This is a genomic window from Rhodopseudomonas faecalis (assembly GCF_003217325.1).
Taxonomy (GTDB): domain Bacteria; phylum Pseudomonadota; class Alphaproteobacteria; order Rhizobiales; family Xanthobacteraceae; genus Rhodopseudomonas; species Rhodopseudomonas faecalis.
On the sequence record NZ_QJTI01000006.1, the window covers coordinates 115,343 to 170,764 of the forward strand.

The window sequence follows — 55,422 nt, forward strand, 5'->3', positions numbered from 1 at the left end:
CTTCGAGCCAGTTGGCGTAATTGTTCTTGAGCTGCACAAAGCCGCCGGACACGGTGCGTTCGCCGCTCGGCGTGGTGACGTTGGAGTTGCCGCGCGAATCCGTGGTCTTGACGCTGTCGTTGAAGGCATCGACGCCATAGGTGACCGCGGTGCGCCAATCGCCGAACTGGAAGCGGCTGGTGTTGTTGGCATCAATGCCGATGGTGTCGAGCAGATAGCTGCGCTTGTCGCCGATACAGCCGGAAATGTTGTTGCCGTAATTGCCGGGGCCGCAATAGGACGAGCCGCTGGTGGAATAATGATAGGTCTTGGTCTGGTCGTTGTCGGTGCGATTGCCGTACAGATTGACGTTCCAATCGAACCAGGTGTCGTCGGGCTTGGCGTAGCGCCAGGAGATCGTGCCGGTCGAATTGCGGACATTCGAGGCATAGACCGACGAGCCCTGATACAGCGCGCGCTGCGCCGCGGTCAGCACCGGGCCGCGGTTGAACTGGCCCATGTTGTAATCATAGTCCTGATAGAGGCCGCCGAATTTGATCTCGTGGCCGTCGGCCGGGCGCACCGTGAACTTCATCAGGCCCGCGGCAATGTCGTTGCCGGTGTTGCCGATCTCGGTGCCGGCACCATCCTTGTAGTTGCCCTGGGTGCGATAGACCGCGCCGCCGAACACATCGACGGTGGGATCGACGCGCACGCCGCCGAAGATCGACCCGAGCCCGCGCGCGTTGTTGGAGCCGTAAGAACCGGCCATATCGACGCCCCAGCGCTCGCCGGGACGCACCACGTCATTGATGTCCTTGGTGCGGAGCGACACCACGCCGCCGATCGCGCCAGAGCCAAAGATGTTGGCGCTCGGGCCGCGCACCACATCGACGCCGCCGATCAGTTCCGGATCGAGGAAGAACGAACCCTGGGCATGATGGCCGGAGCGCTGATAGTTCTGGCGCGCGCCATCGACCACCACGGCGACCCGGCCGAAATCCTGCAAACCGCGGATGTTGATCGAGCTGGAGGCATCATCGCCGCGATCCTGGAACGACACGCCGGGCATGGCGGTGAACACGTCCTGCAGGCGCTTGGGCTGAATGCCCTGGATCTGTTCCAGGGTGACGACGCTGACCGGCGCCAGCGCGTCGATCGCCTTCTCTTCGCTCTTGCTGGCGACGATGGTGATGGCATCGAGCGATTGCTGGCTCGGCTGGCCGACCTGCGCATACGCGCGCTCGAACCGGCTGTGCGCGGCGGCCTGTTGCGGCTGCGCTTCGGCCGGCCTCAGTTGCTTCTGCTTCTTGGACGGCTGCGACGGCGTGGCCGCACTCTGCGCATGGCTTTGCGCTGCCGTGAGCGCAATCACCGAAACGGAAAGGACCAGCGCTCGCGCGCCATTGTTCAACACCAGCATGACAGCCCCGGTTGTTCTGAGTTTTGAGGCTGGCGGGCTCACCTCCTGCGAGGCAGCTGGCTGGCAGTTTGCGATCAGCGATTGCCAATCGTTCGCATTTTGCTAACCAATCGCGCCGGCACCGTCAATCGCAGTTCGCGTGAGATTAAAGCGATTATAGATGCCGGCTGCGGGTTGCTGCGCGGCACGCTGGCGCCGCACAGCCGATGATCGTCTCAGAGCTGAAACTCGCGCAGATCGGCGGGTTCCAGCGGCAGCGTCGTGCGATCGACGGTGGCGAGCACGCGCTTGATGGAACCGGGCGCGTCCAGACACTTCAACACCATCTCGGCCAGATCGGCGCGGTTGATCCGGCCATGGACGCGCGGGTCCTCATAGAGCGCGCCATTGCCGGTCGGTTCGCCCTCGGTCAGGCCGCCCGGCCGGATGATGGTCCAATCAAGATCGAGCGCACGCAAATGATCTTCGGCGCGGGTCTTGGCCTCCAGCACTGGGCCGATCGCGGCGATGATGCGCTCCGACGCATAGGCCCGGCTATCGCCGCACGCCAGCGACGACACTTGCAGCACCCGGCGCACGCCGCAGGCCGCCGCGGCATTGCTGATCGCGTTGTTACCGTCCTCATCGACCATGCGCCGTTCGCTGGGTCCCGCGCCGACCGTGGAAATGATCACATCCGGCACCAGCGCGCGCACCGTGCTCACCACCTGTTGGTCATCGAACAAATCAAGCGCCACGGCATCAGCGACGCCCTGCAGCGCCTGCAGCCGGGCTTGATCGCGCCCTGCGGCCAAAACCTGCAGGCCACGCGCGGCGGCCATTGTGGTCAGATGCTGACCGGTGCGGCCGGTCGCGCCAAAAATCAGAACCTTCATGCTGGGTAAACAACTCCAATTCGATCGATAAAGCGAGCGATCACGGACAACCGCGAGGGGTAATCACCGGCGGCGAACTGTCCAGCCCCGCCGACAGGCCGCTGGTGAGATTGCCGATCCAGAACGCCCCTGCCCGGCTCGGCACGAAACTGTTGTGATTGAGTTCGCCAAGCCCCGCTTCAGTCCAATTGGCAAGCAGCGGCGCCACGGCGGCGCGGAACCCGGGACGCAGCGCTTCGACCGCGGCGAGATCGAGCTGCCCGGCCTCGAGCCCGGCGGCGATGGCGGCATGCGCGCCGTGATGCGTTGGCACCAGCGCCAAGCCCTCGACCGGCGCACGGTGCTCGGCCAGCATCTGCCGGCGCTCAGCGACATTGATGACGTTGCGCCAGCGATAGCCATGAGCCTGACCGCCAGCTCCCGGCCCAAACGGCAGGCAGGGCGCACCGCGCTTGATTGAGGAATTGTAGCGATTGCGCTCGCGCTGTGACTTCACCATGTGCGACTGCGAGACTTGCAGCCAGCCATAGGCTTCCAGCCGATCGACCGCGTCGGCATAAGCGCGCGCCTGCACCGCGATGCCGGCCTGGGCCGGCAGCTTGCCGCTGGCGATCGCGCGCGACAGCGGACCGCCCGGGAACACGTTGAGCGCATAGAGCGTGACGCCATCGAGCCCGATGTCATTGACGGTCTCGATATCGCGCCGCCAATCTTCGGCGCTCTGCCCCGGCAGGCCATACATCAGATCGCACACCACCACGGTGCGATCGAGTGCCACCAGCTCAGCCAAGAACGCCTTGACGTCGTCGCCGTTCAGCTTGCGGCCGAGCCGCCGACGCACTTCGCTGGCAAAGCTCTGCACGCCGATCGACAGCCGCGTGACGCCGGCATCGGCAACCGCGATGGCTTTGGAGGGCGCAAATCCGAAGGAACGACCCTCCATGGTGATTTCGCAATCTGGCGCGAGCGGCAGATAATCGTGCAGCGCCCGCACCAGCCGCGCCATCTGATCTTCCGGCAGCGCCGACGGCGTGCCGCCGCCGATATAGACCGCATCGATCGGCGCCGACGCGACCAACGCCGTGTCAGCCTTGCTGGCAAGCTCGGCGATGACATCATCCACATAGTCCGCCGCCACCTCCGGCCGCCAGACATTTTGGAAGAAGCCGCAGAACAGGCAGTGGTTCTGACAATACGGCACGTGCAGATAGGCGACCGCGGCCTGTTCGCGCGGTGTCGCATAGATTTCATGCAACACTGCATCGACATCATCCGCTTCGACCGGGCGACTGCCGCGCCACGGCGGCGAGAACGATCGCTTGGCAAAGGCTTCCGTCAACGGATCACAGCCGACCCGAACCAAATAATCGGCGATCCGCGGCGGCTCCATGCTGCCGGGATGGTGATGAAATTTCGGCTTTGCCTGTGCAGCCGCGCTACTGACACCGCTCGCGTCACTCATCCGCACTCACGCCCCCTTGCGAAGTGATGAGCACGCCCGATCGTCTCCGCCGCCTGCCTTACAGACGCGCGGATCCGACAGGCCGATCTGTCATCACGCCCGATTGCATCAATTCGTTTGAAAGGCTGGCGGGCGCTGCCGAAGGCAGGAAGCTAGCTGGCTGAAGACGCACCACGACCAAGGCGTTGCGTCACAACGAGACTTACGCCGCAGTTTCGAACGTCTCAAGTTCAACAGTCGCTCTTTATAGTGATTATAAGATACATTCCCGGATCACGGCCTATAAAGGAACGAGTTCGTTTCACTGACAATGACAGGCGCATGACTGCATCTTCCGACAATCCGCCGCTGACAACTAACTCGGCGGCCTCCTCCAGCTCCCGCGTCACCCGCAGCGTTGCGGTGACCGGCAACGAAATCAATAGCCGCGACCTGTTCTGCAGCGACCGGGAACTTGTTATCGCCCATGGCGGCGACCGCTACCGGCTGCGCCTGACATCGCAGAACAAGCTGATCCTGACCAAATGATCGCCGTTGCAATTGGATGCGCGCACTGATGAAGCATTGTTCGAAAACCAACGCCGCGCTCGCCGCCGCGCTGTTGTGCGTGATCGCCAGCGCGCCAAGCGTCGCACGCGACATCACCGTCCAAGGCGCACATGGCCGCACGCTGACCATCACTGATAGTTCGCGCACCGTGTCGATCGGCGGCGCAATCACCGAAATCATGGTCGCGCTCGGCGTTGGCTCGAAATTGGTCGGCATCGATTCGACCAGCACCTTTCCGCCGGACGCCGTCAAAGGCAAAGCCAATGTCGGCTATCTCCGCCAACTCTCTGCCGAGGGCGTCATTGGATTACGTCCAACCCTGATCGTGGCGATGGATAGCGCCGGGCCGAAGCAGGCCGTGCAAGCGTTTGAAGCGGCGCAAATCCCGCTGCTGCAGGTTCCAGAGGATTTCTCTGAAAAAGGCCTTTTGGACAAGATCGCCTTGATCGGCCGCGCCATGGACGCCGAGCCGGCCGCGTCCTGCCTGGCGCGCGCGGTCGCGCAGGATTTCGACTATCTGCGCCAGCTGCGTAGCAAGGTGACCAAGCCGGTGCGGGTGATGTTCGTGATGTCGCTGGTCAACGGCCAGGCAATGGCGGCCGGCAACAACACCGCCGCCAATGAAATCATCGCGCTGTCGGGCGGCGTCAACGCTATCACCGACTATGATGGCTACAAGACCATCAACAATGAAGCGATCGTCGCCGCCAAGCCGGACGTGGTGCTGACCATCAAGCGCGACAAGGATTCGTTCGAGTCAGCCGCGTTCTTCGCGCACCCCGCTTTCGCCCTCACCCCCGCCGGCGCCAACAAGGCGTTCATCTCGATGGATGGCCTCTATCTGCTCGGCTTTGGTCCGCGCACGCCGACCGCCGCGCGCGAGGTCGCCACCAAGCTCTATCCGCAGCTCGCGGCGCCATCGGTGCCATCGCACGCGCTGCGCGCCGAACAAGAGTGCCGGCCATGACCGCGATCGACCTCGGCCATCGTCGCAGCAGTAGCACCGTCGGCCGATCGCTGCGGCCGCGCGCAGGCCTGGTGCTAGCGACCTTGGCGCTGCTGCTGGTCGTGGTTGCGGCCGCGGCGCTGACAGTCGGCGCCGCCGGCATTCCGCTCGATCGGCTGCCGGCTGCGCTGCTCGCGCGCGGCGATGCCATGCTCGATCCGCAGCTCGCCCGCGATCAGCTGGTGCTGTGGACCATTCGGCTGCCGCGCGTGCTGATCGCGGCGATCGTCGGCAGCCTGCTCGCCACCGCCGGCGCCTTGATGCAGGGGCTGTTTCGCAATCCGCTGGCCGATCCGGCGCTGGTCGGCGTCGCCAGCGGCGGCGCGCTGGCGGCAGCCGCCTCGATTGTGCTGATCGATCTGTCGCTAGGCGCCAGCCTGCACTTCATGCAGGACCAGATTCTGCCAATCGCGGCGTTTGTCGGCTCGCTTACCACTACTGTACTGCTGTATCGCATCGCCAGCCGCGAAGGCCGCACCTCGATCGCGCTGTTCCTGCTCGCCGGCATCGCCATTGCCGCGATCGCCAATGCCGGCATCGGCGTGCTGGTGTTCGTCGCCGATGACCGGCAACTGCGCGACATCACCTTTTGGATGATGGGTTCACTGAGCGGCGCGACCTGGAGCAAAGCGTTCACCACCGCGAGCGTGCTGGCGGTCTCGCTGCTGTTGCTCGTGCGGCTGGGCCGCCAGCTCGACCTTTTGGTGCTGGGCGAAGCCGAAGCGTTCCACAGCGGCGTCGATGTCGAACGCTTGAAAATGCTGTCGATCCTGATGGTGTCGGCGATGACCGGCGTCGCGGTGTCGGTGTGCGGCGTGATCGGCTTTGTCGGCATCGTGGTGCCGCATCTGCTGCGGCTGTTGATCGGGCCCTCGCATCGGCTGCTGCTGCCAGCCTCCGCGCTGCTCGGCGCGGTGATGCTGGTCGCGGCTGATACGCTGGCGCGCACCATGGTGGCGCCAGCGGAAATGCCGATCGGCATTCTCACCGCCGCGATTGGCGCGCCGTTCTTCCTCGGACTGCTGTTGCGGCAGCGCAAGCTGGTGGGGCTATGAGCGAAGTGCTGCGCACCAATGCGGCGTCATTTGCCATTGCCGGCAAGACGCTGCTCGATCGCGTCGATCTGTCGATCGACGCCGGCGAACTGATCGCGATCGTCGGCCCGAACGGCGCCGGCAAATCGACGCTGCTGCGGCTGTTGTCCGGCGATCTGCGCCCGAGCAGCGGCGCGGTTCAGCTGCGCGGCAAGGATTTGTCAGGCTACCCCGCGCGCGAATTGGCGCTGCGCCGCGCCATGCTGGCGCAGCACGTCAATGTCAGCTTTCCGTTCACGGTCGAGGAAGTGGTGTGGATGGGCGCCGGCGAGTTTGAGCGCGCCCGCGCCGCACCCTTCGTCGAGGCGGCGCTGCGCGAAGTCGGCCTTCAGGAGTTCCGCAGCCGCACCATCACCACGCTGTCGGGCGGCGAGCAGCAGCGCGCGCATTTCGCCCGCATCCTGGTGCAGTTGTGGGGCAGCGAAGCCGGCCATGGTCCCGGCATCCTGCTGCTCGACGAACCGACTTCCAGCCTCGACATCCGCCATCAGCTCGATCTCGCCAACACCGCACGGCGCTGCGCCCGCAACGGCACCACGGTGATCGCGATTCTGCACGATCTTAATCTGGCGGTGCGCTTTGCCGATCGCATCATCGTGCTGCATGGCGGCACAATCGCCGCCGATGGCGCGCCGATGCAGGTGATGCAGAATGCGGTGATCGACCGGGTGTTCGACGTCGAGCTCGCCATTCAGCTCGATGGCACTGGGCGGCCGTTCGTGCTGCCCGAACTCGCCGGCGTCGCCTGACGCCGGCGCATCTGTTGTCGGCGATGCGTTAGCGCGCCAGTTTCAGCAGCGCATCGAGATCGAGATTCTGCTCGCAATGATCGGCGAGCGCTTCCAGCGCCTCTTCGACACGCTGCTCGAACGCCAGCCCAGCCGCTTCCGCGCCGATCTGCTTCAGCCATGCCGAGCGGAATTGATCGCCGCCAAAGATGCCGTGCAGATAGCCGCCCATCACCCGGCCATTGGCCGAGACCGCGCCTTCCGGCTGAAGCTTGCCGCTACCGTCATCGAGCAGCAGCCACGGCTTTTCCAGGCCGGCGCCGGTGGTACGGCCCATATGCATTTCATAGCCGCGCACCCGGCAGCCGCTGCGTTGATCGAAGGCATCGACGTCGACCAGACGCTTATCACCCGAAATCTCGGTTTCGAGATCGAGCAGCCCAAGCCCCTGGGTTTCGCCCGGCGCACCTTCGATGCCCATCGGATCGCGCACCACGCGGCCCAGCATCTGGAAGCCGGCGCACAGGCCGACCACCCGGCCGCCGCGGCGCACATGGGCAAGAATGTCGATGTCCCAGCCTTCGCGGCGCATCAGATCGAGTTCGCTGCGCGTGGTCTTCGATCCCGGCAGCACGATCACGTCGATATTGGCGGGGATCGGCGAGCCCGGCTGAATCCATTGCAGGTCGATATCGGGCTCGGCCACCAAGGGATCGAGATCGTCGAAATTGGCAACGCGCGCGAGCCGCGGCACCGCGATCTTGATGCGGCCACGGCTTGCCGCCGCCGCGCGCTCCAGCGCCAGCGAATCTTCCGCCGGCAGCCGGTCCGCGCCGGGAAACCAGCGCAGCACGCCGAGGAACGGCCAGCCGGTCTGTTCGGTGATGGTGCGGCAGCCCGGCTCGAACAGCGAGAAATCGCCGCGGAATTTGTTGATCAGATAGCCGACCACGCGGGCGCGATCGCCCTCATTGAGCAGCACATAGCTGCCGACCAGTGCCGCCATGGTGCCGCCGCGGTCGATGTCGGACAAAAACACCACCGGCAGATCGGCGGCTTCCGCAAAGCGCATATTGGTGATGTCGGAGGAGCGCAGATAGACCTCGGCGCCGCTGCCGGCGCCCTCCACCAGCATCAGATCGGCCTCCGCCGCCATGCGCTCAAAACTGTCGACCACCGCCGGGATCAGCCGCTGGCGCATGTGATGATAGATGCGTGCCGGGCAATTGCCGAGCACGCGGCCGCGCAGCACCACCTGCGAGCCGATATCGGTCTGCGGCTTGAGCAGCACCGGGTTCATGTGAATCGACGGCGCCGCTTTGCAGGCGCGCGCCTGCATCGCCTGGGCGCGGCCGATCTCGCCGCGCGGCCGCTCACCGTCCGGCCCGGGCGGCAGATCGGAGTCGCTGGCGACCGCGGCGTTGTTGCTCATGTTCTGCGCCTTGAACGGCCGCACCACCAGCCCGCGCCGGGTGTAGGCGCGGCACAGGCCGGCGACCACCATGCTCTTGCCGACATCCGAACTGGTGCCCTGGATCATCAGCGATCGGGCGCGGCGCGGCCCGCTCTCGGTGCGCGGCGTGAATTGGATGCGGGAAATCAGTTCGGAGACGTCAGGGGTCGTCGTCATGAAACAACTCGGGGTCAGATGGGATGATGGATTGTCAGGAATGAGGATGCGTCAAATCAGGGCGGCGACACCGAGCAGCAGGCCGATTTCCGCCATTTGCTCGGTCGCGCCCAAAATGTCGCCGGTGTAACCGCCGAGCAGCTTCTGCGCCGCCAGGATCGGCAGTGTCGCCAGCAGCACCGCGAACACGGCGCCAAGCAGCGCGGACCACGGCGCCAAGGCAAGCAGCGCGCCAAAACCGAGCATGGTGAAGGCGAGCGTGATCACGACGCCAGCCATCGACAACCGCTGCTGCGGATAATCGAGTTTGGCGGTGTCTAGATTGCCGCCATAGGGCAGCAGCGTCATGCCCGCCGTGACGCCGGCGCGGCCGATACTATGCGCCGCCACCAGCGCGGCGGCGGCAATCGGCACCGGCAGGCTGGCAAGCAGCGCGATGCGCAGCGCCAGCGAGAATGCCAGCGCCAGCGCGCCATAGGTGCCGATCCGGCTGTCCTTGATGATGGTCAGCCGCTGTTCGCGGCTGCGGCCACCAAAAAGCCCGTCGGCGGTGTCAGAGACGCCGTCCTCGTGAATGCCGCCAGTCAGCGCCACGCCAACCCCGACCGCAATGATCGCCGGCACCGCGCCGGACCAGAACAGATCGGCGATCAGCAGCGCGCCAGCGCAGGCGGTGCCGATCAGCGCGCCGACCAGCGGAAAGTATTTTGCCGATTGCAGCCAATCGCCGTCGATCCGCGTCGCCGCGGGGGTCGGCACGATGGTCATGATCTGCACGGCCTGGAAGAACGGTCGCGAGGTCGCCATCACGACGCCGCTTCGCTGGCGGTCAGCACGTCGGCAAGGTCAGCCATGCCGTTCAGGATGCCGGCCGCGGCGCGCACCAGCGGCACCGCGAGCACCGCGCCGGTGCCCTCGCCGAGCCGCAGCCCGAGATCGAGATAAGGCTCGGCATCAAGCGAGCGCAGCATCTGGCCATGGCCGCGCTCGGCCGAGCGATGCGAGAACACGCAGTAATCGCGCACGGCGGGCACGAGCCGGATCGCCACCAGCGCGGCCGAGCCGGCGATGAAACCGTCGATCATCACCGGCCGGCGTTTTGAGGCCGCGCCGAGGATCGCGCCGCACATCATCGCGATTTCATAGCCGCCGAATTCGGCGAGCACGTCGAGCGGCGCGGTGGCAGCGCTGCGCGCCGCGGCGCGGCCAGCGACCGCGAGCTTATGCGCCACGCCCGCGGCATCAAGGCCGGTCCCCGGCCCAACGCAATCGGCGAGCGGCGCGGGGCCGAGACGATGCGCCAGCAGCGCCGCCGCCGTGGTGTTGCTGATGCCGACCTCGCCGATCGCAACGATATCGAGCCCATCGTCGATCGCGCGCCGCACCATCTCGGCGGCCACGGTGATGGCTTGGCGCGCTTCGGCCAGCGTCAGCGCCGGCTCGACCACGGAATTGCGGCTGCCATGCCTGATCTTGCAATTGATCAGCTCCGGATGCGGCGGCAGATCGCCATTGACGCCGGCATCGACCACCACCACCTCAGCGCCGGCCGCTTGCGCCAGCAGATTGATGCCCGCCGTGCCGTTCAGGCAGGCGGCGACCATCAGCGCGGTCACGCTCGCCGGAAACGGCGAGACGTTTTCGGCGGCGATGCCGTGATCGCCGGCGAACATGAACACCGCGGCGCGCCCGGTGCGCGGCGGCGCCGGCTGCCAGATCAACCCAAGCTGTACGGCCAAGTCTTCCAGCCGGCCGAGCGAGCCAACCGGCTTGGCCTTGCCATCGACCCGGCTGCGCAGCGCCGCTTCGCGCGAACGATCAACGGGGGTGATGGATTGGAGAAGGAGATCGTAGGACAGGCTGGGCATGGCACCACACGAGAGGATGTGAGGGTTTGGGCGCCACAGGTCGCCGCGTAGCGACGCGCTACCGATCACGGCAGCGACTGCGGAGCAGATGGAATCAGGCTCGGCCGCGGTTCGCGGCCAGCGCTAAGCTCGGGGAAGATCTGTCATGCGACCGTCCTTCTTCGACCCACCGTCGAATGGCATTGCAACAGTCTCCGGCCGGTCTCCTGGCTCGCGGACATGGTCGCGATCGCCTTCCCGAGCAAGCCAAGCTCACCTCAGTGGCGCGTTGATCGCGAAATCCGCCTACAGTTGCGGGGGCAGCCGCAGCTTTGGCGATGACGCCACACTGCGTTCCCGTTTCACCTTTCTTGCGAAAGGCACCGAAGACGGCGGCACCACAGCACGGCGGGAGGCAGGGCGCAAGAGCCGACCAGCGGCTGATGACGCGGCCGTTATCCTCCGGCCTCAGCATACCGCTTGACTCACGCGGCGATCGCACCCACTAAATGTAGCTGTCGTGGTCTCTCGAATCTCTAGATCGAGAGCTAAGAGGGAATCCGGTGCGGCTGATGCCAAGGCCGGAGCTGCCCCCGCAACTGTAAGCGGCGAGCTGACGTCATTGAGCGCCACTGGGAGCGATCCCGGGAAGGCCGACGGCAGCATTGACCCGTGAGCCAGGAGACCTGCCGCGACAACCAAACGTCCCTGGGCGGGGTGTCCCGGTGGGTCGCTTGCTGCGATTGGCTTACGCCACTCGATTCCCGGCACGCACCTGCTTGGCTCTCGCCCGCAACATTGCGGGGTGCCGATGTCCCTTTCTACCCTACCGAGCCTGCCGCGGCTGATCGTCAAGCGCAGCGGCGTGCCGGTGCCGTTCGACTGCGACAAAATCAAAGCCGCCATTGTCCGCGCCGGGCGCGCCACTGGCGAATACAACGAACACGAGGCGGCCCGCCTCACCCACCAGGCCGTCAAGGTGATCATGCATCGCTTCGGCGAGGCCATGCCGCAGATCGAACAGATCCAGGACATCGTCGAACAGGTGCTGATCTCGGGCAATCACCTGGTCACCGCGCGCGCCTACATCGTCTACCGCGAGAAGCGCGAGCAGGCCCGCCGTGACCGCAAGACCGCGGTCGATGTGGTGGCCTCGATCAACGAATATCTCGAGCGCACCGATTGGCGCGTCAACGCCAACGCCAACCAGGGCTATTCGCTCGGCGGGTTGATCCTCAATCTGTCCGGCAAGGTGGTCGCCAATTACTGGCTGTCCCATGTCTATCCGCCCGAGGTCGGCGCGGCGCATCGCAGCGGCGATCTGCACATTCACGATCTCGATATGCTGTCGGGCTATTGCGCCGGCTGGTCGCTGCGCACGCTATTGACCGAGGGGCTAAACGGCGTGCCCGGCAAGGTCGAAGCCGGTCCGCCAAAGCATCTGTCGAGCGCGGTCGGCCAGATCGTCAATTTCCTCGGCACGCTGCAGAACGAATGGGCCGGCGCGCAGGCGTTCAGCTCGTTCGACACCTATCTCGCGCCGTTCATCCGCAAGGATCAGCTCAGCTACACCGACGTGCTGCAGGCGATTCAGGAGCTGGTGTACAACCTCAACGTCCCCTCGCGCTGGGGCACGCAGACGCCGTTCACCAACCTGACCTTCGATTGGACCTGCCCAGAGGACCTGCGCGACGAGGTGCCAGTGATCGGCGGCGACGACATGCCGTTCACCTATGGCGAGCTGCAGGCCGAAATGGACATGATCAACCGCGCCTATATGGAAGTGATGACGCGCGGCGATGCCAAGGGCCGGGTGTTCACCTTCCCGATCCCGACCTACAACATCACGCCGGATTTTCCCTGGGAGAGTGAGAACGCCGAACTGCTGTTCGAGATGACGGCGAAATACGGCCTGCCCTACTTCCAGAACTTCATCAATTCCGAGCTGAAGCCGCACATGATCCGTTCGATGTGCTGCCGTCTGCAACTCGATCTGACTGAGCTGCTGAAGCGCGGCAACGGCCTGTTCGGCAGCGCCGAGCAGACCGGATCGATCGGCGTGGTCACCATCAATTGCGCGCGGCTCGGCTATCTGCATCGCGGCGACGAACAAGCGATGCTGAATGCGCTCGACGGCCTGCTCGAGATCGGCCGCACCAGCCTCGAGATCAAGCGCAAGGTGGTGCAGCGCTACATGGATGGCGGCCTGTTCCCGTACAGCAAGCGCTATCTCGGCACGCTGCGCAATCACTTCTCGACGCTCGGCGTCAACGGCATCAACGAGATGATCCGCAATTTTACCGAGGACGCCGAGGATATCACCACGCCGTGGGGCCACGCTTTCGCGGTGCGGCTGCTCGACCACGTGCGCGCCCGGATCACGTCGTTCCAGGAGCAGACCGGCAATCTGTACAATCTGGAAGCCACGCCGGCCGAAGGCACCACCTATCGGTTCGCCAAGGAAGATCGCAAACGCTATCCCGACATTCTGCAGGCCGGCAGCAACGATCACCCCTACTACACCAATTCCAGCCAGCTGCCGGCCGGCATCACCGACGATCCGTTCGAAGCGCTGGAGCGCCAGGAAGAACTGCAGCGCAAATACACCGGCGGCACCGTGCTGCATCTCTATATGGGCTCGCGGCTGTCATCCGGCACCGCCTGCAAGAAGCTGGTGCGGCGCGCGCTGGAGAATTTCCGGCTGCCCTACGTCACCGTGACGCCGACTTTCTCGATCTGCCCGACCCACGGCTATCTCGCCGGTGAACATCAGTTCTGCCCGAAATGCGATGCCGAACGGCTCGCTGCCAAGCGCCTTGCCGCTGCTCACTAACCCAAGGAGACCACTTCAATGAACGCGCACGTCACCATTGCTAGCGACGCCATCGAGACCATCACGCTTACCGACGCCGAGCGTCAGCCCTGCGAAATCTGGACTCGCGTGATGGGCTATCACCGCCCGGTCGCTTCGTTCAACCGCGGCAAGATTGGCGAATTCAATGAGCGCAAATACTTCTGCGAAGCCCGTGCCAAGCTCGACTGAGCTGCGGATCGGCGGCATCGCCCGGCTGTCGAGTTGCGACTGGCCGGGCGAGCTGGTGGCCACGGTGTTTTGCCAGGGCTGCCCGTGGCGTTGTGGCTATTGCCACAACCCACATCTGCTGCCGACCACCAGCAACGAACCGTTGGCCTGGAGCGACGTGCTGTCATTCCTGACAAGCCGGCGCGGCCTGCTCGATGGCGTGGTGCTGTCGGGCGGCGAACCGACGCTGCAAACGGCATTGCCGCAGGCCATTGCCGAATTGCGCGCGCTCGGTTTCCGGATCGGCCTGCATAGCGCAGGGCCCTATCCGGAGCGGCTCGCCAAGCTGTTGCCGCAGCTCGACTGGATCGGCTTTGATGTCAAAGCGCCATTTGCCGAGTACGACCGCATCACCGGCGTGCCCGGCAGCGGCGAGCGTGCGCGGCACAGCCTCGATCATGTGCTGGCCTCCGGCGTCGCCTATCAGCTCCGTACCACGGTGCATCCAAAGCTGCTCGACGACGACGCCGTGCAGCGGCTGCGCACCGAGCTATCGGCGCTTGGCGTCACCGACCATCACATTCAGGAATTCCGTGCGATCGGCTGCGCCGATCCGCGGTTAAACCCTTCGGCCGCTGACGGCGGCTATCACCAAGGAACTATCGCCGAACCGCGGCAGCTCGCCTAAAAGCTCGCCCAACGCTCCACTCCATGGCCTTTGTGGCCCGCAATGGAAACCGCATGGAACCGAAAGACAGCACCAATAACGAGGCGTTCAAAGGTTTTACCAACAACGCCTGCCCGTTTTATCCATGTCATCCCGGCGTCGAGCACGAATTCAACTGCCTGTTCTGCTACTGCCCGCTCAGCGCCTATGAGTGCCCCGGCGCCTACAGCGTGATCGTCGATCGCAACGGCATGAAGCGCAAGGATTGCAGCGCCTGCACGCTGCCGCATAACGGCTATCGGCGCTCCTGGAATTTCATCCAGAAATGGCTGGAGAAGCCGAAGATCTGGGACGGCCGCGAACAGGACCCGAACCGCGTCAAGGAAGTGCCGACGGACTGAGGCACAGCTGCACAGCACAGCGGCCGCAGCCGCTCTCCGTCAGCGCTCGATCCGTTCGATCGCCGCGGTGAGCCGATCAAGCGCCTGCGGCAGCATCGGGCCGCCGCAAATCGTCAATTGCTCGGCAATCACCAAGCGGCGGCTTGGCGGATAGCTGTTCTGGATCGCCGGATGCAGCAACAGCGCCTTGCCCTGATCCTCAGCGGTCGGCACATCGTCGGTCATCAGCAACAGATCGGGCCGCGCCGCGACGATGGTTTCCAGCGACGCAAAGCCTCCCCGGCGCAAGCCCAACTCGGCGGCCGCATTGACCAATCCGGCGGTCGACAGCAGCGAGCTGATCAGACTGTCGCTGCCGGCGATCCAGCCGCGGCGCGACAAGGGCAGCACCCGGCCCTGCCAACGCGCGGCCGCCTGCCTTGTGCGGTCCGCCGCTTCATCGATTCTGGCATTGAGGGCGCTGGCGCGGTCGGGATGTCCGACCAGTTCGCCGAGCTGTTTGATCTGCGCCTTGACGTCATCGATGCTGCGCGGCACGTCGAACTCGGCGAGCTTGATGCCCTTGGCACGCAGCAATTCACGGGTGGCGCGCTTGCCATAGCGGCCGGCCAGCACCACGTCGGGCTGCAGCACCAGCACGTCTTCGGCTTCGCCCGACAATCGCGGAAAGCGCTGCGCCTCGCGCGCCATGAACGACAGATGCGGGTCGCGGGCGTAGGGCCCTAGCCCGACGATCTGCTCGGGATCGGCGAGCGCCATCAGCAGCTGATCGGAACACATATTGATCGAGGCGATCCGCGCCGCACCGGCACGCGCATCAGCCGCGAGAACCAGCGATCCGACGATCAGCAGCCAGGCCGCACACCACCTGAGTGCACCCTTCTTGAGCGCCCCCTGCTTGAGCGCAGCTGGCATCAGCGCATCGCCCAAGGCACCAGCACCGGCTGGGCATCGTGGCTGCTGCGATAGGCATCGATCGAAAACACATCCGCCAGCCGCGGCGGCGCCAGCACCGCGCTCGGCGGTCCGCACGCCACAAGCCGCCCTTCGCTTAGCATCAGGATGCAATCGGCAAAGCGCGCCGCAAGGCCGATGTCATGGGTGATGACCAGCACCAGCGCGCCGGCGCGCGCCTGGCGCTGCAACAGCGCCATCACCGCGAGCTGGAAATAGGGATCGAGCGAGGCGATCGGCTCGTCGGCGAGCAGGATCGGCGCCTCGGTCGCCAGTGCGCGCGCGATCGCGACGCGCCGGCGTTCGCCGCCGGACAATTCGGTGACGCGGCGGTCCTGCAGCGGCATCAGATCGACTTCATGCAGCGCGCGCGCCACGGCGTCGGCGTCGGTGACGCCGAGCCGCTGCGGATCGGGCGCGCCATGCGGATAGCGGCCGAGCGCCACCACATCGCGCACCGGCAACGGCCAATGCACCGCCTCGCCTTGCGGCACATAGCTGAGCCGGCGGGCGCGCTGCCGCACCGGAATCTTGCTGACCTCTTCGCCGCCCGCCGTGATGCGGCCTTCGCTGGGAATGAGCCCGGCCAGCGCGCGCAGCAGCGTGGTCTTGCCGGCGCCGCTCGGCCCGACCAACGCGGTCAGGCAGCCGCGCGGCAGGCCGAACGACACATCCTTGACGCGCAGCTTGCCGCCCAGACTGACGCACAGACCATCGACCACGAAGTAATCGGCTTCGCTCATGCCACGCTCCCGGTCAGCGAGCGCCGCTGGCGCACCACGAGATAAAGGAAGAACGGCACGCCGATCAGCGCGGTCAGCACGCCGACCTTGATGCCTGTGGTCGATGGAATGAGCCGCACCGCGATGTCAGCGGCGAGCAGCAGCGCGCCGCCGGCCAGCGCGCTCGGCAGCAGCAGCCGGCCCGGATCGTAGCCGACCAGCGGCCGCATCAGATGCGGCACGATCAGGCCGATGAAACCGATGGTGCCCGACACCGCAACCGCCGCGCCAACGCCGAGCGCCACGCCCAAAATCACCTGCAGCCGCAGATGGCCGACATCGACGCCGAGGCTTTGCGCCGCTTCTTCGCCGAGGCTCAGCACCCGAAAAGCCTCGCCGCGCATCAGCAGCAGCGCGGCACCGACCGCCATGAATGGCAGCGCCAGCGTGACGTGATGAAAACTGCGGTCCTCCAGCGAGCCGAGCAGCCAGAACGAGATTTCCAGCGAGGCGAACGGATTGGGCGCGAGATTGAGCGCGAGCGAAGTCGCTGCGCCCGCGAGGCTCGACAGCGCGAGCCCAGCCAAAATCAGCAGCAGCAGATTGGCGTTGCGCCCTGCGACCGCCAGCAGCACGAACACCGAGACGAACGCCATCGCGATCGCGGCAAGCGGCAGCGCATAAGACAGCGTATCGGCGACGCCGATCGCGATCACCAGCACCGCGCCGAACGCGGCAGCTTGCGGCGCGCCAAACAGCGAGGGTGCCGCCAAAGGATTGCGGAGCAGGCCCTGCAGCGCCGCGCCGGCCAGGCCATGCATGGCGCCGATGGACACGGCCAGAATCGCGCGGGGCAGCCGGATTTCCTGCACGATGGTGCGCTGCACGTCGGTGCCGCCGCCCAGCAGCGCCTCGATCACCGTGCCGAGCGACAGCTGCACCGGCCCGATGCTGAGCGACACCAGGAACAGCAGCACCACGCCGACCACCAGCAAGGTGGCGAGCAGCGTCCGATCAGCGGCGCGCATGCCGACTTCCACCGCTGCGCGGCGTCCACCACAACTTCAAGGCAATACCCTCCGCCGGCCCTTCGCCGGACGTGTTGGTTGCACATCACCGGCCGGTCTCCTGGCTCGCGGATATTGCGGCGTCCGCCTTCCCAGCCGGTCGGCTAGTGGCATCGAGGACGTCGTGATCCGCCTACAGTTGCGAGGGCAGCCGCGGCATGGGGCTAGCCCGGACCGCGTTCCCGTTTCACCTCCAAATCGGAGGCACCGATGATCGCTGCTTAAAACACAGCGGGCGGCGATACACAAGGTATCGCCGCCCGCTGACTGATCAGCAATGGAGCCGGTCTACAACCTTCCGTGGTAACGGGGCCTCGTCCGGTGGCTGAACAGAAAAAACTCTCTTTCCGCTGTTAGCGCGGCGCGCTTACGCCGCTTTGGCGCCGCCAAAATCAGCCGGCATCTGCACCGCCACCACCCGGCCGCGCGCGGTGACTTCGCCGCAGGCGATCACATCGGTCTCGACCACCACCTTGCGGCCCTTGATCTCCACGATGCGGCCGCGCAGTTCGAGCGCACCGTCGAGCGGGGTCGGCTTCAGATAATCGACATGCAGCGATCCGGTGACGAAGCGCATCGGCGGCTGGCTGCCGAGCTCACGGTTCTGCTGCCGGTACATCGCGGCGGCGGCGCTGCCGGTGCTGTGGCAATCAACCAGCGAAGCAATCAGCCCGCCATAGACAAAGCCGGGAATGGCGGTGTGATACGGCTCCGGCGTGAATCGCGTCACGGTCTCCTCGCCCTCCCAGCAGGTCTTGATCTGGTGACCATGCTCATTGTTGCGGCCGCAACCATAGCAATGCGCAACGGCATCGTCGTAGTGATCTTGAAACGCTTCCATTTTTTCCACTTCTTGTTGAAATCCACGAACGACGCGGGCGCCGTCCGCTTCGCCTGGCGATCCGCCGGCGCCGCCTGCAAGCGCGCTTACAGGCTATTGCGACGTCGGATCACGATCGGACTGGTACGCGCCAATGACTGTAACGTATAGACCAGAATTGCCGTGCCGCCGGCGCCGAGCAGCGCCACGCCGAGAATCACCAGCCAATCGATAGGGCCGCCGAGATCGCGAAAGTCGGAATGGGTCATCTGCTGGACGAACAATACCGCGGCGACCGCACCGAACGGCATCGACAGCTGCGCCCACAGAAAGCGCCGCATCGACATCGCCCGGTCGCGCACCAGCACGTAGAGATAACCGAGGGTGATGATCGCGGCCACCGCCACCAGCGTCCAGAACAAGGTCGCGCCATACAGTTCTTCAAACACCGCGATCAGCGTCTCGAAACTCAACTGCTTCATCGCAACCTCCTCACGCCTTGCCGCGCAACATGGCATAGTAGGTAGCGCGCAACGCCACCTCCTTCATCAGCCAACTGATCCACAGTTCCTCGAGCGGCGCGATCACGCCCGGAAACGACGGCGCCAGATTGTTCTGGTAATCGAATTCCACCAGCATAGCGCGGCCGACGCGGGTCATCAGCGGGCACGACGTGTAGCCGTCATAAGCCAACTCGCTCTCACGTCCCTGAATGTCGGCGATCAGATGGTCCTCCACCACCGGCACCTGCCATTTCACTGAAGCGGCGGTCTTGCCCTTCGGCACGCCGGCGACGTCGCCAATCGCGAACACGTCACGGAAGCGGCGATGGCGCAGCGTGGCCTGATCGACCTCGACCCAGCCTTGATCGCTCCATTTATTCTCCCAGGACAGCCCCGCCTGCCGGATCAGCGCGGGCGCACGCTGCGGTGGGATGACGTGCAGATAGTCGTAAGGCCGTTCCTGCAACCCGCTCGGCGTCGCGAAGGTGGCGATGCGCCGGCCGGGGTCGATCGATTTCAGCACATGGCTGTAGGCGGTCTTGATGCCGCGCTGATCGAACAGCATCCGCACTTTCTCCGACACGATCGGCACGCTGAACAGCGAGTCCGCGGTGGCGGCATAGGTGATGCGATAGCGGCCGGAGCCGACGCCGCGCGAGGCGATGTCGTCGATCAAGAAAGTGTGCTTGAGCGGCGCGCCGGCGCATTTCATTTCGGTCGGCGGCCGGGTAAAAATGCCCTCGCCGCCCTTGGCGGCAAATTGCGCCGCCGCTGCCCAGGTCCGCGCTGCATAATCCGGACCAGCATACAGCGCACCGATGCCGTTGCTGCCGACCAGATCGAGCGAAAAGCCTTCGATCGCGTCATGATCGAGCACCAGACCGGAGGCGACGATCAGAAAATCATAGGAGATGGCGGTGCGGCCGGCGGTCCAGACCGTTTTGGCGATCGGATCGATCGCCATCGCCGGTTCCTCGATCAGGGTGATGCCGGAGGACAGCCAGTCTCGCGTGCGCGTCACCACATAAGACGCCGGCCGCAATCCGGCGGCCACCAGCGACAAGCCCGGCTGATAAATATGATCGCGGCGGCCATCGATCACGATGATCGACGCATTGGCAAGGCGCATCGCCAGTCGATTCGCGATCGCGGTGCCGGCAGCGCCGGCCCCGATGATCACGATCCGCGCCTTGGTGTTGATCGGCGTATCTTTCGGCTGCGCCAACGCCACGTCAGCCAGCGCTGAGGTCGCCATCGCACCAGCTGCCCAGCCAAGCAGTTGCCGCCGCGAAACGGACTTGTCGTTGCTCGCCACGTCGACCTCCTCCTCGCACCGCGCAGGCCCGCACACGTTCTTGTGCGCGTCGCGGTTCACCTACTCGGTTATTTCAGGAAGTGTCGGTGCGGCTTGCGCGGTGCGTCTGTGACGATGTCACCGAACGGTGCGCCGGGAGCGCCTAGCGTGTCGCTGCGTCAGGATGGCAGTTGACCGAAGCTCGCAAATCGGTTGTCCGTCCCCCCTTGCGAGGCGTTGGTGTGACTGGACAACGAGTCATGATTCGGAGCGCAGCACAACTCAGGCAATTCCCCCATTGCCATCTCGCGCCCTTTGCCTACTCAGAGCAATTGCAGCAATGTCGGTGCCAGCCGACGGTGCAGCCTGTTCGTCATCTCCGAAAGGATAGCGGCCATCATGTTTGATCCAACGTTTATTGAATTGTCCCGATGGCAGTTCGCCGCGACGGCACTCTATCATTTCCTGTTCGTGCCGCTGACGCTTGGCCTATCCTGGCTCCTGGTCATCATGGAAACCGTCTATGTCATGACCGGGAACGAAATCTACAAGGACATGACGAAGTTTTGGGGCAAGTTGTTCGGTATCAACTTCGCCCTCGGTGTCACCACCGGCCTGACCATGGAGTTCGAGTTCGGCACCAACTGGTCCTATTACTCGCACTATGTCGGCGACGTGTTCGGCGCCCCGCTGGCCATCGAAGGCTTGATGGCATTCTTCCTGGAATCGACTTTCGTCGGCCTGTTCTTCCTGGGCTGGGACCGGCTGACCAAGCGCCAGCATCTGGCGGTGACCTTTTTAATGGCGATCGGCTCGAACCTGTCGGCGCTGTGGATTCTGATCGCCAATGGCTGGATGCAGAATCCGATCGGCGCGGTGTTCTCGCCCGAAACCATGCGCATGGAGATGACCAGCTTCGCCGAAGTGTTCCTGAACCCGGTGGCGCAGGTGAAGTTCGTGCACACGGTCGCGGCCGGTTACGTCACCGCCTCGGTGTTCGTGATGGGGATCTCGGCCTGGTACATCCTGAAGCGGCGTGACCTCGCCTTCGCGCGACGCTCTTTTGCGGTCGCGGTCGGGTTTGGCCTTGCCTCGTCGCTGTCGGTGATCGTGCTTGGCGACGAAAGCGGCTACACGCTCGGCGACGTGCAGCGCGTCAAGCTCGCGGCCATCGAAGGCGAATGGAAAACCGAAAAGCCGCCGGCCGCGTTCACGCTGTTCGGCTTCCCGAGCCAGACCGAGCGCGAAACGCATGCGGCGGTCAAAATTCCGGGCGCGCTCGGCCTGATCGCGACCCGCTCGCTCGACCGGCCGATCAAGGGCCTTTCCGATCTGGAAAAGGAGCATGAATTGCGGATCAAGTCCGGCCAGATCGCCTATGAGGCGCTGATCAAGATCCGCGGCGGCGACAAATCGCCCGAAACGCGCGCGCAGTTCGACGCCCACTCCAAGGACCTCGGCTTTGGCCTGCTGCTCAAGCAGTTCGTCACCGATCCGGCGCAGGCCACGCCCGAGCAGATCAAGGCGGCGGCGGCCTCCACCATCCCGAAAGTGTGGCCGCTGTTCTGGTCGTTCCGCGTGATGGTCGGCCTTGGCTTTGTGATGCTGCTGATGTTCGTGATCGGCTTCTATCTCAATGCCGCCAAGCGGCTCGAACAACACCGCTGGTATCTGTGGCTCGCGGTGTTCCTGATCCCGGCGCCGTGGATCGCCTCGGAAGCCGGCTGGTTCGTCGCCGAATTCGGACGGCAGCCTTGGGCGATCGGCGAAGTGCTGCCGACCTTCCTGGCCACCTCCAGCCTGACCTCGGCCGATCTGATCTTCTCGCTCACCGGCTTCCTGCTGTTCTACACGCTGCTGCTGGTGATCGAGCTGTTCTTGATGGTGAAGTTCGCGCGCATCGGGCCAAGTACGCTTGGCACTGGACGCTACCACTTCGAGCGCGGCGGCGCCTCCGCCGTCCACGCGGCGTAATCGGAGGACGAAATGATGTTGCTCGACTACGAGACACTGAAATTCGTCTGGTGGATCTTCGTTGGCCTGTTGCTGATGGGCTTTGCCATCACCGACGGCATGGACATGGGGGTCGGCACGCTGCTGCCATTCGTCGGCCGCAAGGACGTCGAACGCCGCATCATCATCAATACGGTCGGCCCGCATTGGGACGGCAACCAGGTCTGGCTGATCACCGCCGGCGGCGCGATCTTCGCCGCCTGGCCCGCGGTCTATGCCGCGGCGTTCTCCGGCTTCTACATGGCGATGATGCTGGTGCTATTCGCCCTGTTCTTCCGGCCGGTCGGATTCGACTATCGCTCCAAGATCGCCGATCCGCGCTGGCGCAACACCTGGGACTGGGGCTTGTTCGTCGGCGGCACCGTGCCGGCGCTGATCTTTGGCGTCGCGTTCGGCAATCTGCTGCAGGGCGTGCCGTTCCGGCTCGATGAACTGCTGCGCGCCCATTATCAGGGCTCGCTGCTGACCGCGCTGCTGCCGCTGCTGAACCCGTTCGCGCTGCTGGCGGGCGTGATCAGCCTGTTGATGCTGACCGTGCATGGCGGCACCTGGCTGCAACTGCGCGCCTCCGGCGAGGTGGCGATCAGGGCGCGCAAGGTGGTGGCCGGCTTCGCGCCGCTGGTGACGGTGCTGTTCGCGCTGGCCGGCGTCTGGGTCTGGCTCGGCATCGACGGCTATCGCATCGTCACCGAGCCGCCGCATGGCGCCGCCTCGAACCCGCTGCTCAAGGAAGTGACGCGCGCGCCCGGCGCCTGGCTCGACATCTACGCCCGGATGCCGATTGCGATGATCGTGCCGGCGATTGGTCTTGCCGGTCCGCTGCTCACCGCGCTGTTCGCGCTGGTGCGGCTGCCGGGTCTGGCGTTCGTCACCAGCTCGCTCGGCCTCGTCGGCATCATCGGCACCGCTGGTCTGTCGATGTTCCCGTTCATCATGCCGTCGAGCATCGATCCAAAATCCAGCCTGACGATCTGGGATGCGGCCTCGAGCCACCTGACCCTGACCGTGATGTTCTGGGCGGTGGTGATCTTCCTGCCGATCGTGCTGGCCTACACCGTCTGGTGCTACGTCAGGATGTGGGGCCGGGTCACCGCGCAGGAAATCGAAGCCAACGCCCATTCCGCGTACTAACGGAGAGCAGCCATGTGGTACTTCGCCTGGATTCTCGGGGTCACCGCTGCGGCGGCGATCGCGGTGATCAACGTGATGTGGTACGAGTTTCAAGACCAGCTCGACCGCAATGGTGGCGCGAGCAAGAAAGCGCCCTGACCGCGCCATGCGGATCATAAGCCGCCTGCGGCGGGCGGCATTCGTCATCGGAGGTGAACGGCTGGTCCGCTCACCTCCGGCTGAGCGTGGGCTGAGCGTGGGCTGTGCCATTGACGCCTGATCAATCCGAAGCGGCAACGCTGCTGCGCTCGCTGCGCAAGGTGGCGGGCTGGCCCGCGCATCTGGCAACGCTGGCCGCGGCGCTGGGCGGCCTGATCGCTGTCGCCGCCGCGCAGCTGATCGCGACCGCCGTCGATCGCATCGTGTTTGCCGGCGCTTGCTTTGAAGCAACACTGCCCACTTTGATGATCCTGGCGGCGCTGGCGCTGGCGCGCGCCGCCGCGAACTGGACCACCGAACGCGCGGCATTCGAGGCGGCCGCCGCGGTGCGCCTGCATCTTTTCCGGCAGACGCTCGGCCGGCTCGCCGATCGCGGCCCCACCAAACTCGCAGGCCAGCCGGCCGGTGAACTCGCCGTCACCATCACCGAAGCGATCGACGCCGTCGGCCCGCTGTGGCGCAGCTGGAAGCCCGGCGTGGTCCGCGCCGCCGTGGTGCCGCTGGCGGTGCTGATCGTGGTGGCGCCGCTCGATCCGCTGGCGGCGGTCATTCTGGTGGTGGCGCTGCCGCTCCTCGTGTGGTTCTCGATCCTGGCCGGCAAAGGCGCCGAAGAGGCCAGCGGCCGGCAATGGGCAAGCTTGGCGCGGCTTGGCGGCCATCTGCTCGACCAGATCCGCGGCCTTGGCGAATTAAAACTCGCCGGCACCTCGCAGGCCGCGGTGACCTCGGTGGCGCGCGCCGCCAAAGCCTATGGCCGCGAGACCATGGCGGTGCTGCGGCTCGCTTTCTTGTCCGCGCTGGTGGTGGAATTCGTCGCGACCGGCGCGATCGCCGGCGTCGCGGTCGCGGTCGGCTTTCGACTGCTGTGGGGCGAACTCGATTTTGCCACCGGCTTTTTCGTTCTGCTGCTGGCGCCGGAATTTTTCGCGCCGCTGCGCGAGATCGGGCTGCGCCGGCACGCGCGCCTCGAAGCGATGACCGCGCTCGGCACGCTGGCGCCGCTGCTCGCTGAGCCAAAGACCGCAGGCCATCAGCCGATGACCGCGACCACGGCGCCGGCGATCCGCTTCGAGGCGGTGCGCGTCGTTCATGACGACGGCCGGGTCGCGCTCGATGGCTTTGATCTCGACATCGCCGCCGGCGAGCATGTCGCGCTGGTCGGCTCGTCCGGCGCCGGCAAGAGCACGCTGTTCGCCCTGCTCGCCCGCTTCATCGAACCAAGCTCCGGCCGGATTCTGATCAATGGCCAGCCGCTGTCAGACATCGATCCGCAGCACTGGCGGCGCGCGCTGGTGTCGATGCCGCAAGCGCCGCAATTCTTCGACGGCAGCATCGCCGACAACATCGTGATGGGCCGCACAGCGCCCGGCCCGGCCTGTGACGACGCCATGCACGACGCGCTACGCGCCGCCGGCGCCGAGGCGATCATCGCGCGGCTGCCGCAGGGCCTTGCAACGCCGCTCGCCGAGCGCGGCAAAAACCTGTCCGGCGGCGAAGCGCAGCGGCTGGCGCTGGCGCGCGCGTTCTTTGCAGCCGGGCCGCTGGTGCTGTTCGACGAACCGACCTCGCATCTCGACGCCGAGGCGCAGGCTATGGTGCTGCGCGGCCTCGCGACGCTGCGCCAGGGCCGCACCGTGCTGACCATCGCGCACCGCCTGGAAACCGTCGCCAGCGCCGACCGGATCGTGCTGATCGAGGACGGCCGCGTGCTGGCGCAAGGCGCGCCGCAGCCGATGCTGGACCAGCTCAAGGCCCGCGCCGCACCGCCAGCAGCGGAGCGCTCCGATGCGTGACCTGCTGCGCCTGTTGAAGTTGTGGCGGCCGGCCTGGCCCTGGCTGCTCGGCGCGGTGCTGGTGTCGCTGCTGACCACGCTCGCCAATCTCACGCTGATGGCCACCGCCGGCTGGTTCGTCACCGCGATGGCGGTAGCCGGCGCGACCGGCAGCGCCATCAACTATTTTACGCCGTCCTCGATCATCCGCTTCACCGCGATCGTACGCACCGGCGGCCGCTGGCTCGACCGCGTGCTCGGCCATGAAGCAACCTTTCGGCTGCTGTCCGCCACCCGCACCGCTTTGTTCAGCCGCCTGGAGGCGATCGCGCCGGCCGGGCTTGATGATCTGCGCTCCAGCGAAGTCGGCGCGAGGCTCAAGCTCGATGTCGATCGGCTCGAACTGGTGTTTCTGCGGCTGATCGCGCCGCTCGTGGTGGCGCTGATCGTCGGCGTTTTGGTGGTGCTGGTGATCGCCTGGCGCGGCGACGGCACGCTGGCGGCCGCGATCGCGGCGATCATCGTGATCGGCGCGCTGCTGCTGCCATTGCTGCTGGCCCGCACCAGCCGCGCGGCCGCCGAACGCGAGGCGGCGCTGGCGTCCCAGATTCAGAGCCGCACCATCGAACATTTGGATGGCCTCGCCGCGCTGCTGATCACCGGCGATGATCGCCGCCGCAGCGATCAGCTCGCGCAGCTGTTGGCCGAGCGGATGAAGGCCGAGCGTCAGGTGGTGAACCGCAGCGCGCTGGCGCAGGCCATGCTCGGCATCGCATCCGATGCCGCCGTCATGGTGGTGCTCGGCCTTGGCGCGGCCGCGGTCGCGAGCGCCCGGCTCGCCGGCCCCGATCTGACCTTGCTGCTCTTGCTGGTACTGTCGTGCTTTGAGGCTTTTGCGCCCATTCCAGCAGCCGCATTCGGATTTGGCGCGACCGCCTCGGCGCTGCGCCGGCTGTTTGCGCTGTGGGATCGCCAGCCGTTGGTTGAAGACCCCGCCCATCCAGTCGCGCTGCCGCCAGGCCATGATCTGATCGCCGATCATGTCAGCTTCACCTATCCGGGGCGCAGCCAGCCCGCGCTCGCTGACGTTAATCTGGCGCTGCCGGCCGGCAGCGCGCGCCGGCTCGATGGCGCGAGCGGCGCCGGCAAATCCACCTTGATTTCGCTGTTGGTGCGGGCGCGCGATCTTGATCGCGGCGAGATCCGGCTCGGCGGCGTGCCGATCAAGCAGCTTCGCCTCGCTGATCTTCGGTCGCGGATCGCGCTGGTGCCGCAGCGGCCTCATGTATTCGCCGCCACCATTGCCGACAATCTGCGCGCATTCGCGCCGCAGGCCAGCGACGAGCAGCTATGGCAGGCCTTGGCCAAGGCCGGGCTGCAAAACGCGGTCAACAACATGCCCGACCAGCTCGCCACCTATGTCGGCCATGGCGGCGCGCAGCTCTCGGGCGGCGAAGCGCGCCGGCTGGCGATTGCGCGCGGCCTGCTGCGTGACGATGCCAGGATACTGGTGTTGGATGAGCCCACCGAGGGGCTGGATGACGCCAGCGCCGCGGCGATGCTGTCGACCATCGCCAGCAGCAGGGGCGACCGCAGCCTGCTCTTGGTATCGCATCGGGGCGGGTTGTCGCCGGCAAGCGCCGACGACAACCAAAAACCCTTAGTGCTCGGCGACGCAGATCTCGCCGCGCACCATCGCAATCAGCGTGCGGACCAACAGCCCTGAGATCACCAGGGCGAGCAGCGCGTACAGCCCGTAGCCGAGCCAGCGATAGAACTCGATGCCGGATCGATCGGCCATCACGAACTGCGCGATGGTCAGCGCCGCCAGCGGGAACGAATAGGCCCACCACGACAGCGCGAACGGAATCCGCGCAAACTTGCCGAGCTGCGGGATCATCAGCACGAAGAAGAACAGCGCCGCGAAGAACATCACGCGGGCGGCGGGATCAATGGTGCCGACCAGGTTGGTCCAGGCGATGAAGCCGACCGCGGGCGGCGCGATTAGGATGAACAGCGTCGGCATCATCTTGGCCGGCAGCGGATGATGGAAGATCAGCCGGTTGACCACCACGGTCAGCAGCACCACCCAAAATAGAAGGCCGATCGAGACATAGAGCCAGGACACGTCCGCCGGCGCGTGTTGAACGCCGACGATCGGCACCAGCACGTTGCCGACCACCGGAATGAACCAGGCCGGATTGAGGTGCACCACCTCATAGCGCGAATGATTGATCCAGGCGGTGATCACCATCACCGTGTAGACGAAATGCAGCGCGGCGCCGACCGACCACAGCCAGAACGACAGCGTGCGATCGAAATGCAGCGCGGCGATCGACAACAGGATCAGCGCGATCGACATCGCCGGAAAAAACGCGATCCGCACCGGATGCGCCCACTCGGCCGCCACCGCCTTGCTGCGGATCGTGAGCTTGATAAGATAGACCAGCGCGATCGCAACATAGACCGCCGCCGAACCCCAAAACAGATAATCACTGGCAATGGCGCCAAGCCCGGCCGCCGCCTCGAGCTTCTGGGTGGCGATCGTCAGGCCGGCAAGGCCCATCACCATCGAAAAGAACGACACGGGGAAATTCGCCAGCCGGCCGGTCGTGGCCGCGTCTGGGGGTGAAATCGAAATGGCTGTCATCCGACAGAACTCCAAAGAATAGGATGGCCTGGTGTCAAGCCGAATTGGCCCACACGCTGCGCAGCGGCGGGGTTTTCGGCCGATAGCCGGCATATTCCACAATCGCGACCGAACTTTCTGTGACGATGTCACCGGCGCCCGGCCTGCCGATTGGCCGGCGCCACGGTCGCCTTCCGACGGGATCGATGCTGCCCGTCATGCCCCCAAAAATCCGCCGCCGCCATCGCTCGGTTCGCGCCGAGGGCGAGGTTCGACCGCCGAGGGCGATTCCCGCCCCAAAAATGCTGAGAACAAATCGCTCGCTTAGGCCCAGCGCCGCAGAATGTTCGACTTGCGGTTTTGCCGCGGCAGAGGCGTTACTACTTATTTTCTCTTAGTCCCCCGAGCTCGCTTGTTATTCAAGCGATCTCTGTTTCGATGGCCGCATAGTTTCAACCTCAGGCGGCATTGCACAGTGGCTCACACCCTCGTTTCATCGCGCCCTCGCATTCAGTTTGCCGTGGTCGCAGCGGCGATCGTGCTGGCGGCGTTCGGCGGCTCATTCGTTGTCACTAACGGCTGGCGATCGTTGCTGCTGTGGATCATCGGCCTTGCGCTTGGCTATGTGCTGTATCGGGGCACGTTTGGTTTCGCGGCTGGTTTTCGTGCATTGCTGCGCGATGGCCGCACCGCCCATGTGCGCGCGCAACTGCTGATGATCGCAGCCGCGGCGCTCTTGTTTCTGCCGGCGCTCGATATCGGCAGCGTCGGGTCGCAGCCGGTGCGCGGCTTTGTATTTCCGGCCGGTACAGCGGTCGCGCTCGGCGCGTTGCTGTTCGGCATTGGCATGCAGCTTGGCGGCGGCTGCGCGTCCGGCACGCTCTATAGCGCTGGCGGCGGCTCCCCGCGCATGCTGATCACCCTCGCCTTCATGATCGCTGGTGCCACACTCGCGGCCTTTCATGCCGACTGGTGGAGCACGCTGCCGGCGCTGCCGGCACTGTCGCTGCTGAACACACTCGGTCTGGCATCGGTGCTGGCGCTCTATGCGCTGATTGGCGCGGCGCTGTGGCTCCTCGCCATCAAGCTCGAACGCCGCCGCCACGGCGCCGTGCAGCCGATCTGGCGGCGCCAGGACGAAGCGCGTTCCTATGGCGCCTGGCCCTATGCCTGGGCAGCGCTGGCCTTGGCGCTGCTCAATTTCGCGACGCTCGCGATTGCCGGCCGGCCCTGGGGCGTCAGCCAGGCGTTCGCGCTGTGGGGCTCGAAGGCGCTGGAAGCGACCGGACTGTCGGAGCCGGCGTTCTGGGCCTTTTGGGAGCAGCCGACCCGCGCCGCGGCGCTGCATCGCGAGCTATGGGCCGATACCACCTCGATCATGGACATCGCGGTGATGATCGGCGCGCTACTCGCGGCCGGCGTCGCGGCACGGTTCGCGCCGCAATGGCGGATCGCGCCCGCTCATGTGCTGGCCTCGGTGATTGGCGGGCTGCTGCTCGGCATCGGCGCCATCATCGCCACCGGCTGCAATATCAGCGCGATGTTTTCCGGCATCGCCTCCGGCAGCCTGCATGGCTGGCTGTGGCTGGTCAGCGCGCTGCTCGGCAATTGGCTCGGTCTGACACTGCGCCCGCTGTTCCGGCTCGATCAGCCGCCGATCGCGCATCGAACCGTTCTGCAAACAACCTGATCTGTTGACATTCTGGGGGACTGATGAAGCGTACTAACTCGATCCTGATCGTTACCGCCACCCTTACGGTCGGCGCAGCGTCATCCTTTGCCGAACCGTATAAGCAGAAAACGCCGAGCGCGCCGCCGCTGCTCGCGCAATCCTGCTCCGGCTGCCATGGCCAGTTCGGCAAAGGCCAGAACGGCACGCCGGTGCTGGCTGGCTATGAGCGCGAAGCGTTCATCCGGGTGTGGGAGGAATTCCGCAACAATCAGCGGCCGGCGGCGACCATCATGCCGCGGATCGCGCGCGGTTATTCCGAAACGGAAACCGCGCAGCTCGCCGACTACTTCTCCTCGATCCGTCGCTAATGAGAGCGCCATGACCAACATTTCTCGACGTACATTCGGCAAGCTGGCCGCGGCCAGCCTTGCTACGCTGGCCGCGCCGTCGCTGCTGCACGCCAAGGGCAGCGCCCGGCTGGTGATCATCGGTGGCGGTTTTGGCGGCGCCTCCTCGGCGCGGTTTGCGCGCATCGCCTTCCCGCATATCGACGTCACGGTGATCGAGCCGCAGCGCTCGTTCGTGACCTGCCCCTATGGCAATCTGCTGCTAGCCGGCTCCAAGACGCTGTCCGACATCACCCACGACTATGGCGCACTGAAGCGTCGCGGCGTCAATTTCATCCATGATTGGGCCGAGGCGATCGAGCCCGATAAGAAGCAGGTCCGGCTGCGCAGCGGCAAGACCGTGAGCTATGACAAGCTGATCGTGTCGCCGGGCATTGGCATCAAATGGGGCGCGCTGCCGGGCTATGACCAGGATGCGGCCAAAATCCTGCCGCACGCCTGGGTGCCCGAGCGCGGCGAACAGGTACTGCTGCTGCGCAGGCAGCTGGAAGCTCTGCCCGATGGCGGCGTGGTCGGTTTTGCGATTCCGTCCAACCCGTTCCGCTGCCCGCCCGGGCCCTATGAGCGCATCAGCCTGGTCGCCAGCTATCTGAAGAAACACAAGCCGCGAGCGAAGATTCTCGCGCTCGACGCCAAGGATGCGTTCTCTAAACAGGGCCTGTTCCAGGATGCCTGGAACGAACTCTATCCCGGACTGATCGAATGGGTACCCGGCAGCAAGGACGGCAAGGTGGTCGCGGTCGATGCCAAGAACAAGATCTTGCAGACCGAGTTCGGCATCCGGCACAAGATCGATGTCGGCAATGTCATTCCCCCGCAATCGGCGGCTAAAATCGCGGTCGATGCCGGGCTCACCAACGAGACTGGGTTCGTGCCGGTCAATCCCTACACATTCGAAACGATCAAGGCCAAGGACATCCATGTGATCGGCGATGCCAACATCGCCGGGCCGATGCCGAAATCCGGCTTCATCGCCAACTCCACCTCCAAGCAGGCGGTGGCTTCGGCGATCGCGCTGCTGGAAGGCCGCGAGCCGCCCAAAGACCCGGTGTACTTCAACACCTGCTACAGCCATATCGGCGATGACTACGGCATCTCAGTGGTGGGCGTATTCCGGCCGAGCGACAAGGGCTTTGTCGAAACGCCGAATTCGGGCGGCGTGTCACCGCGCGGACCTTTGGCCGACACCAAATCGCAGCGCCGGCTGGAAGCGCGCTACGCCGACTCCTGGTACGCCAGCATCACCAAGGATGCGTTCGGTTGAGCGCACTCTGATGGACAACGCGACCGGCGCGCTACGGCGCGCCGGTTTCACATCTGACGTCTTGATAACGACGCCCACGACCAGCGGCTGATTGCACGGCAGGCGATGGTCGGCTACCCGTCGATCAGATCCAGCCTTCCAGGAATTCCGTGCCATGGCCAAGCCCAAACCCGACGTCGTGACCTGCTCCGAATGCGGGCAACTCAACTGCTATCGTGAGGACGCCCGCTATCCCGGGATCTGCGCCACCGAGGATCTCACGCCAGAGCAGCGCGCCGAACTGGTGCAGCTCTATGGCGGTGATGGCCTCGATGCTAAGCTGGCGCGCGCGGCCGCCGAAGTGGAAGGCCTGTATTACTGTCAGCTCAACCGGATCGAGGAGACCGTGGCGTTCGCGCGCCGGATCGGTGCCAAGCGGCTCGGCATTGCCACCTGCGTCGGGCTGATCGACGACACCAAAATTCTGGTCGATATCCTGCGCCTCGCCGGCTTCGAGACCCGCACCGCGTTGTGCAAGGTCGGCTCGATCGACAAGACCGAGATCGGCGTTGCCGAGGAACTGAAGATCAAGCCCGGCCACGAAGCCTGCTGCAATCCGGTGCTGCAAGCCCGGCTGCTCAACGATCATCAAACCGACCTCAACATCCTAATGGGATTGTGCGTCGGCCATGACTCGCTGTTCATTCGCCACTCGCAAGCGCCGGTGACCACGCTGGTGGTGAAAGACCGGGTGCTGAGCCACAACACCGCCGCCGCCTTCCACACCATCAAGACCTACACCAAGCGCATGCTCGACAAGAAGCGGCTGCAGGAGCTGTGACGCGGTCGAATAGCGCTATAAACCGTCACAATTTTGCACGGCTTGGCATGGACAGGCACGGCTCGTGGTAACGCGCCCATGATGGAGCTGGGCCAGCGCTCTAAAACGCTGGCCCAAATGGTGTGCACCGATCAGCGCGCAATGCGTCCTGCACACGCTCCGAATTGACGCCCCGCAGATTCGACCCTCAGTGGGAGTTGACCGCGGGCGAGGTCCATCAGCGCTTCGGCATCACCACGCAAAGCTGGAGCCCGCCGAGACATGGTGCAATCTTGTCGACCCCGACGATTATGGCGGTCGCGGCGAGGATTGGCCCCGAGCCGGACCGCTTTGGCGCCATGCGGCGATTGCACCGGCTACGGCGCTTCGCCGGCTGGGGCGCCGTGCCTGCGCCAAAGCCCAAACAGCCGATCGGAAGCCCGCCGATCGACTGAGGCGATCGACCAAACAGGCTTCAATCTCAATGCTTTAAAGGGGGGTCTGGCGGAGACGGAGGGATTCGAACCCTCGATAGGGCTTTACAACCCTATAACGGTTTAGCAAACCGCCGCCTTCAGCCACTCGGCCACGTCTCCGGCAGGGGTGGATATGCCTGACGCGCTGCCGTATCGCAAGCGCCAGAATGCATTTTTTCCATTCCTTTGAGCATGATCAGCCCGCGCGCCAACCCGGCCGCGGCGAATCCGGCGCTGCCTGCGGTTTCCAGCCCGCAATCAGGACAAAGGTCGCGGCTCCGGGGTAGCGGTGTTCCATTGCAACCCCACGCGAAGCACGCCAATATCGATCAAGGCCCCCGGCCCTGACAGTTTGGATACCATAATGACCGATTTCGCCCCCGAAGACATCCGCCGAATCGCTGCAGCCCTGGTCAAGACGGCCATCGAGACCGTCTCGGAAGAGGACGGCGGCGCGCGCAACCAGTGCAAGGTATGCGGCGCCTCGGTGCCCTGGGTGCAAACCGCCGACGAGATCGTCCACACGGACGACTGCGCGGTGGCGATTGCCAAGCGCGTTCTGGCGCGCTCGCATCTGCACAGCGTGTAACCGTTGCCGCTCGCCCGGCCCTCGGCACGGCCTGCGCCGTGCTGCTTGGCGAGCGAATTTCTTTTTGATTGAAATGCTCGCGATACACCGGCGCGCTTAGAACTGACGCGACATCCGCGCCCGCCACAGCCGCACCAGCAACACACCGATGCAGATCGCCGCGGTATCGACCACGATATCGGACAGGCGCGCATGCCGGCTCGGCAGCGGAATCTGCACGCATTCCAGCCCGACCGTAAAGCAGGACGCCGCCACCAGCATGGTGAAGGTCTCCATGGCGAACGCCATCCCGATCAGCGCTCCGGTGATGCCGAACGCCAAAAAGTGCTCGAGAAGATGAGGCAGCATCGTCACCGGCCGCTCGCTGGCGGGAACGATCGAAAACACCGTCAACAGCGCCAGCGCAGCCATCGCCAGCACACGCAGAAAGATCATGGCGTGGTCCCCCCTCGCGACGCCGATGGCGACATCATGCCAGGATTTCCTTCACGCTTGCTGTTCCGATGTCAAACGACATCTCTTCAGAACCGTTCTAGCTTACGGCGCGCAGCGCTACGAGTGTGCTGAACTGCAAAGCCGCGCCAGCGTATCGAGCGTCAGCTCGGTCGGCGACGCCAGCACCTGCGTCGCGCCGCTGACATCGTCCTCGCTGCCATAGAGGCTGCGCACCACGATGACGCGCAAGCCCGCGCCGGTCGCGGACAGCACGCCGTTGCGCGAATCCTCGATCGCAACGCACTGCTCCGGCGGCAAGCCGAGCTGCTGCAGCGCCAGCTGGTAGATATCGGGCGCGGGCTTCTTGCGCGGCACCATGTCGCCCGCCGCGATCACTGGAAACAGCGCCGGCCAGCGCGCGCCGAACGCACTGGTCAATAGCGAGATGACGTTGGGCATGCTGGTGGTGGTGGCGATCGCAAGCCGCAGGCCGGCGCGGTCCGCGGCTTCGATGAAGTCGGCGATGCCCGGGCGCAGCGGAATCGCGCCGTCATCGACATAGCCAGTATAGATCGCGGTCTTGGTGGCGTGCAGCTGCGGCGCCAACCGTTCGGCATCCGCGCGCGGCAGATCGGTATGGGTTGCGGCAAAATGCAGGATGCGTTCCTTGCCGCCCGTCACTTGTAGCAGCTGGCGATACAGCGCCTCGTCCCAGCGCCAATCGAGCCCGGCTTGTTCAAAAGCCAAATTGAAGGCCTGCCGATGCACTTCCTCGGTTTCTGCGAGCGTGCCATCGACATCGAAAATGATCGCAGAAATCACGGGCGCCACTCACATAGCGTTTAGCAGACAGGGACAATCTCGGCGTCATTGAACACAGCGTCCGGCGCGGTGCGCCGCGGTGGTCCGGACACGTGTTGCGGCGCGCGGCCAAGCCAACCGAGCTTGATCGCCTCGCCTGCCATTGACGCAAAAAAGGCCGCGCTTGCAGCGCGGCCTTTTGCTGGATCAGGCCGCCAGGCCGAGCTGATTGCGCCAGCCGGGATACAGCTTGTCGGCGTCATGCGGGAAGCTCTCGAACGCGCGCGCGAATTCGCGGTGCTCCTTCGCGAATTGGACCGGGTCGGCCCCTTCCTTCCAGCACTGTTCGGCCTGACGCAGCGACTTGGCGCCCGCGGCACCGCCGTCGAGATGGCCGAACGCGCCGCCGCCGGCGGTCATGATCAGGTTGGAGTGGCCGAGATTGTTGAAGAAGCCCGGCATACGCAGCGCGTTCATGCCACCCGAGATGATCGGCGTGGTCGGGTTCATGCCGAGCCACTCCTGATGGAAGTACGGCCCTTCCGCCGAGTCCTGGGTGATCATGAAGGCCGAGGCGCGATCGGAGGCTTCGCCTTCCATCTTGCCAAAGCCCATGGTGCCGACATGGATGCCGGAAGCACCCTGCAAGCGCGCCATCTTCGACAGCACGAACGCGGTGTAGCCGCGCTTGGACTGCGGCGAGGTCACCGCACCGTGGCCGGCGCGATGATAGTGCAGGTACTGCTTCGGGAACGCACGGCGCGCGGTGGTGACCGCAGCCGGGCCGGCGACGTAGCCGTCCACCAGGAACGCGACGTGATCGGCGTTCTCGCCAAACGTTTCCAGGATGAACTCACCGCGTGCCAGCATCTCGTAGTGATCGTCGGCGGTGATGTTAAACGAGAACAGCTTGGCCTGACCGGTCTTGTCCTGGGCACGGCGCATGGCGTCGTTGACGGCACGCACGGTGTCCTTGAACGGCGCGAACACCTGGTTGCCCTGCGGTTCGTCGTTCTTGATGAAGTCGCCGCCGAGCCAGAAATCGTAGCAGGCATTGGCGAACGGCTGCGGACGCAGGCCGAGCTTCGGCTTGATGATGGTGCCGACGATGAAGCCGCCATCGACCACCGGACGGCCGAGCACGCGCCACAGATCCTTGATGGTGGTGGACGGACCATCGAACAGCCGCAGATAGGCCGGCGGCACGTAGAAGTCATACATCTTGGCGTATTCGACGTCGCCCATGCCCTGATTGTTACCGATGGTCAGGGTCAGGAACGAGGCGATCATGGCACGGCCATCGATCACGTTACGGTCAAACAGCTCGATCGGATAAGCGATCTTCATGAGCTCCTTGGCTTCGTCGATCTCATAGACGATCGCATCGACGCCGCGGGTGAAGTCGTCGGTGGTCGACACTTCAACGTTGGTGCCGGTGGAGGATTCGGCGGCGAAATGCGCCGCCGTCTCAATGTAGCTGCCGAAGCCCTGCTTCGGCTTCATGATGTAGGCGCACAGCACATGCCGGCCGCCCGCGATCAGGTCTTTTTCCTTAAGGTTCAAATTTGCGTAGCGGCTCGACTGGTCCATTATCGTCTCCCTGCCTGTCACGTAGCCGGCATTTGCCGGAGTCTGGGTCGCTGGTAATTATTCCGCGGCGCGCGCGGCGGTGCCGATCTGCGGATCGAGGGCGCCGGACTTGTAACGCTTGGCCATTTCCGACATCGGAATCACCTTGATCTTCGAGGCGTTGCCGGCGGTGCCGAACTGTTCGAAGCGCTGGCGGCAAACCTCACGCATCGCGTCCATCGCCGGCTTCAGGAACTTGCGCGGATCGAACTCGGCCTTGTGCTGAGTGGCGATCTTGCGGAACACGCCGGTCATCGCCAGACGGCAGTCGGTGTCGATGTTGACCTTGCGCACGCCATGCTTGATGCCGCGCACGATCTCTTCCACCGGCACGCCGAAGGTCTGCGGCATGGCGCCGCCGAACTCGTTGAAGATGTCCTGCAGTTCCTGCGGCACCGACGACGAGCCGTGCATCACCAGGTGAGTGTTGGGCAGACGGCGGTGAATCTCTTCGACCACCTTCATCGCCAGCACGTCGCCGTCCGGCTTGCGGGTGAACTTGTAGGCGCCGTGCGAGGTGCCCATCGCGATCGCGAGCGCGTCGACCTTGGTGGCGCGCACGAAATCGACCGCCTGATCGGGATCGGTCAGAAGCTGCTCGCGGCTGACCTTGCCTTCCAGGCCGTGGCCGTCTTCCTGCTCACCGCCGCCATGCTCGAGCGAACCGAGAACGCCGAGTTCGCCTTCCACCGAGGCGCCGACCCAGTGGGCCATATCGACGACGCGGCGGGTGATGTCGACGTTGTACTCATAGTCGGCGGCGGTCTTGCCGTCGGCCTTGAGCGAGCCGTCCATCATCACCGAGGTGAAGCCATACTTGATGGCGGTGGCGCAGGTGGCTTCGTCGTTGCCATGGTCCTGATGCATACAGAGCGGAATGTCCGGATACATTTCCGACAGCGCGTCGATCATCTTCGCCAGCATGATGTCGTTGGCGTAGGAGCGCGCGCCGCGCGAAGCCTGGATGATCACCGGCGCGTCGACCGCCGCGGCGGCCTCCATGATCGCCAGCCCCTGCTCCATATTGTTGATGTTGAATGCCGGAACGCCGTAGCCGTGCTCGGCGGCGTGATCCAACAACTGCCTCATAGTAATGCGGGCCATGATGCCTCCTCGATGCTGTTCTGGTGTCGCTGTGTGTTGGCTCAGCCGCGAGCGCGCGCGATGGCGCGCTCGGCCGCCTTGGCCACCGCCTCCGCGGTGATGCCGAATTCACGGTATAGCACGCCCGCCGGAGCCGAAGCGCCGAAGCCGGTCATGCCGATGAACTCACCCTTGTCGCCGATCCAGCGGTACCAATCCGCGGCGATCGCCGCTTCGACACCGACGCGCGGCGCCTGGCCGAGCACGCTGTCGCGATAAGCCTGGTCCTGCTCGGCAAACAGCTCAAAGCACGGCGCCGAAACCACCGCGGCCTTGATGCCGGCCTCGCCGAGCTTTTTGGCGGCGTCGAGCGCGATCGCCACTTCCGAGCCGGTGGCGATCAGCGTGACGTCGCGCTGGCCGGGATCAACGACCAGATAGGCGCCGCGCGCCACCTGATTGTCAGTCGGCACGCCCTCGCGCGGCAGCGCCGGCAGACCCTGGCGCGACAGCGCCAGCGCCGACGGCCGTCCGCTCTGCTGCAGGGCGCAATCCCAGGCCTGCGCCGTTTCGATGGCGTCGGCCGGACGGAACACCAGCAGGTTCGGGATGGCGCGCAGCGAGGCGACATGCTCGACCGGCTGATGGGTCGGGCCGTCTTCGCCAAGGCCGATCGAGTCGTGGGTCAGCACGTGGATGACGCGCACGCCCATCAACGCGGCCAGACGGATCGCCGGACGGTTGTAGTCGCAGAACACCAGGAAGGTGCCGCCATAGGGGATGAAGCCGCCATGGAGCGCGATACCGTTCATGGCCGCGGCCATGCCGAATTCGCGGATGCCATAGTGGATGTAGCTGCCGCCAAAACCGTTCGGCTTCACCGAGGTGGTGCCCTTGGCGTGGGTCAGGTTGGAATGCGTCAGGTCGGCCGAGCCGCCGAGCAGGTTCGGCGAAGCCGGCACCAGCGCGTCGATGGTGAGCTGCGAGGCCTGACGGGTGGCGATGTTCGGCTTGTCGGCCGAAAACTTCTCGATCAGGCCCTTGAGCGCGGCGCCATAGCCGGCGGCGAGCTTGCCAGCGAGCGCATCCTCGAACGACGCGCGCTTGCCGGCGTCGAGCGCCGCGAGCCGCTTGTTCCAGGCTTCGCGCGCCGCCTTGCCGCGGCTGCCCGCCGCGCGCCACTGGTCGAGAATGGCCTGCGGGATTTCGAACGGCGCATAGGGCCAGTTCAGCGCGGCGCGGGTCTTTTCGATTTCCTCGGCGCCGAGCGGCGCGCCATGGACCTTTTCCGAGCCGGCGCGGTTCGGCGAACCAAAGCCAATGGTGGTGCGGCACGCGATCAGCGACGGCCGGTCGCTGGTCTGGGCCTGCTCGATTGCAGCCGCGACCGCCTCGGGATCATGGCCGTCGACGCGGCAGGTGGCCCAGCCGGACGCCGCAAAGCGCGACAGCTGGTCGTCCGAGCACGACAGCGAGGTGTCGCCGTCGATCGAGATGTGGTTGTCGTCCCACAGCACAATCAGCCGGTTGAGCTTGAGATGGCCGGCCAGCGAGATCGCCTCGTGGCTGACGCCTTCCATCAAGCAGCCGTCGCCGGCGATCACATAGGTCTTGTGATCGACGATGTCGTTGCCGAACCGCTCGTTCATCAGCCGTTCGGCGAGCGCCATGCCGACCGCAGTGGCAAGCCCCTGCCCGAGCGGCCCGGTGGTGGTTTCGACGCCCATGGTGTGGCCGTATTCCGGATGGCCCGGGGTCTTCGATCCCCACTGCCGGAACGACTTGATCTCGTCGATCGTGACGTCGTCGTTGCCGGTCAGATAAAGCAGCGCGTACAGCAGCATCGAGCCGTGGCCGGCCGACAGCACAAAACGGTCGCGGTCCGGCCAAGCCGGATCGGCGGCATCGAATTTCAGGAAGCGCGAGAACAGCACGGTGGCCACGTCCGCCATTCCCATCGGCATGCCGGGATGCCCGGACTTGGCCTTTTCGACGGCGTCGATCGCCAGAAAGCGGATTGCATTCGCCATCTCGCGGTGAGGAACGGCTTGGTTGGCCTGCGTGGGCTGCGTCGCGATGTTCAAGAATGCCTCCCGGGGAAATTAGGCAATGACAGAGCGGCCGACCAACGGTCGGCACGAGGCGAATTGGAAACGGCGGATCACACGATCCTCACTTAACGCTCACTTCATGATCACTTGATGATCATTTGGCGCCGCGCTTGCGTTCGATCAGCTGCATGATCAGCGGCGTCAGGATCAGCTGCATCGCAAGGTCCATCTTGGCGCCGTGGATCACGATCGAATTGGCGCGGGACATGAAGCTGCCCTGGATCATCGACAAAAGATAGGCGAAGTCGATGCCGCGCGGATTCTTGAACCGGATCACCACCATCGATTCATCGGGCGTCGGAATCCAGCGCGCGATGAAGGGATTTGAGGTGTCGACGGTCGGCACGCGCTGGAAGTTAATGTCGGTCTCGCCGAACTGCGGCACGATGTAGTGCACATAGTCGGGCATCCGGCGCAAAATGGTGTCGGTCACCGCTTCGGTGGAATAGCCGCGGTCGGCGCGATCGCGATGCAGCTTCTGGATCCACTCCAGGTTGATCACCGGAACAACGCCGATCTTGAGGTCGGCGTGCTGCGCGACGTTGACCTTGTCGGTGATCACCGCGCCATGCAGACCTTCATAGAACAACAGGTCGGAATCCGGCGGCAGCGACTGCCATTCGGTGAAGTGGCCGGGCGGCACGCCGTGGATCGCCGACTCCTTGTCGTCATGAACGTAGTAACGGGTCTTGCCGGTGCCGGTCGCGCCATAGTCACGGAACGTGTTTTCCAGCTCCTCGAACAGATTGGTCTCGGGGCTGAAATGGCTGAAGTGCTTGTTACCGCGCTCAGCCTCCTCGGCCATCTTGGTGCGCATATCGAAGCGATTGTAGCGATGGAACGCATCGCCTTCGATGTAAGCCGCGTTGACGTTCTCGCGCCGGAAAATCTGCTCGAAGGTACGCTTGACGGAGGTGGTGCCGGCACCGGAGGAGCCGGTGATCGAAATGATCGGATGCTTGCGGGACATAGGCTACTCTCGGAAAAGGGTCGTTAGACCCGGAACAGGCCGCGGCGGGCAAACAGCGGAGCGGTGCGTGAGGCGGCGTCCGGATCGTTGTGCAGCAGCTCGATGCGATCGACCTTGTCGGTCGAACCCATGATCAGCGGCGCGCGCTGATGAATGTTCTTCGCAGACAGTTCGAGCACGCGCTCACGGCCCGTCGAAGCGCCGCCGCCAGCCTGTTCGATGATGAAGGCCATCGGGTGAACTTCATAGAGCAGCCGCAGCCGGCCATCGGCATAGCCCGGACGGGAGTCGCCCGGATACAGGAACACGCCGCCGCGGGTCAGAATGCGATAGGCCTCGGCGACCAGCGAGCCGATCCAGCGCATGTTGAAGTCCTTGCTGCGCGGACCATCGGCACCGGCGATGCACTCCTCAACGAAATCGCGCACCGGCTGTTCCCAGTGACGATGGTTCGAGGCGTTGATCGCGAATTCCGGGGTGTCCTTCGGAATCTGAACCTTGTGGCGGATGCAGCGATAGACGCGCGCCTCACGGTCCAGCGTAAAGATGTCGACGCCGTCGCCGACCGTGACCACCAGCGAGGTCTGCGGACCATAGACCACGAAGCCAGCGGCGAGCTGCACGGTGCCCGGCGCGGTGAACGGCGCCACGCCCGGCTGGTTCGGGATGATCGAGAAGATGGTGCCGACCGTCATGTTGGTGTCGATGTTCGACGAACCATCGAGCGGATCGAACGCCACCGAGATCGGCGCATTGGGATCGCCCAGCACCAAGGTCTCCGACTCCTCGGAGGCCAATGCGGCGAACGGCAGCTTCTGCAGCGCGGCGGTGACGATCTCGTCGCAGCGGACGTCCAGGTCCTTCTGCACGTCGCCATCGGCGTTATTGGATCCCTGGGCCTGACCGGTGATGCCTGCCAGCGCGCCGTGACCAATCAAATCAGACAGTTCGACGGAAGCCTCGGCGATCGCGTCGATCGCAGCAGCGACGGCCTGTCGCTGCGGATCAGTCCCCGCGTACTCGCTTGTGTACTGCGCCAGCGTCAGACCCTGTTCCATCCTGTTATCCCCGGAGTATGCGTTGCACCGTCTGACCGCTTCGATCACCGTTGCCGTCGACGGTATGGACCCGTTCTCTCGAATTCGAGAATTTGAATATCTTCGATACCACCAAAGTTTTTCTTATACTGTCCCGGCGGCAGTGCGTCCCTTCCCTTCGCAGCGTTGAGCGGACAAAAAAGCCGTCATCACCTGCTTCTAGCTTGCATCTGCGGACTCTGCATAGAGCATTGTCACGCTCCCTTGATCCAGCGCAAAGCGCACCAGATCGGCCCCTTTTGGCTGATCGCGGCATCGAGGGGAAGACATTCCTCAGCGCGCACGCCGTCCGCCGCGCCGTCGTCCACAGAAGCCGGTGCAATGGCCATGGCGAGCGCATGGGGGGCCTCATCGGCGCGCCGTTCAACTCTCTTCCCAGTTTGGTCTTTCGCGCAATTCGAAGGTGCCGAGCTTGAAGATGCGCTGCTCGGAGTAGACCGATGGCTCGATCACCGTGAATACGGCATTGGGGTACTGCTGCCAGATTGCGATGTCGCTGGCGGTGACGGTGACGAAACCGAACCGGTAGCGGTATTCGCCGGGCTCGGTCGCCTTGCCGATTTCGCCCCAAGTAATCTTGTTCATCGCACTGTCAGTCCCACGATAGCGTTTTCGAGCGAATTGGCCGGTCGCTCGCTGAAAACGCGTCACACTACACTCGAGCGCTGCGGCTGGGCGGTCATTTGATCCGCGGGCTCTGATCTGCTCAGTCGTTGGCTGTCCCAACGCACCGCGCCACGCTCATACGCCATCGCCGCGGCAAATTCATCAGTGCGCCGTGGTTGTGGCGTTGTTGAGCCCGGGACCAGCCCTTGCAGATCGCGCGTCACAGGAACCAAACTGCCGTGAGCCGTTTGACTTCAGCGGGGCATTGATGACCTCGGCGGGGCCATTGAGGTGCGGACATGACAGACGCGCTGGTCGATGCCATTCGAATGTTACTGGCCATTGCCCTGCTGCTCAGCGGGAGCGTCGGACTGGGCTTCGCCGGCTGGCAGGCGCTGCGTTATCTGGTTGATGCCGGCCGAACGAGGCCGCGGCTGATCGCGCTGGCACGCCGCCCGACGCCGGGCCGCGAGCCGCTACCGCCACGCTCAGGGCTGGCCTGGCGCCATGGCCGCTTTGACCATGCCGACCACCCCACGCGGGACGATACCAGTGGCCAATGAAGCCTGATGTCGCTTGCAGTTACCGCCGTAATCGATAATTTGGATGGGGACAACTAACAGACCGGGCGCGGCGCAGCTTCCGCGCCTTGGCAGCGGGCGCTACGTTAACCATCTTCAGTATGGGTGGTGTGAGATGCGTACGGTTGACCCGGGCTTTGATATCGATCGTTACCGTAGGCTTTTGGCTGAGGCCAATGACGAAGCCAGCCGCCTCGCCCTGATTGACCTTTTGATCGAGGAAAACGCCCGCGACCGGCTCGAGGCCGCCGATGCCCATCGCCAGGCGATGCAGCAGGCCGAGGCGATCCGCCGCCTGATCGAACATCCGGGTTACTGAGGCGAGCGCTCCAGTCCAGGCGCTGCCCTGCCGGCTCAGAGCCGCCGTGGTCATTGCCGCGCCCGCTTCAGCGCGCCCTTTCGGATCGCCAGGGTCTTCTTGCTCAACGTGAATCTGATCGACGCGGGCTCTGATCCAAGCAGGCTCTGATCCAAGCAGGCCCTGATCCAAGCGGGCCCTGATCCAAGCGGGCTCTGATCCAAGCGCGCTCTGATCACCACTGGCTTCTCTTCACCACAGGCTTTCTCTTCACCGGGTCTCGTGACCGCGCATTCTGATCGCAGCGGCGGCTGTTCATCACCGCGGCTGCGGCGGCATCGCGCTTGGTGTGGCCCAGCCGGTAATCCGTTGCCCGAACAGGCTGCCGATCAGCTCGACCACGGTGCACGCGGTACGCCCCCGTTCATCGAGAAACGGGTTCAACTCGACGATATCAACCGAGCCGACCAGCCCGGAATCGTGCAGCAGCTCCATGACGAGATGGGCTTCGCGATAGGTCGCACCGCCCGGCACCATGGTGCCGACGCCCGGCGCGAGCTGCGGATCGAGGAAATCGACATCGAACGACACGTGCAGCACGCCGCCGCAGCTCTGCACCTGCTCGATGATCTGCCGGATCAGCACGCCGACCCCGAATTCGTCGATCTGCCGCATGTCGGCGATGTTGATGCGGCGTTGTTGCAGCAGCAACCGTTCCTGGCGATCGACCGAGCGCACCCCGAACAGATGGAGATGCTGCGGATCGAGCGGCATGCGCGGCTCGTCGCCCAGCAACTGGTCGAGCCCCGGTTCGCCGCACAGAAACGCCGCGGACATGCCGTGCATATTGCCGGTGACGGTGGTGCTGGGCGTGTTGTAATCGGCGTGGGCGTCGAGCCAGAGCAGGAACAGTTCCCGGCCCTGCTCCCGCCAGAAGCGCGCCATGCCGTTCACCGAGCCCATCGACAGCGTGTGATCGCCGCCGAGAAACAGCGGCAGCGCGCCGCTGCACGCCAATTGATAGGCGCGTGCGCTGACGGCGCGGGCCCAGCTTTGAATTTCGCGATATTGCCGCGCATTGCTGGGCGGGTTTTGCGCCAAATCGCTGTCGGGCGCGACCATCAGGTCGCCGTGGTCCTCGACCAGAAGGCCGAGCGACTCCAGCATCGGCACCAGGCCCGCGGTGCGCAGCGCCGCAGGCCCCATCAGCGTACCGCGCTGCGCGGCACCAACCTCTACCGGCACGCCGAGCAGCGCAACCCGCTCGGCACGTTTCAGTGCATTCACCACCGCCCTCATCAGCACCGCTCGCGGCCGACGATTTCAAACCGCGACGGGACTCGCTGTTCCGGCCAAGCTGTTCCGACCAGACTGGGCCGGGTTGGCCGATGCTGGCGGGGCGCTGTAACGGAATGCCTCCATCTCTGGCATTCCTGGCGTCCCGCCCGGCTGCCGGCACGGCCAAAGCCGCGCCGCCCGCCCACAGACCCGCTTTAGTTGAACTTGGCGCTGTCGGCCTGGTCGCGATCCTTGTCGCTGTCATAGATCTTGAACAGGAACCAACCGACCACCACGATCGTCGCCAAGAACACCACGCCCTGATGGGACGGCAGCATCAGCTTGACCGCCATCAGCACCAGCGCCGCCGCAAACGCCTTCACCAGCTTGTCCTGGTCGGTCAGCGTGCTTTGGAACTGCACCCAGTTGGAACGCTGCCACACCGGCGGCTGCAGCTTGTTGAGACCGAGGCGATCAAGCGCGCCTTTGAAACCGAGCTCTTCGGCCCAGAACAGATACAGCGCCACGGCCAGAACGATCAGGAACAGCAATGTCCCCTGCGGTCCGGCCGCGAATCCCATGATGAAGGCGACGGCGGCCGTAAATGCAGCGATCCAGTAGTTCATGTCACAAAACCTTTCCTCCCGATCACGGGAGCATTTCGGGCCCGGCGCAGCGCGGCGTGCGTTATTTTCGCGCGCAGAGCACGACGATGTTGCTGGTGTTCGAACCGCAGGTCGCGGTCAGCACGCCATTGTCCACACGGATTGTATCTGAAAACTTAGCGCCCGTGACCCCAATGCAGATCGCTGACACCAGCGCTTCGTCGGATTCACAGCGCATCGGACAGCCGTCCGAACTGCAGGATTGCGAGCTGATGGCACGGATCGGGCTGACCGGGGCGACTGGCGTTGCAGCGACGGCGGTCTCGATCACATGCATACCGTCATGACGGCCGGTGACCACCAACATCAGAAACACAGCCACAATAGAGGACAACAAGATCATCATTGAAGACCGCATCATTACCTCCATACCTGACGAGGCGCCAATCAGCCTCAGAATTGTTGGGTCAACTCCTTGCTCACACGACTCACAATACTTTGTGGAAAAGGTAGACCGGGCACCGCCATCCGTCGAGAGCACCTGCAACAACCCGATGCGGTCATCTGACACAGCGCCCTGCGCTAGGTTGGCTGGCATGGCGGCGAGCGTCGACGACGCGCGCGCAGCGGCGCGCGCCTATCGTTCGCGCAGCCAGATCACATCGAGCTGGCCGGTGATCGCCACCAGGTCACGCACCTTGATGGTTTGCAGCGTGCCATCGTCTTGCAGCCGATGCGGGGCGAACCCCGCGCTCAATAGCTGGCCGACCATATCGTCGACCGACAAGCCGCCACCTCTGCTGAGCTCAGGCGACACTTCGGTGATGATGGCGCTGGCGCGTTCGATCGCGCGGGGAGCACCAGCGATCACGCAGGGCTCAAAACCCTCGACGTCGATCTTGATCAGACTGATCGGGCGCTCCGCCAGATCGAGATCCTGCAGCACATCGTCCAACGTCACCACCGGCACCAGCGACGAGCCGAGGCCATAGGCGGCGATCATCGAGTGACGGCCGTTGTTGGACGCCTTGTAGCGATGCAGCCGCGCAACGCCGGGGCGTGCGCCGACCGCCTGCCGTTCGACAATGACGTTGTCGATCTGATTGGCCGTCAGATTGCGGTCGAGCAGCCAGCCATTGAAGGCATCGGGCTCGAATGCCACCACGGTCTGCACCGTGTCGATCTTGGCGGCGTGCACGCTGTGCCAGCCGATATTGGCACCGATATCCACCACGATGCCGGGGGGCGACTGTCGCAGATGAGCGGCGATCCAGGCGGTCAGCTCCGGCTCATGGGCGCCGTATTTCGCAAGATGCCTTCCGGTGACATCGCGGCACGACACGAAGAATTTCAGTCGTGAGCTTTGTGCCGAGGTTTGAAAAGCCGGCCGCCAGGGCACCGCCCAGGCCGCCAGGAACTTGATGGTTTGCAGAGGGCGCAACATCGTCAGGTCTGGGATTGCCAGTGATCGGGATCGGTCGTGCGGCTGCAGCGCAGGCCCGCTGCCACCATCACCAGCTTCGGTCGCGTTCCGGCAATGTACAAGCCCCCTTATACCAACGGCTCCTGCTATTGACTCGTCATGCCCGCTTGTCGCGGGCATCCACGTCTTGGAAGCGCTGCAAGATCAAAGACGTGGATGGCCGGGACCGAGCCCGGCCATGACATGCGGATGGATTGGTATCAATTTCCGTTGGTATTAAGCCGCGGCGGGCGCGGCTGGGCACGCGGCTCTATGCCAGCTTGCCCTGGCAAATCGCGGCGAACGCGCGATAACGCCGGCGCGAGCCCCCGATTGATGGCCAACAGGGCTTCCGTGCCGCCGCGGGGTCTGATAAGTGCCTGATCCGTCGAGCAGGAAGGGTGGCCGAGTGGTTTAAGGCACCGGTCTTGAAAACCGGCGTGCCCGCAAGGGTACCGTGGGTTCGAATCCCACCCCTTCCGCCACAAACCCTTGATTGTATTTTGCAAAATCTGTTGACGGGCAAACGCGCGTTTTGCAACCATAGGGCGAAAGTGGGGTTCAACCTGCAACAATGCTGCAACAACTTTTTCTGTTGCAGACCGTCCCTCGGCACCGACTTCGCAGCGATGCGCCGCTTGCTCTGGAATCCCCGCGCGTGCGGGGAACACTCAGACACGTCGGCGCGCGAGATGTTCGCGCCCGGTTCATCCCCGCGCGTGCGGGGAACACTTGGCGCCGAGCCCCGCCGCGGCGTTGGCCTGCGGTTCATCCCCGCGCGTGCGGGGAACACGCCCGCCGCGCCAGCTCCGCAAGCATCAGCGACGGTTCATCCCCGCGCGTGCGGGGAACACATCGGCCCCGGCCCGACCTGCATTTCCTGCGGCGGTTCATCCCCGCGCGTGCGGGGAACACTGATCGGTGTCCTCCAGCATCCATGGGGTGATCGGTTCATCCCCGCGCGTGCGGGGAACACCCGGCCGCCGCCGTTGCCGCCGCCGTGGTGGTCGGTTCATCCCCGCGCGTGCGGGGAACACACACCATCAGCGCCGGAGGCATCATTGATGAGCGGTTCATCCCCGCGCGTGCGGGGAACACGAGTTCTTGTTGGCCGCGGTCGCCGCAGACCACGGTTCATCCGCGCGTGCGGGGAACACTTGGAGACAACCGCGCGCTGATGGCTGAATGGCGGTTCATCCCCGCGCGTGCGGGGAACACGGGCAGAGCGGCGCTGATGCGGCGACGGCAGCCGGTTCATCCCCGCGCGTGCGGGGAACACGCGGCGAAAAAATCGCCGATATCCGCAAGTGGCGGTTCATCCCCGCGCGTGCGGGGAACACCGCCAGACCCGCGCCACTTCGGCCTTAACCGCCGGTTCATCCCCGCGCGTGCGGGGAACACGCGAGCCGCATTTCGGGCAACGAATAGTAATGCGGTTCATCCCCGCGCGTGCGGGGAACACCCATCAAGCGCCAGGATGTAAGCGGCGGTTGTCGGTTCATCCCCGCGCGTGCGGGGAACACATCAGGATTTTCATAGCGAGGACATCGCTGCGCGGTTCATCCCCGCGCGTGCGGGGAACACATTTCTCGGAAAGTCGCGGCGCGGACGTAGTCCGGTTCATCCCCGCGCGTGCGGGGAACACCCATTTCGACATCTGACGGGACGATGCTGAGCCGGTTCATCCCCGCGCGTGCGGGGAACACTCTTCGTCAACCTCGATCGCGTGCTCTTTCGTCGGTTCATCCCCGCGCGTGCGGGGAACACCAGATCGCGCCGCTTCGGATTGTCGTTGATGCCGGTTCATCCCCGCGCGTGCGGGGAACACACGCTGTAGGATGGTGATGCTACCGGCTCGGCCGGTTCATCCCCGCGCGTGCGGGGAACACCCAAAGAGCCGAAACGCCTCGGCGTGCCAGTCCGGTTCATCCCCGCGCGTGCGGGGAACACGGCAACGCGATGACCTCCCTCAGCTCCATCACCGGTTCATCCCCGCGCGTGCGGGGAACACTTGACGTGTGGGTCGATCTGATTGTTCCTGTTCGGTTCATCCCCGCGCGTGCGGGGAACACCCATCGGCGCCATAGGCATCGAATGCGTACAGCGGTTCATCCCCGCGCGTGCGGGGAACACGTCTTTCTTGGCGATCAGGCTGCACTCATGGCTGGTTCATCCCCGCGCGTGCGGGGAACACTCCTCCAGAGCTGCGTTGTAGCTCACAAAGAACGGTTCATCCCCGCGCGTGCGGGGAACACTAGGCCGAACATCGCGTTGTTGAGGCGGATACCGGTTCATCCCCGCGCGTGCGGGGAACACCTCCTCAGCGCCGCGGACCGGGTCAGCAAAGGCGGTTCATCCCCGCGCGTGCGGGGAACACAAACGACCAGCAATTGAACGATCGCCAGTCCCAGGTTCATCCCCGCGCGTGCGGGGAACACCGTTCGTGGCGTGGTCCCGATTGACCAACGGGCGGTTCATCCCCGCGCGTGCGGGGAACACCACGGCAGCCAGCCTGTTTTGTAGACCTTCGGCGGTTCATCCCCGCGCGTGCGGGGAACACAAGGTAGGCCGGTTTCAAAGGAGCGCGTCAGATGGTTCATCCCCGCGCGTGCGGGGAACACTGGGTGAGGATGGCGAAGAAGGCATATTGCCGCGGTTCATCCCCGCGCGTGCGGGGAACACGCCGGCGGCTCCGAGGCCAAACTGGCCAAGGCCGGTTCATCCCCGCGCGTGCGGGGAACACTCTTCGCAGAAAGCATTGATTCTGCGTCGTTTTACAATGTCAAACAGCGCACCGGCGTTTTCGGTTTGTTCCAGGTGACGGGGCCGCGCCGTCAGATCGTTGACCGGCCTGTTGCAGGCGGACGAAACTGTACCAGCTTAAAACCGTCGAAATCGACCGGCTTCCGCCTGTTCGCTCCGACCGTATCGAAATCGAAGCCGGCGTCGGTCGGTGCGCTCCAGGCAATCACCGCATTGCCATCGCCGATCGCCTCTTTGACCAGGGTCCAGATGCGCTCGCGGGTGCGGCGGGAAAACTCGCCGACATAGACGCCGGCGCGGATTTCGAGCAGCCAGACCGCGAGCCGCCCACGCAGCCGGTCCGGTGCATTCTCAACCACGATGACCAGCATCGCCGGAAGGCTCCCCATCGCTAAAGGCCGGCGGCATCGCTTCCTCCGGCGACTCGGGCGGCACGAGGCCGCCTTCGGACAATACCTCCTCGATGGACGGGATGATCCGGCTCAGAAGATCGGTGCGACGAAAGGCATCGCGGCAGGCCCGACGGACCTGGCTCTCGACCGGTCCGTCGAGGCGTCCCTTCGCGGCCTTGGCGGCGATCTCAAAGGCAACCGGCACCACGGTCTCGAACTTGAAGAGATCGGCGATGTCGTAAACGAAGGACAACGGCTTCCCGGTGTGCAGAAAGCCGATGGCCGGCGCATAGCCGGCCGCGAGCACGGCGGCCTCCGCCAGGCCGTGCAGGCACGAGGTGGCCGCCGACAGGCATTTGTTCGGCAGATCCGAGGCGTCCCAGTCCTGAGGATTATAGTTCCGGCGGCGCCAATCGACGCCGTGCCTGCGGGCCAGCAGCGCATAGGTTTCCCGCACCCGCACGCCTTCGATGCCGCGCAGCTGATCGACCGAGCGACGCTCCGGTGCTGCTTCGCCAAAGCGCCGTGCATACATGGCGCGCACCACTTTTAGGCGGGCGTCGTCGTCGAGGGCAAGGCGCGCCTGATAGAGCAGACGGTCCGAGCGCGCGCCGCCGGGCTGGCCCGACGCGTAGAGCCGCACGCCGGCTTCACCGACCCATACCAGCAGAGTCCCGGCCCGCGCCGCGAGCGCCACAGCGGCATGGCTCACGCGCGTGCCGGGCTCCAGCATCACGCAAGCAAATGCGCCAACCGGGATGTGCGTGCGTACGCCATTGACGTCGAGCGCCACAAACGCGCCATCAAGGACATCGAGTTGCGCGCGTTCAACGAAGATGATCGAGGAACGCTCCTTGAGCGGCAACGGACGCGGTGGCTCCAGGCCAGGCAGCGACGTTCTGGGGCGCGCCGGCTCGCTCGCCATCGCTCAAATCCTGCGGATCAGCATCAGCCCGCAGCCATAGGCTTTGGCCCGGCCAAAACCTTTTGTCAGCGCGGCGACAAACAGATCGGGATCGGTGACCGTCAAGACGCCGGCAAAGTCGATCAAACCGAGCCGCCCCACGACACGCTTGCCGGGCACGGCCGCCGATTGGAAGCCGGTCGCGGCCAACGCCAGTGGCTCCTCGTCCACATCGCAAGGGGCACGCTCGAAGCCGGGCGGCGCGTCGTCTCCCGCATCGCGATCCGGATCGTATCGCTCCACGATCCGGAACCCGGCGGCAAGCCCCTGGCGGCCGAGCCAGCGCCGCGCAGCCCCCTCGATCGCGCGCGCCTTTTCCAGCTTCGAGGCCTGCTGGGGCAGACGCAACACTGCCATTGTCATGACGTCATAGCGGCCCTTGACGCCGGTCTTCGGATGCTCGGCCTGCACGGTCGGGTTGGCGTGCAGCTCAAAAGCCAGCCTGTCACCGGGCTCGAGTTCGGGCGCGAAGGGCTTGGTTTCGATTTCGAACAGGCGCGCATCGGCGCACGGTGCCCGCGCCGAGAGGATCAGAAAGGTCGGCCGGCCTCCCGGCCGCGTGGTCTCGCGAAACAAGAAATCACGGGTGGCATCCGCATCACCAGCGAACAGCGACCAGATCAGATGATGCGATGCCTCACGCCGTCGGTCACCGTCATCCGGCAGCAGGACCCGTTGCAGGGTGACGACGTCCGGATCACGCCGCAGCCGTGCGCGCGTCAGAAACAGGCCGGTCATGGCGCCCGGTCTCCCGCTTCCGCCGGCCGCCCGACAAGTTCGACGCGCGGCGCGAACTGCCAGCGCGATCGATCGGCAATGGCGTCGCGCCGTGTTTCGCGGCGGGACGCCGAGAAGCCGAGCACCGCCTCAAGACCGAGATCGGCGGCAATCGGCGCCGCCGACGGGTTCAAGCTGTGGCGACCTGTACGATCTGATCGGAACAGCGCTCGTAGCGCGGCCCGATCGGGCGAGCCATCCTCACCGTCGTCGTAGGCTGTAAAGGCGCCGATGACGGTGTCGGCCTCGATCACACGCGGCGCTGGCGGCAGCCCGAGCGGGCACGATCGTCGGCCGGCCGACAGCCGCCAGTGCGGTCGCTCCAGCGCGCCTGCAAGCTCGGAAAGCGGCACCGGGGCGACAGGTCGTGCCACGATCAGCACCGTGAACGCGGCATCGGTGAGATAGTCGCGGCGGGTCAGCTTGGTGCCGAGATCACCGACCGCGAGCTCTTCGGCGCGGGTGGCAGGTCGCCGGCCGGTTTGCTTGGCAGCCTTGTTGATCGCGCTGGATGGCGGCACCTGCACCGTATGGTAATCGGCGAGCACGCGCCCCGCCCGATCGGTCCGCACCGCAATGTCGTAGCCATCAGCGAACGGCCGTTGGCGCGGATCGGCGCGTTCCAGCCCCAACGCCGCGGCGAGCAGCCCTAGTACCGCCGAACGGGTCGGCCGCGGAGCTGTACCGCGCCGCTCGTCGACGGCGATCTCGCCGAATGCCATCATGGGCGCGGCGAGCGTGAAGACCAAGGCCTGCATGGCTCACGGCTCCCCCGAGAACCGCACGATGTCGGCGAGCGCCGTCGTCGCCTGATCGACAGACCCGACCCCATCCATTTCCAGGGCGCGCACGCCTTCGTCGCCATAGGCGCGCACGAACTTTTCGCGGGTGTCACGCAGCGCCTTGATAGACGCGCCCAGATAATCGTTGACGCCATGCTCGGCGCCGATCGGCTTGACGAAGGCTGCCGCTAGCGTGCGCGGCGCGGCGTCGCCTTTCTCCGCGAGCAGAAACGAGGTGCGCGCATAGCTCGCGTAGCTTGCGCGTTTGCCGGACGGGCCGACCTTGGCGGCGGCCTCGACCAGCGCCTCGATCGCCGTCCGGGTCAGCACGGCATCGCCTCCGAGATTGCGCGCCAGCAGATCGCGGTCGACACAGATGTACAGATAGAACACACCAGCGCCGAACCCGGCTTCGCCGACGAAACCAGCGCCAGCATCTTCGGACGGGCGCTTCAGATCGTCGACGGCCGTGTAAAAGTCGTCTTCGACGACCACGCGATGGGTGGTGAAGGCGTGCGCCACTGCGACGGCAGCTTCGCGATTGAAGTCGGGCGAGTCGGCTAGCATCCGCCCAAACATGGCGATATCGGCTGCGGTGTCAGTCTTGCGCAGCAGTGCGAGCGCGAGCGACTTCTTGTCGGCCGCGTCTTTCGTCTTCGCTACCCGTGCCTCGGCGAATGCCAACGCAGCGGCACGTTCTTCAGGCGACACAAAGGCGAGCTGTTCGGTGTAGGTCGGATTGTCGTCCTTCTCACCTTTCACCTTCCCGAAGGCGCTGGCGATCTCGCGGGCGACGGCGCGCGCTTCATCGGGCGGCGCGTCCTTGGCAAGCAGATGAGCTTCGATCTCGGCGCCGAGCCGCTGCGTCCGTGCGCCGCGATGGTCGCCTAGCTTTTCGGCGAACACATCGGACGTGCGCCAAGCGCGCTTGAGCGCCTGCGACGATACGCGCAGGCGTGGCTCGCCACCGATCACTGCACTCTTCGGACGTCCGGTGTCGTCCCGGTTCAGATTGGCGGGCGGATAGAAGGTCAGCAGATGTAGTTGCAGGAACCGGGCAGATACGTCGGTCGTGGTCATGGAATGGACCTCAGGCAGATAGAGCGGGATCGAGTGAATTGTCGGCGACGTCGGCATCCGTGGCCGTATCGTGCGACGGCGCTGCAATGCCGGCGCCGAAGTAATCGAAGGCAAAGCTGCGGCGGGTCTCCGGCCGATGCCACCCCAGCACAACGCGCTTGATGTCCTCGACATTGGCCTTGCCGCCGAGCAGATCGACGGCACGCCGGAGCTGGCGGGCGAGGTCCGCATCATCGCTGGCGCTCATCAGGCGCTTGAACCGCAGCACCGAGAGCGCCGGCTTGTTGTCGGCATCAGGCTTCTGCGGATCGGCCGGCAATTTCGAGAATCCGATCTGACGAGCAAAGGGTGTGGCACGGCCGGTGTCTTCCCGCACCGCGGCGAGCACGGTGGCGAGCGCGGCGATGCGGGACAGGTCGCGCGGCGTGCGCCGACCCAGACGGCGAAACAGCCGCACTGTCGCTTCATCGATCATGGCGGCATCGAGATCGGCGCGTTTCAGCCGAGCGCGGCCCGCCCGGTCTCGCGTGTCGAGATCGCGCCACCAGTCCTGGGCTGCCGTCGTCTGCGGTGCTGCATTCGTTTCGAGCGTCGCTGTCTGGTCGCTCATGATGAGATCTCCTCGGTGGCATTGCGCCGGCCCTTGCGTGGCTTCGGTTCGGACGGAGCCTCGACCGCAAGGCCGAGCGCCTTGAACAGCGCAGCACCGTCCTTGCCCTGCCCTTTCAGCATCAGCGTCAGAAACAGCCGCGCGCGCACCGCGCGGGCCAGTGTGCGGGTGTCGAGATCGGAGAGCTGCACCGACTCGTCAAACAGCCGCGTTGCCGCTGGCCGCAATACGCGATCGAGAAAGCCGCGTGCGAGCGGCTCGGCGAAATCCGGCAGGTTCGGATCGGCCTCGAGCCGCCCCGCTGCGGCATCGACCACGCCGAAAAAGGCGTCTTGAGTCTCCGCAAACAGCCGTTCTCGCAACGCGGCGCGCGGGGTAGCATCGGCTTTGTCGATACCAAGGGCATCGCCGACGAAAGCCGCCGTCCGAGACCCGGCGAATTCTGCGGCCGAAACGAGCTGGCGCGCGAAACCGTCGAGACGCTCGGCAGCCGCAATGGCAAATAGCGGCATTTCTGCTTCGACGAAGCCGCGAGCTTTCATGTTGTCCATATCAAAGCCGCAGGCGAGTAGCCGCGCGTTGCGTGACTGACGCACCAGCGCCAGCCGGGCCCGGCCTTTCGCCACACAGGCCGCACTCCGCCGCAGGGGCGAGGCCTCGCCGACGACCAGATCGACCCAATGGCGATAGGTGATGCCGTCTGGCTGCGGATGCACGAACAACCAGCCCGGATCGCTCTCCTTCTGCCGGTACATGGGCGACAAAGGATGGCCGACGGCCGCGTAGCTCACGCCCCACGGACGGGTTCGATAGCTCTCGACCATCACGGCGTCGGCCGCGCCGGTGAGCGCACAAACCTCTCCCTCCACGGCCGGTCTGAAGTCGAGCCGGATGCGCCGCGGCATACCCCAGAAACATTGGCGACCATCCCGATCGATGTAGGTCGGGGTGGTCGGCGGCTTCTTGTCCTCCGAGGTCCGCGTGGGAGCGAGCCAGGGAAAGACGAGATGCAAGTCGTCACCAGCGGAGGCCTCGTAGGACGGCACGTTGAGCCACAGCAGGTGCCACAGCGAGGACGTTCCGGCCGGCAGCGCCAGTGTGGTGAGCGGCCCACCACCACGCAGCGACGTACGGTGACCGGCCCCGCCTGACGGCGCCTGAGACTGCATGGTGAACAGTGCGATCGCTGCCGTGGCACGAGCCAGCGCGGGCACCCGGCCGCGTTTGGTGAACAGATCGAGATTGTCGTCGGCGGTTTTCTGGCCCGGACTATCGATCAGCAGGCCGGCAACTCCTTGCGAAGCTGCGGCGATATCGTCGTGGTCCTGCAGAAACCGCGGCCCATCACCATCGAGCACGAAGGCGCGCGCCAAGGGGGCGAACGTCGCGGCGAGTCGCTCGGGTGATGGCGGTACGCGCCAATGATCGAGCCAGTCGCGGTCGTCCTGTGGTGGACACGCCGTTGCGAGCAGCCCGATCATGAACTCGCGACTGGCTGCATCGAAATCGGGCCGCTGCCAGTCGAAAGCAACCACCGGTTCGACCGCAATCCGATCGGTGAGATCACATGGACGGATGCGATCGCGACGCACGACGCCAGTCGACAGATCACGACGGAGGACGGGAAGCCAAGGCTGGTCGAGAAGCGAGAAGACGGCGTTCGACATATCAGTCAACGTAAATGAGCGGCGGCGCATTTGAAGGTCGCGCCGAATTGTGCGAGGATGCGATCATCAGCGGCCGCGTGCAGGCGGCCGCTGATGATGTGTCAAACTAATAAGATGCGCGCTATTCGCACGTTGCGCCCCCTCTCAGTTTGGAACTGGCTGACAACCAAAGCTCGACCAGTCCGCTGGCAGATACAGCTAGGGCGCGGGATCGTCTCTGATCCCGCGCCCTATGTGTATTAGGAACGACCACTCCAGTCAACAGCTGGGCAACTACGATTTGCTATCTTAATCCCCACTCAAGTGGGGAGCTACCAATGACTCGGCGCCAACTGCGCTTCGCTATCGGATCATTCCCTCGAAGGAGGGACGTAAACTTATGCCGGACGTTCTCCTTTAAATCAACCCATTGAATCAGTTGATTAGTTCGGCTTGCAC

General features: G+C 65.0%; 54 protein-coding genes, 2 tRNA genes, 2 CRISPR repeat arrays and 3 riboswitches (1 of these 61 running past the window's edge). Of the genes, 21 read left to right on the forward strand and 35 right to left on the reverse strand.

Annotated elements, in window-relative coordinates:
* From BJ122_RS07080 to hutW, 3 genes are all read right to left on the reverse strand, one after another.
* A protein-coding gene (locus BJ122_RS07080) for a TonB-dependent hemoglobin/transferrin/lactoferrin family receptor (RefSeq protein ID WP_110780404.1) crosses the window boundary here: on the reverse strand, positions 1-1,402 show its 5' portion. 923 nt of this gene lie to the left of the window's left edge; the window shows 1,402 of its 2,325 coding nt (coding positions 1-1,402); the start codon lies at positions 1,400-1,402; the stop codon falls past the left edge of the window.
* A gap of 215 nt (positions 1,403-1,617) precedes the next feature.
* The gene (locus BJ122_RS07085) at positions 1,618-2,277 is read right to left on the reverse strand and encodes an SDR family oxidoreductase (protein ID WP_110780405.1); all 660 of its coding nucleotides are present in this window, start codon (positions 2,275-2,277) and stop codon (positions 1,618-1,620) included.
* Between the two features lie 40 nt (positions 2,278-2,317).
* Positions 2,318-3,739: a heme anaerobic degradation radical SAM methyltransferase ChuW/HutW gene (gene hutW / locus BJ122_RS07090; protein WP_245407643.1), complete on the reverse strand. Its 1,422-nt coding sequence runs from the start codon at positions 3,737-3,739 to the stop codon at positions 2,318-2,320.
* A 321-nt stretch (positions 3,740-4,060) separates the two neighbouring features.
* Between hutW and BJ122_RS07095 the strand changes: the two genes are divergently transcribed.
* From BJ122_RS07095 to BJ122_RS07110, 4 genes are read left to right on the forward strand one after another with little or no spacing between them, the layout of a single operon-like run.
* A complete protein-coding gene (locus tag BJ122_RS07095) occupies positions 4,061-4,267 on the forward strand; it encodes a hemin uptake protein HemP (RefSeq protein ID WP_027277003.1) in 207 nt (68 codons plus the stop codon).
* A gap of 28 nt (positions 4,268-4,295) precedes the next feature.
* Complete coding sequence (locus BJ122_RS07100) at positions 4,296-5,255, forward strand: heme/hemin ABC transporter substrate-binding protein (RefSeq protein WP_110780460.1); 960 nt, start codon at positions 4,296-4,298, stop codon at positions 5,253-5,255.
* Entirely contained in the window at positions 5,252-6,349 is a 1,098-nt protein-coding gene (locus tag BJ122_RS07105) for a FecCD family ABC transporter permease (RefSeq protein WP_110780407.1), read from the forward strand. Before BJ122_RS07100 ends, BJ122_RS07105 begins: the two co-directional genes overlap by 4 nt.
* Positions 6,346-7,137: a heme ABC transporter ATP-binding protein gene (locus BJ122_RS07110; protein ID WP_110780408.1), complete on the forward strand. Its 792-nt coding sequence runs from the start codon at positions 6,346-6,348 to the stop codon at positions 7,135-7,137. The genes BJ122_RS07105 and BJ122_RS07110 overlap by 4 nt, the downstream gene beginning before the upstream one ends.
* Positions 7,138-7,165: 28 nt before the next feature.
* On the opposite strand, the gene BJ122_RS07115 is transcribed toward BJ122_RS07110, so the two are convergent.
* The 3 genes from BJ122_RS07115 to cobT are packed head-to-tail and all read right to left on the reverse strand — an operon-like array spanning position 7,166 to position 10,614.
* A complete protein-coding gene (locus BJ122_RS07115; protein ID WP_110780409.1) occupies positions 7,166-8,746 on the reverse strand; it encodes a cobyric acid synthase in 1,581 nt (526 codons plus the stop codon).
* A 51-nt stretch (positions 8,747-8,797) separates the two neighbouring features.
* Positions 8,798-9,553, reverse strand: coding sequence for an adenosylcobinamide-GDP ribazoletransferase (gene cobS / locus BJ122_RS07120; protein WP_110780410.1), 756 nt, complete (start codon positions 9,551-9,553; stop codon positions 8,798-8,800).
* Positions 9,553-10,614, reverse strand: coding sequence for a nicotinate-nucleotide--dimethylbenzimidazole phosphoribosyltransferase (gene cobT, locus BJ122_RS07125; RefSeq protein WP_110780411.1), 1,062 nt, complete (start codon positions 10,612-10,614; stop codon positions 9,553-9,555). Before cobT ends, cobS begins: the two co-directional genes overlap by 1 nt.
* A gap of 179 nt (positions 10,615-10,793) precedes the next feature.
* A riboswitch (cobalamin riboswitch) is annotated at positions 10,794-10,996 on the reverse strand.
* A gap of 101 nt (positions 10,997-11,097) precedes the next feature.
* A riboswitch (cobalamin riboswitch) is annotated at positions 11,098-11,301 on the forward strand.
* A gap of 103 nt (positions 11,302-11,404) precedes the next feature.
* Here cobT and BJ122_RS07130 point away from each other — a divergent pair.
* From BJ122_RS07130 to BJ122_RS07145, 4 genes are read left to right on the forward strand one after another with little or no spacing between them, the layout of a single operon-like run.
* Positions 11,405-13,426: a ribonucleoside triphosphate reductase gene (locus tag BJ122_RS07130; protein WP_110780412.1), complete on the forward strand. Its 2,022-nt coding sequence runs from the start codon at positions 11,405-11,407 to the stop codon at positions 13,424-13,426.
* 18 nt (positions 13,427-13,444) lie between these two features.
* Positions 13,445-13,636: an anaerobic ribonucleoside-triphosphate reductase gene (gene nrdD, locus BJ122_RS19955; RefSeq protein ID WP_110780413.1), complete on the forward strand. Its 192-nt coding sequence runs from the start codon at positions 13,445-13,447 to the stop codon at positions 13,634-13,636.
* Entirely contained in the window at positions 13,620-14,303 is a 684-nt protein-coding gene (locus BJ122_RS07140; protein WP_245407644.1) for an anaerobic ribonucleoside-triphosphate reductase activating protein, read from the forward strand. The genes nrdD and BJ122_RS07140 overlap by 17 nt, the downstream gene beginning before the upstream one ends.
* A 53-nt stretch (positions 14,304-14,356) precedes the next feature.
* Entirely contained in the window at positions 14,357-14,683 is a 327-nt protein-coding gene (locus BJ122_RS07145; RefSeq protein ID WP_110780461.1) for a cysteine-rich small domain-containing protein, read from the forward strand.
* A 39-nt stretch (positions 14,684-14,722) separates the two neighbouring features.
* On the opposite strand, the gene BJ122_RS07150 is transcribed toward BJ122_RS07145, so the two are convergent.
* The 6 genes from BJ122_RS07150 to BJ122_RS07175 all read right to left on the reverse strand — a co-directional run bounded on the left by BJ122_RS07150 (position 14,723) and on the right by BJ122_RS07175 (position 20,004).
* Positions 14,723-15,598 (reverse strand): ABC transporter substrate-binding protein, encoded by an 876-nt coding sequence (locus tag BJ122_RS07150; protein WP_110780462.1) that lies wholly within the window; start codon positions 15,596-15,598, stop codon positions 14,723-14,725.
* Positions 15,598-16,380, reverse strand: a complete 783-nt coding sequence (locus tag BJ122_RS07155; RefSeq protein WP_110780415.1) for an ABC transporter ATP-binding protein — start codon at positions 16,378-16,380, stop codon at positions 15,598-15,600. The genes BJ122_RS07150 and BJ122_RS07155 overlap by 1 nt, the downstream gene beginning before the upstream one ends.
* Positions 16,377-17,387, reverse strand: coding sequence for a FecCD family ABC transporter permease (locus BJ122_RS07160; RefSeq protein WP_110780463.1), 1,011 nt, complete (start codon positions 17,385-17,387; stop codon positions 16,377-16,379). The genes BJ122_RS07155 and BJ122_RS07160 overlap by 4 nt, the downstream gene beginning before the upstream one ends.
* 73 nt (positions 17,388-17,460) lie before the next feature.
* Positions 17,461-17,653: riboswitch (cobalamin riboswitch) on the reverse strand.
* Between the two features lie 140 nt (positions 17,654-17,793).
* Positions 17,794-18,267 carry a PaaI family thioesterase gene (locus BJ122_RS07165; protein ID WP_110780416.1) on the reverse strand — a complete coding sequence of 158 codons (474 nt, stop codon included), beginning with the start codon at positions 18,265-18,267 and terminating at the stop codon, positions 17,794-17,796.
* Between the two features lie 86 nt (positions 18,268-18,353).
* Positions 18,354-18,728, reverse strand: a complete 375-nt coding sequence (locus tag BJ122_RS07170) for a DUF5368 domain-containing protein (RefSeq protein ID WP_110780417.1) — start codon at positions 18,726-18,728, stop codon at positions 18,354-18,356.
* A 10-nt stretch (positions 18,729-18,738) separates the two neighbouring features.
* Complete coding sequence (locus BJ122_RS07175; protein WP_110780464.1) at positions 18,739-20,004, reverse strand: NAD(P)/FAD-dependent oxidoreductase; 1,266 nt, start codon at positions 20,002-20,004, stop codon at positions 18,739-18,741.
* A gap of 438 nt (positions 20,005-20,442) precedes the next feature.
* Between BJ122_RS07175 and BJ122_RS07180 the strand changes: the two genes are divergently transcribed.
* The 5 genes from BJ122_RS07180 (at position 20,443) to cydC (ending at position 26,883) form a co-directional block, all read left to right on the forward strand.
* On the forward strand, positions 20,443-22,017 hold the full coding sequence (locus BJ122_RS07180; RefSeq protein ID WP_110780418.1) for a cytochrome ubiquinol oxidase subunit I: 1,575 nt from the start codon (positions 20,443-20,445) through the stop codon (positions 22,015-22,017).
* Positions 22,018-22,029: 12 nt separating this feature from the next.
* Positions 22,030-23,187 (forward strand): cytochrome d ubiquinol oxidase subunit II, encoded by a 1,158-nt coding sequence (gene cydB, locus BJ122_RS07185; protein ID WP_210205440.1) that lies wholly within the window; start codon positions 22,030-22,032, stop codon positions 23,185-23,187.
* A 12-nt stretch (positions 23,188-23,199) separates the two neighbouring features.
* Entirely contained in the window at positions 23,200-23,325 is a 126-nt protein-coding gene (gene cydX / locus BJ122_RS07190) for a cytochrome bd-I oxidase subunit CydX (RefSeq protein WP_103010758.1), read from the forward strand.
* Between the two features lie 104 nt (positions 23,326-23,429).
* Positions 23,430-25,178, forward strand: a complete 1,749-nt coding sequence (gene cydD, locus BJ122_RS07195; protein ID WP_245407645.1) for a thiol reductant ABC exporter subunit CydD — start codon at positions 23,430-23,432, stop codon at positions 25,176-25,178.
* Complete coding sequence (gene cydC, locus BJ122_RS07200) at positions 25,171-26,883, forward strand: thiol reductant ABC exporter subunit CydC (RefSeq protein WP_110780420.1); 1,713 nt, start codon at positions 25,171-25,173, stop codon at positions 26,881-26,883. Before cydD ends, cydC begins: the two co-directional genes overlap by 8 nt.
* Here cydC and BJ122_RS07205 read toward each other — a convergent pair.
* Positions 26,818-27,807, reverse strand: coding sequence for an SLAC1 anion channel family protein (locus tag BJ122_RS07205; protein WP_110780421.1), 990 nt, complete (start codon positions 27,805-27,807; stop codon positions 26,818-26,820). The genes cydC and BJ122_RS07205 overlap by 66 nt on opposite strands.
* A 34-nt stretch (positions 27,808-27,841) precedes the next feature.
* Entirely contained in the window at positions 27,842-28,006 is a 165-nt protein-coding gene (locus BJ122_RS19210) for a hypothetical protein (protein WP_181418893.1), read from the reverse strand.
* Between the two features lie 300 nt (positions 28,007-28,306).
* Between BJ122_RS19210 and BJ122_RS07210 the strand changes: the two genes are divergently transcribed.
* The 4 genes from BJ122_RS07210 (at position 28,307) to BJ122_RS07225 (ending at position 31,949) form a co-directional block, all read left to right on the forward strand.
* Positions 28,307-29,476 (forward strand): YeeE/YedE family protein, encoded by a 1,170-nt coding sequence (locus tag BJ122_RS07210; protein ID WP_245407646.1) that lies wholly within the window; start codon positions 28,307-28,309, stop codon positions 29,474-29,476.
* A 23-nt stretch (positions 29,477-29,499) separates the two neighbouring features.
* Positions 29,500-29,826 carry a c-type cytochrome gene (locus tag BJ122_RS07215; protein ID WP_110780423.1) on the forward strand — a complete coding sequence of 109 codons (327 nt, stop codon included), beginning with the start codon at positions 29,500-29,502 and terminating at the stop codon, positions 29,824-29,826.
* 10 nt (positions 29,827-29,836) lie between these two features.
* Positions 29,837-31,129 carry an NAD(P)/FAD-dependent oxidoreductase gene (locus tag BJ122_RS07220; RefSeq protein ID WP_110780424.1) on the forward strand — a complete coding sequence of 431 codons (1,293 nt, stop codon included), beginning with the start codon at positions 29,837-29,839 and terminating at the stop codon, positions 31,127-31,129.
* A gap of 154 nt (positions 31,130-31,283) precedes the next feature.
* Positions 31,284-31,949, forward strand: a complete 666-nt coding sequence (locus tag BJ122_RS07225; protein ID WP_110780425.1) for a DUF1847 domain-containing protein — start codon at positions 31,284-31,286, stop codon at positions 31,947-31,949.
* A gap of 481 nt (positions 31,950-32,430) precedes the next feature.
* Here the strand turns inward: BJ122_RS07225 and BJ122_RS07235 are convergent.
* A tRNA-Ser gene (locus BJ122_RS07235) sits at positions 32,431-32,524 on the reverse strand.
* Positions 32,525-32,768: 244 nt separating this feature from the next.
* Between BJ122_RS07235 and BJ122_RS07240 the strand changes: the two genes are divergently transcribed.
* Complete coding sequence (locus BJ122_RS07240) at positions 32,769-32,993, forward strand: DUF3222 family protein (protein WP_110780427.1); 225 nt, start codon at positions 32,769-32,771, stop codon at positions 32,991-32,993.
* A gap of 96 nt (positions 32,994-33,089) precedes the next feature.
* Here BJ122_RS07240 and BJ122_RS07245 read toward each other — a convergent pair whose 3' ends face one another.
* The 9 genes from BJ122_RS07245 to BJ122_RS07280 all read right to left on the reverse strand — a co-directional run bounded on the left by BJ122_RS07245 (position 33,090) and on the right by BJ122_RS07280 (position 41,704).
* Entirely contained in the window at positions 33,090-33,428 is a 339-nt protein-coding gene (locus BJ122_RS07245) for a VanZ family protein (protein WP_110780428.1), read from the reverse strand.
* 117 nt (positions 33,429-33,545) lie between these two features.
* Complete coding sequence (locus BJ122_RS07250) at positions 33,546-34,250, reverse strand: HAD-IA family hydrolase (protein WP_110780466.1); 705 nt, start codon at positions 34,248-34,250, stop codon at positions 33,546-33,548.
* Positions 34,251-34,436: 186 nt separating this feature from the next.
* A complete protein-coding gene (locus BJ122_RS07255) occupies positions 34,437-35,819 on the reverse strand; it encodes a ribulose-bisphosphate carboxylase (protein ID WP_110780429.1) in 1,383 nt (460 codons plus the stop codon).
* A 57-nt stretch (positions 35,820-35,876) separates the two neighbouring features.
* Entirely contained in the window at positions 35,877-36,962 is a 1,086-nt protein-coding gene (gene fba, locus BJ122_RS07260) for a class II fructose-bisphosphate aldolase (protein ID WP_110780430.1), read from the reverse strand.
* Positions 36,963-37,003: 41 nt separating this feature from the next.
* The gene (gene tkt / locus BJ122_RS07265) at positions 37,004-38,971 is read right to left on the reverse strand and encodes a transketolase (RefSeq protein WP_245407647.1); all 1,968 of its coding nucleotides are present in this window, start codon (positions 38,969-38,971) and stop codon (positions 37,004-37,006) included.
* 175 nt (positions 38,972-39,146) lie between these two features.
* Positions 39,147-40,022 carry a phosphoribulokinase gene (locus BJ122_RS07270; RefSeq protein ID WP_027276977.1) on the reverse strand — a complete coding sequence of 292 codons (876 nt, stop codon included), beginning with the start codon at positions 40,020-40,022 and terminating at the stop codon, positions 39,147-39,149.
* Positions 40,023-40,045: 23 nt separating this feature from the next.
* Positions 40,046-41,080: a class 1 fructose-bisphosphatase gene (locus BJ122_RS07275; protein WP_110780432.1), complete on the reverse strand. Its 1,035-nt coding sequence runs from the start codon at positions 41,078-41,080 to the stop codon at positions 40,046-40,048.
* A gap of 233 nt (positions 41,081-41,313) precedes the next feature.
* Positions 41,314-41,448: a hypothetical protein gene (locus tag BJ122_RS19760; protein ID WP_283808431.1), complete on the reverse strand. Its 135-nt coding sequence runs from the start codon at positions 41,446-41,448 to the stop codon at positions 41,314-41,316.
* Positions 41,449-41,482: 34 nt separating this feature from the next.
* Positions 41,483-41,704 carry a hypothetical protein gene (locus BJ122_RS07280; RefSeq protein ID WP_110780433.1) on the reverse strand — a complete coding sequence of 74 codons (222 nt, stop codon included), beginning with the start codon at positions 41,702-41,704 and terminating at the stop codon, positions 41,483-41,485.
* A 320-nt stretch (positions 41,705-42,024) separates the two neighbouring features.
* On the opposite strand from BJ122_RS07280, the gene BJ122_RS07285 reads away from it, so the two are divergent.
* Together BJ122_RS07285 and BJ122_RS07290 are read left to right on the forward strand one after the other, a co-directional pair.
* A complete protein-coding gene (locus BJ122_RS07285; protein ID WP_110780434.1) occupies positions 42,025-42,288 on the forward strand; it encodes a hypothetical protein in 264 nt (87 codons plus the stop codon).
* A 133-nt stretch (positions 42,289-42,421) separates the two neighbouring features.
* On the forward strand, positions 42,422-42,625 hold the full coding sequence (locus tag BJ122_RS07290; RefSeq protein ID WP_110780435.1) for a hypothetical protein: 204 nt from the start codon (positions 42,422-42,424) through the stop codon (positions 42,623-42,625).
* A 297-nt stretch (positions 42,626-42,922) separates the two neighbouring features.
* Here the strand turns inward: BJ122_RS07290 and rocF are convergent, their stop codons facing one another.
* The 4 genes from rocF to BJ122_RS07310 all read right to left on the reverse strand — a co-directional run bounded on the left by rocF (position 42,923) and on the right by BJ122_RS07310 (position 45,931).
* Positions 42,923-43,882, reverse strand: a complete 960-nt coding sequence (gene rocF / locus BJ122_RS07295) for an arginase (RefSeq protein ID WP_430694763.1) — start codon at positions 43,880-43,882, stop codon at positions 42,923-42,925.
* A gap of 215 nt (positions 43,883-44,097) precedes the next feature.
* A complete protein-coding gene (locus tag BJ122_RS07300; protein WP_110780437.1) occupies positions 44,098-44,508 on the reverse strand; it encodes a hypothetical protein in 411 nt (136 codons plus the stop codon).
* Positions 44,509-44,569: 61 nt separating this feature from the next.
* Positions 44,570-44,905, reverse strand: a complete 336-nt coding sequence (locus BJ122_RS07305; protein ID WP_110780467.1) for a hypothetical protein — start codon at positions 44,903-44,905, stop codon at positions 44,570-44,572.
* A 219-nt stretch (positions 44,906-45,124) separates the two neighbouring features.
* Positions 45,125-45,931: an FkbM family methyltransferase gene (locus tag BJ122_RS07310; RefSeq protein ID WP_181418894.1), complete on the reverse strand. Its 807-nt coding sequence runs from the start codon at positions 45,929-45,931 to the stop codon at positions 45,125-45,127.
* Between the two features lie 413 nt (positions 45,932-46,344).
* Between BJ122_RS07310 and BJ122_RS07315 the strand changes: the two genes are divergently transcribed.
* Positions 46,345-46,434, forward strand: a tRNA-Ser gene (locus BJ122_RS07315).
* 218 nt (positions 46,435-46,652) lie between these two features.
* Positions 46,653-47,048: direct repeats of the CRISPR family, unit length 29 nt; unit sequence CGGTTCATCCCCGCGCGTGCGGGGAACAC.
* A 90-nt stretch (positions 47,049-47,138) separates the two neighbouring features.
* Positions 47,139-48,692: direct repeats of the CRISPR family, unit length 29 nt; unit sequence CGGTTCATCCCCGCGCGTGCGGGGAACAC.
* A gap of 91 nt (positions 48,693-48,783) precedes the next feature.
* On the opposite strand, the gene cas2e is transcribed toward BJ122_RS07315, so the two are convergent.
* From cas2e to casA, 7 genes are read right to left on the reverse strand one after another with little or no spacing between them, the layout of a single operon-like run.
* A complete protein-coding gene (gene cas2e, locus BJ122_RS07320) occupies positions 48,784-49,083 on the reverse strand; it encodes a type I-E CRISPR-associated endoribonuclease Cas2e (protein ID WP_110780439.1) in 300 nt (99 codons plus the stop codon).
* Positions 49,064-50,029, reverse strand: a complete 966-nt coding sequence (gene cas1e / locus BJ122_RS07325) for a type I-E CRISPR-associated endonuclease Cas1e (protein WP_110780440.1) — start codon at positions 50,027-50,029, stop codon at positions 49,064-49,066. The genes cas2e and cas1e overlap by 20 nt, the downstream gene beginning before the upstream one ends.
* Positions 50,030-50,032: 3 nt before the next feature.
* Positions 50,033-50,806, reverse strand: a complete 774-nt coding sequence (gene cas6e / locus BJ122_RS07330) for a type I-E CRISPR-associated protein Cas6/Cse3/CasE (protein WP_110780441.1) — start codon at positions 50,804-50,806, stop codon at positions 50,033-50,035.
* The gene (cas5e, locus tag BJ122_RS07335; protein ID WP_110780442.1) at positions 50,803-51,603 is read right to left on the reverse strand and encodes a type I-E CRISPR-associated protein Cas5/CasD; all 801 of its coding nucleotides are present in this window, start codon (positions 51,601-51,603) and stop codon (positions 50,803-50,805) included. Before cas5e ends, cas6e begins: the two co-directional genes overlap by 4 nt.
* A 3-nt stretch (positions 51,604-51,606) precedes the next feature.
* Positions 51,607-52,707, reverse strand: coding sequence for a type I-E CRISPR-associated protein Cas7/Cse4/CasC (gene cas7e / locus BJ122_RS07340; protein WP_110780443.1), 1,101 nt, complete (start codon positions 52,705-52,707; stop codon positions 51,607-51,609).
* Between the two features lie 10 nt (positions 52,708-52,717).
* The gene (casB, locus tag BJ122_RS07345; protein ID WP_110780444.1) at positions 52,718-53,317 is read right to left on the reverse strand and encodes a type I-E CRISPR-associated protein Cse2/CasB; all 600 of its coding nucleotides are present in this window, start codon (positions 53,315-53,317) and stop codon (positions 52,718-52,720) included.
* Positions 53,314-54,984 carry a type I-E CRISPR-associated protein Cse1/CasA gene (gene casA, locus BJ122_RS07350; RefSeq protein WP_110780445.1) on the reverse strand — a complete coding sequence of 557 codons (1,671 nt, stop codon included), beginning with the start codon at positions 54,982-54,984 and terminating at the stop codon, positions 53,314-53,316. The genes casB and casA overlap by 4 nt, the downstream gene beginning before the upstream one ends.
* Between the last annotated feature and the right edge of the window lie 438 nt (positions 54,985-55,422).

Bases quoted from the DNA above. Each gene is read 5' to 3' on its own strand.
- BJ122_RS07110 (WP_110780408.1), top strand. From the start codon at position 6,346: ATGAGCGAAGTGCTGCGCACCAATGCGGCGTCATTTGCCATTGCCGGC.
- BJ122_RS07170 (WP_110780417.1), bottom strand. From the start codon at position 18,728: ATGAAGCAGTTGAGTTTCGAGACGCTGATCGCGGTGTTTGAAGAACTG.
- BJ122_RS07240 (WP_110780427.1), top strand. From the start codon at position 32,769: ATGACCGATTTCGCCCCCGAAGACATCCGCCGAATCGCTGCAGCCCTG.
- BJ122_RS07285 (WP_110780434.1), top strand. From the start codon at position 42,025: ATGACAGACGCGCTGGTCGATGCCATTCGAATGTTACTGGCCATTGCC.
- nrdD (WP_110780413.1), top strand. From the start codon at position 13,445: ATGAACGCGCACGTCACCATTGCTAGCGACGCCATCGAGACCATCACG.
- BJ122_RS07145 (WP_110780461.1), top strand. From the start codon at position 14,357: ATGGAACCGAAAGACAGCACCAATAACGAGGCGTTCAAAGGTTTTACC.
- hutW (WP_245407643.1), bottom strand. From the start codon at position 3,739: ATGAGTGACGCGAGCGGTGTCAGTAGCGCGGCTGCACAGGCAAAGCCG.
- BJ122_RS07300 (WP_110780437.1), bottom strand. From the start codon at position 44,508: ATGAACTACTGGATCGCTGCATTTACGGCCGCCGTCGCCTTCATCATG.
- cas5e (WP_110780442.1), bottom strand. From the start codon at position 51,603: ATGCAGGCCTTGGTCTTCACGCTCGCCGCGCCCATGATGGCATTCGGC.
- BJ122_RS07175 (WP_110780464.1), bottom strand. From the start codon at position 20,004: ATGGCGACCTCAGCGCTGGCTGACGTGGCGTTGGCGCAGCCGAAAGAT.
- cydC (WP_110780420.1), top strand. From the start codon at position 25,171: ATGCGTGACCTGCTGCGCCTGTTGAAGTTGTGGCGGCCGGCCTGGCCC.
- BJ122_RS07165 (WP_110780416.1), bottom strand. From the start codon at position 18,267: ATGGAAGCGTTTCAAGATCACTACGACGATGCCGTTGCGCATTGCTAT.
- cydB (WP_210205440.1), top strand. From the start codon at position 22,030: ATGATGTTGCTCGACTACGAGACACTGAAATTCGTCTGGTGGATCTTC.
- BJ122_RS07310 (WP_181418894.1), bottom strand. From the start codon at position 45,931: ATGTTGCGCCCTCTGCAAACCATCAAGTTCCTGGCGGCCTGGGCGGTG.
- cas7e (WP_110780443.1), bottom strand. From the start codon at position 52,707: ATGACCACGACCGACGTATCTGCCCGGTTCCTGCAACTACATCTGCTG.
- BJ122_RS19760 (WP_283808431.1), bottom strand. From the start codon at position 41,448: ATGGCCATTGCACCGGCTTCTGTGGACGACGGCGCGGCGGACGGCGTG.
- BJ122_RS07115 (WP_110780409.1), bottom strand. From the start codon at position 8,746: ATGACGACGACCCCTGACGTCTCCGAACTGATTTCCCGCATCCAATTC.
- BJ122_RS07130 (WP_110780412.1), top strand. From the start codon at position 11,405: ATGTCCCTTTCTACCCTACCGAGCCTGCCGCGGCTGATCGTCAAGCGC.
- BJ122_RS07220 (WP_110780424.1), top strand. From the start codon at position 29,837: ATGACCAACATTTCTCGACGTACATTCGGCAAGCTGGCCGCGGCCAGC.
- BJ122_RS07305 (WP_110780467.1), bottom strand. From the start codon at position 44,905: ATGCGGTCTTCAATGATGATCTTGTTGTCCTCTATTGTGGCTGTGTTT.
- fba (WP_110780430.1), bottom strand. From the start codon at position 36,962: ATGGCCCGCATTACTATGAGGCAGTTGTTGGATCACGCCGCCGAGCAC.
- BJ122_RS07085 (WP_110780405.1), bottom strand. From the start codon at position 2,277: ATGAAGGTTCTGATTTTTGGCGCGACCGGCCGCACCGGTCAGCATCTG.
- BJ122_RS07155 (WP_110780415.1), bottom strand. From the start codon at position 16,380: ATGAGCGAAGCCGATTACTTCGTGGTCGATGGTCTGTGCGTCAGTCTG.
- BJ122_RS07105 (WP_110780407.1), top strand. From the start codon at position 5,252: ATGACCGCGATCGACCTCGGCCATCGTCGCAGCAGTAGCACCGTCGGC.
- BJ122_RS07215 (WP_110780423.1), top strand. From the start codon at position 29,500: ATGAAGCGTACTAACTCGATCCTGATCGTTACCGCCACCCTTACGGTC.
- BJ122_RS07095 (WP_027277003.1), top strand. From the start codon at position 4,061: ATGACTGCATCTTCCGACAATCCGCCGCTGACAACTAACTCGGCGGCC.
- BJ122_RS07150 (WP_110780462.1), bottom strand. From the start codon at position 15,598: ATGCCAGCTGCGCTCAAGCAGGGGGCGCTCAAGAAGGGTGCACTCAGG.
- cas2e (WP_110780439.1), bottom strand. From the start codon at position 49,083: ATGCTGGTCATCGTGGTTGAGAATGCACCGGACCGGCTGCGTGGGCGG.
- BJ122_RS07225 (WP_110780425.1), top strand. From the start codon at position 31,284: ATGGCCAAGCCCAAACCCGACGTCGTGACCTGCTCCGAATGCGGGCAA.
- cas6e (WP_110780441.1), bottom strand. From the start codon at position 50,806: ATGACCGGCCTGTTTCTGACGCGCGCACGGCTGCGGCGTGATCCGGAC.
- cas1e (WP_110780440.1), bottom strand. From the start codon at position 50,029: ATGGCGAGCGAGCCGGCGCGCCCCAGAACGTCGCTGCCTGGCCTGGAG.
- BJ122_RS19210 (WP_181418893.1), bottom strand. From the start codon at position 28,006: ATGACGGGCAGCATCGATCCCGTCGGAAGGCGACCGTGGCGCCGGCCA.
- tkt (WP_245407647.1), bottom strand. From the start codon at position 38,971: ATGGCGAATGCAATCCGCTTTCTGGCGATCGACGCCGTCGAAAAGGCC.
- BJ122_RS07205 (WP_110780421.1), bottom strand. From the start codon at position 27,807: ATGACAGCCATTTCGATTTCACCCCCAGACGCGGCCACGACCGGCCGG.
- cobS (WP_110780410.1), bottom strand. From the start codon at position 9,553: ATGGCGACCTCGCGACCGTTCTTCCAGGCCGTGCAGATCATGACCATC.
- BJ122_RS07180 (WP_110780418.1), top strand. From the start codon at position 20,443: ATGTTTGATCCAACGTTTATTGAATTGTCCCGATGGCAGTTCGCCGCG.
- BJ122_RS07290 (WP_110780435.1), top strand. From the start codon at position 42,422: ATGCGTACGGTTGACCCGGGCTTTGATATCGATCGTTACCGTAGGCTT.
- BJ122_RS07280 (WP_110780433.1), bottom strand. From the start codon at position 41,704: ATGAACAAGATTACTTGGGGCGAAATCGGCAAGGCGACCGAGCCCGGC.
- BJ122_RS07275 (WP_110780432.1), bottom strand. From the start codon at position 41,080: ATGGAACAGGGTCTGACGCTGGCGCAGTACACAAGCGAGTACGCGGGG.
- BJ122_RS07255 (WP_110780429.1), bottom strand. From the start codon at position 35,819: ATGGACCAGTCGAGCCGCTACGCAAATTTGAACCTTAAGGAAAAAGAC.
- BJ122_RS07270 (WP_027276977.1), bottom strand. From the start codon at position 40,022: ATGTCCCGCAAGCATCCGATCATTTCGATCACCGGCTCCTCCGGTGCC.
- cydX (WP_103010758.1), top strand. From the start codon at position 23,200: ATGTGGTACTTCGCCTGGATTCTCGGGGTCACCGCTGCGGCGGCGATC.
- cobT (WP_110780411.1), bottom strand. From the start codon at position 10,614: ATGCCCAGCCTGTCCTACGATCTCCTTCTCCAATCCATCACCCCCGTT.
- BJ122_RS07160 (WP_110780463.1), bottom strand. From the start codon at position 17,387: ATGCGCGCCGCTGATCGGACGCTGCTCGCCACCTTGCTGGTGGTCGGC.
- casA (WP_110780445.1), bottom strand. From the start codon at position 54,984: ATGTCGAACGCCGTCTTCTCGCTTCTCGACCAGCCTTGGCTTCCCGTC.
- casB (WP_110780444.1), bottom strand. From the start codon at position 53,317: ATGAGCGACCAGACAGCGACGCTCGAAACGAATGCAGCACCGCAGACG.
- BJ122_RS07245 (WP_110780428.1), bottom strand. From the start codon at position 33,428: ATGATCTTTCTGCGTGTGCTGGCGATGGCTGCGCTGGCGCTGTTGACG.
- BJ122_RS07100 (WP_110780460.1), top strand. From the start codon at position 4,296: ATGAAGCATTGTTCGAAAACCAACGCCGCGCTCGCCGCCGCGCTGTTG.